Below are 55318 nucleotides of genomic sequence, written 5' to 3' on the forward strand. Positions count from 1 at the left end.
CCGATGCCCACCCAGACGGCGTACGCGGTGCCTACCGGCAGCTCCCGCAGCGCGAACGCGAGCCCGCCCATGCTCGCGACGAGCGCGAGGCCGAAGACGATGGTGGGGCCGACGTGGCTGAACCCTTCGGAGCGGCTCAGCGCGGTGGCCCAGACGGCCTCGAGGAGACCGGAGACGACGAGGACGATCCAGGACATGGTGTGCTCCTTCGATGCCGTCTTGTCGCACACCGGGTACGGCAACCCTCGTCCGGGAACCCTCTGGGGCTCTGCCGCCATGTTCGCACACCCGGCGCCGGTGCGGGTGGTGGCGCTGCTCACCACGGGGGCTGCTGGTTGACTGTCCGCATGACGGCGACACGGCAGGTGAGCCAGGTGCTGGACGGCCCGCACGGGCTGCGGATCGGTGTCGCCCTCCTGGTGGGCGTGCTGCTCGGCTGGCTGCTCGCGTGGGACTCCGCGGTCGCCGCCGTGCTCGGCGGCTGGGCCGGGGCGGGCCTCGTGTTCGTGGGCTGGACCGTGCTGGTGATCGTGCCCATGGACCCCGCCGCGACCAGCGAGCACGCCGTGCGCGAGGAGCCGACCCGGACCATCGCGAACCTGATCGTGCTGCTCGCCGCCGTCGCGAGCCTGGGCGGCGTGGCGGTGGCGCTCGTGGGCGGCGGGCTCGGCGAGGGCACCGTCACCATGGGCGCCGTGCTGGCCGCCGTCGTGGTCTCGTGGGCCTGCGTGCACACCGTCTTCGCGCTGCACTACGCCCGCGCCTACTACTCCGAGCCCGCGGGCGGCATCGACTTCCACCAGAGCGAGCCGCCACGGTACACCGACTTCACCTACCTGGCGGTCACCGTCGGGATGAGCTTCGCGGTCTCGGACACCGACCTGGCCTCCTCGGGGATGCGCCGCATCGCCCAGGTGCACGCGCTGCTGGCCTACTTGTTCGGCACGGTCGTGGTGGCGCTGCTGATCAACCTCGTCGCGGGTCTGGCGAACGCCTGAGCACGGCCGGGCAGGCGGCTCCCCGGAGCCGCGCTCATCGGCCACGGCCGGGAGCCTACGATCACCCACCCACGCTTCGGCTGCCCACCGGCGCCCCGAGCCGGCGCACCACCGCCGACACCGCGTCGCGTCCCGCCCGGTTGGCGCCGACGGTGGACTGCGACGGCCCGAAGCCGATGAGGTGGACGCGGGGCTCGGCCGCCACCTGCGTACCCTCCAGGGCGATGCCGCCCAGCTCGCCGCGCAGGCGCAGCGGATCCAGGTGCGTCAGGTCGGCCTTGAACCCGGTGGCCCACAGGATGGTGTCGACGGGCGTGAACGAACCGTCCGCCTCCCGCACGCCCATCGGCTCGATCGCCGTGAACATGGGGCGCCGCTCCAGGGCCCCGCGCGCCTTCGCGGCCACCGCGTACGGCGTCCAGATCAACCCCGTGTACGACACGACGCTGCCCGTGGGCCGGCCCGCGGCGACGTCGGCCATGACCTTGGCGATCGTCTCGCGGCCTACTGTCTCGGGGGTGAACTCACCGTCCCGGAACACCGGCTCCCGCCGCGTGTACCAGCGCGTGGTGGCCACGCGGGAGATCTCCTCCAGGAGCTGGACCGCCGAGATCCCGCCACCCACGACGGCCACCCGCTGCCCCGCGAAGTCCTCGGCCCGCACGTAGTCACGGGTGTGGAGCTGGCGCCCGACGAACGTGTCCTGCCCCGGGTACCTGGGCAGCACCGGGTTGGACCACGTGCCGGTCGCGTTGATGACGAACCGCGTGGTCCAGGACCCGCGGTCGGTCGTCACCACCAGGTCGCCGTCGGGGTCGTCGTCGGCCCGGTGCACCGCCACGACCTGGACCGGACGCAGGACCGGCAGGCCGAACGCCCGCTCGTAGCCGGCGAAGTAGCGCGGGACCGCGACGCGGCTGGCCTCGGTGCTGTCGACGGCGGGCTGGGCCAGCCCGGGCAGGTCGAAGATGCCGTTGACGGTCGCCATCCGCAGCGACTCCCAGCGGTGCTGCCACGCGCCACCCGGTGCCGGGTTGGCGTCCAGGACCACGTACGTGCGCTCGCCGTCCGGCTGGTCCAGCGCGCTCACGAAGCCCCGGCGCTGCAGGTGGTACGCCGCCGACAGCCCGGCCTGCCCACCCCCGACCACCAGCACGGTCGCCCGTCTCGTCTCACCCACACCAGCACCAACACCGCGCCCGGGCAGATGTTCCGGGCAGGCGCCTGGTGTGACCGATCAGGCGGGCGCCGGCGTGGTGATGCGCCGCACCGCCTCCGTCACCGTGTCCGGGCGGGGCGCCTCGGTGTCCAGGGCACGGTGGATCGTCAGGCCCTCGATCAGCGCGTCGAGCATGCGCGCGGTGACCGGGTCGAAGTGCCGTTCCAGGGCCGCCCGGGAGCGCGCCATCCACGCGTTGGTCAGCTCCCGGTAGGCGGGTTCGCGGGACGCGAGCGTGTAGAGCTCGTGGGTCAGCACGAGGTCACGCTGGGTGCCGAAGACGTCCCGCGTGATGATCGCGACCACGGCCGCCCGGGCGCTCGGCAGGTCGGTGGCCGCGCTCATCCGCTGCTCGAACCCGTCGCTGACGCTCCGCGCGAACCGGCCGAACGCCTCGCGCAGCAGCTCGTCCATGCCGGTGAAGTGGTAGGTCATCGAGCCGAGCGGCACGTCCGCCGCCGCCGCCACCTTGCGGTGCGAGACGCCGGCGACGCCCACCTCCGCGACCAGGTCCAGGCAGGCGTCGATGATGTGGTCCCTGCGGCCGGGGTCGTGCCGTCGTCCCGTCATCTCGCGGCCGGGCCCGGTCAGATCTCGCGGACGACGCGGGCCGGGTTCCCCACGGCGACGACGTTCGCCGGCAGGTCTCGCGTCACGACCGCCCCCGCGCCCACCACGGTGTTGTCCCCGATGGTCACGCCGGGGCACACGACGACGCCGCCGCCGAGCCAGACGTTGTCGCCGATCGTGATCGGCAGCGCGGCCTCCAGCTTGTCGCGGCGCGGCCCCGGCTCCACCGGGTGGGTGGGCGTCAGGAGCTGGACTCCCGGGCCGATCTGGCAGTCGGCGCCGATGGTGATGGGCGCGACGTCCAGCGCGGTCAGGTTGTAGTTGGCGAAGGTGCGCGGGCCGATGTGGATGTTCTCGCCGTAGTCCACGAACAGGGGCGGCTTCACGAAGGCCTCCTCCCCCAGGGTGCCGAGCAGCTCGGCGAGCAGGCCGCGGGCACCGGCGTCGTCCGCCACCACGGCCCGGTGGTAGGCGTCCGCGAGCGCCACGGCGCGCCGGGCACGGCGCTCGATCTCGGGGTCGTCGGCGATGTAGAGGTCCCCGGCGACCATGCGTTCGTGGTTGGTCCGCGGGTCGCCGGCGAAGTAGTCGTGAGCCATGGGCACAGCGTACCCACCGATGTGTACGATCGTACGCATCGCGGGGTACGCTCGTGCGCATGTCTCTTGCCCCGGGCGACCGTCCAGAGCTCGCCGTCCGCCGCGCCCGTGCCGCCGTCGGCGCCCTGTTCCTGACCAACGGCGCCCTGTACGCCAACCTGGTGCCCCGCCTGCCGGAGATCAAGGCAGCGCTCGACCTGGACAACGCCTCCTACGGCCTGGCCGTCGCGGCCTTCCCGGCCGGGGCGATCGCCTCGGGTCTCGCCGCGGGCTGGATGGTGCGCCGGTTCGGCTCGGCGCGCGTCGCCGTGGTCGGCACCATCCTGACGGGAACGGGCACGCTGGCGGCGGGGCTCTCGCCGACGTTCGCGCTCCTGGTGGCCGCGCTGTTCCTCGGCGGGGCGTCGGACTCGGTCACGGACGTCGCGCAGAACAGTCACGGGCTGCGCGTGCAGCGCCGGTACGGGCGGTCGATCATCAACGGCTTCCACGCCGTGTGGTCCATCGGCGCCGTGCTGGGCGGGTCCATGGCCGCCGCGGCGATCGCGGCCGGCCTGCCGCTGGACGTGCACCTCGGCATCTCGCTGGCGATCTTCGCGGTCGTGGCGCTCGTGGCGTTCCGGTTCCGCCTGCGGGGCGCCGACGACGACGCGGCCGACGACGCGCACGGTCCCGCGGGCGCCGGTGCGCGCGGCGTCGGCCTGAGCGCGCGCACCGTGGCGATCCTCGCGGCGCTCGTCCTCATCGGCATCGGCGGCGCCCTCGTGGAGGACGCGGGCAGCTCCTGGGCGACTCTCTACCTCTCCTCCGGGCTCGGTGCCCCGGCAGCGCTGGCCGCCACCGGGTACGTGGCACTGGTGGGTGCCCAGACGGTGGGGCGGCTCCTGGGCGACCGGCTCGTCGACCGGTTCGGGCAGCGCACGGTCGCCTGCGCCGGCGGCGTGGTCATCGCGCTGGGCATGGGGCTGGCACTGGCCTGGCCCACGGTGCCGGGCACGATCGCGGGGTTCGCCGCCGCGGGCCTCGGCTGCGCGACGCTCATCCCCGCCGCCATGCACGAGGCCGACGAGCTGCCCGGCCTGCGCCCCGGCACCGGCCTGACCATCGTGTCCTGGCTGCTGCGGCTCGGCTTCCTGCTCTCCCCGCCGCTGGTCGGGCTGGTCGCCGACGCCGTCGGGCTGCGCACCGGCCTGCTCGTGGTGCCGGTCGCGGGTGTGCTGGTCGCGGTCCTGTCCCCGGTCCTGGCCCGCCGGATGCCCCGCCGCTGACGGCGGCCGCACCGGTGTGGGTGGTGAGGGCTAGGGTCGGGTCATGCCAGCGAGACCACAGGCACCGGCGCTGAGCCCGGCGGCGACGCGCGTCTTCCAGCAGCTCGTCATGTCCGGCGACGCCTCGCGCACCGCCCTGGCCGGTGACACCGGCCTGACCCCGGGTGCCATCACCCGCGCCGTGCGGCCGCTGCTGGAGGCGGGCCTGCTGGACGAGTCGGGCGACCGGGTGTCCAGCGAGGGCGCCCTGGGCCGGCCCGCCACGATGGTGACGGTGCGGGCGGGGGCGCACCAGGTGATCGGCGTGAAGATCACGGCCGACCAGATGTTCGGCGTCGTGGCCGACCTGCGCTGCCAGGTGCTGGACGAGGTCACGGTGCCCGTCCCCGACCTGCGCCCCGAGGCGGTCGTCGACCAGGTCGCGGAGCTCGCCACGCGGCTGCGGGAGGGCCGGCCCGAGGTGGGGGGCATCGGCCTGGCGGTCTCGGGCGACGTCGACGCCGCGACGGGCCACGTGGCCTACTCACCGTTCCTGGGCTGGCGCGACGTGCCCCTCGGGGAGCAGGTGGCCCGCCGCACGGGGCTGACCACCACGGTGGAGAACGACGTGCGCGCGCTGCTCACGGGCGAGCGCTGGTACGGCGTGGGCAGGGGACTGTCCTCGCTCGCGCTCGTCACGGTCGGCACCGGCATCGGGTGCGCGCTGCTGGTCAACGGTCAGGTGGTGCACGGCAGCTTCGGCGTGGCCGGCGAGGTGGGGCACGTGCTCGTGGATCCCGAGGGTCCGCTGTGCCACTGCGGCAACCGCGGGTGCGTCGAGGCGATCGCGGGATCCGCGGCCATCCTGTCCCGCGTGGCCGACGCCGGGCTGCGTGCGGCGAGCGTCGGCGAGGTCGCGGAGCTCGCGCGCGCCGGCCAGCCCGACGCCGTCCGCGTGCTCACCGACGCCGGCCGCGCCATCGGCACCGGCATCGCCACGATCGCGAACCTGCTGGGCGCCCAGCACATCCTCATCACGGGCGAGGCCCTCGGCAGCGACTACGACGTCATGGACCCCCACGTGCGCGAGGCGTTCGAGGAGCGCGCCTTCGGGTCGGCGGCGAAGTCGGGCATCGAGCTGCGTCCGCTGCGCTTCGTGGACTGGGCGCGCGGCGCGGCGGCGTGCTCCGTCGAGCACTTCGTGACGCACTTCGGGCGGTCGTGACAGGTCCTCAGTGCCGGTGCTCCGGGGCCTCGACCGGCGTGGCGCCCGGTCGGCCCCACTGCGGCACGGGGCGCCGGGTCGGCCCCCAGGTGGCGTTGCCGTCGGCGTCGGTGGCCCAGTACCAGCACGACTCGCGGCCCTGCGGCCATCCGTCCGGCACGTCCTCCCAGGCCTCGCCCCGGCCGTACGGCGTCATGTCGAGCAGCCCGAAGATGCCCGCGGCGGGCTCGTTGCCACGGCCCGTGGTCCGGTAGGTGAGGTACACGTGGTCGCCGTCGCGCAGGAAGCACGCGATGTGCCCCATGTCGACGCCGATCGGCGCCTCCAGGTCGCGGACCGAGTACCAGGGCTCGGTGTAGCCCATGAACTCGAGGAACGGAACGACCTCCGCCCAGGGCCCCTCGGTCAGCATCGCGAACGAGACACCGCGCGCCGCCAGGTAGGGCGCCGACCGCTGGATGTGCCAGGCATTGATGGTGCAGCCCGGGCACTGACCGGCGACGGGCTCGCCGTCGTGCCACATGTGCTGGTAGACCACGAGCTCGTCGCGCCCCTGGAACAGGTCGACGAACGGCACGGCGCCGTCCGGCCCGACCACCCGGACCGTCCCGTCGAGCTCCGTCATCGGCAGCCGGCGACGAGCGGCGGCGAGCGCGTCGCCCGCGCGGGTGTGGGCCTTCTCCTGCTCCAGCAGCTCGTCGCGCGCCGCCTGCCACGCGGCCCGGTCGACGACCCGCGGGCGGGCGGGCCTGGTGACAGTGGGGTTCTCGGTCATGTCGGGCTCCTGTCTCGTTCGTGCGTCACCCTCACCGACGACGAGCCGGTGCCGGACTCATCGGCCCCCGACCCGGAGGCCCTCACCGGTACGCGCCAGGTGTCCGGCCAGCGACGCCGGGCGCGGCAGCGGCTCGTTCGCCCCGGACGCGCGGAACGCCTCGACGGCCAGGGCGGCGAAGCGGCGCGCCGCCACGACGGTGCGGGCCGACGGCGTCGCGGCCAGGCCCCGGCCCGCCAGCAGGACGAGCACGAGGTCGTCGAGCACGAAGTCGGCGCGCAGCTGCCCGGAGGCCTGGGCTCGCCGCGCCAGTCCCCCGAGCATCGTCAGCATCTCGGTGCGGTGCTCGGTGAACGCGTCGGCGCGCGGGTACTCCCCCATGAAGGCGTCGACGAACCCCTGGTTCCCGACGTTCAGCACGCTGATCCGCTCGACCACCGAGGTCAGGCCCCGCCACGGGTCGGGGTCGGCGCTGCCCTCGGCCACGATGCTGCGGCACGCCCGCAGCTCGTCCGCGAACACCGCCTCCAGGAGCACCTGCCGTGCGGGGAACCGGCGGTACAGGGTGGCGGGCCCGACGCCGGCCCGGCGGGCGACCTGCCGCATGGTCACCTCGAGCCCGTGCTCGGCGTACAGCGACCGGGCGGCCGCCAGGATCCTGTCGCGGTTGTCCTGGGCGTCGGAACGCAGCTTGTGGGGCACTGTCTCGGCCATGTCTCTCACTTTCTCCAACCGGACGCAGGCGTCCGTTAGCGTCGCCACGGTAGCGCAACGAGCAAGGAGAGAACGATGCGAGCAGTACGGATCGAACGGTTCGGCGACGCGAGCGGCATGACGGTCGGCGAGGCCCCGGAGCCCGTCCCCGGACCCGGTCAGATGGCCGTGACGATCGAGGCGATCGGCGTGGGCGGTGTCGACGCCGTCATCCGGCGGGGAACGATCGGCGGCATGGGCTTCGAGCCCGGCCTGATCCCCGGCAGCGAGGTGGCGGGCACGGTCACGGCCGTCGGCGCCGGGGTCGACGACTCCTGGGTGGGCCGCCGCGTCTGGGCCTTCACCGGCCTGGGCGGCGGCTACGCCGAGCAGGCGGTGGCGGCGGTCGACGACGTGACCCCGCTGCCCGCGGGCCTCTCGCCCGTCGACGCGGTGACGCTGGGGAGCTCGGGGCCGGTGGCGCACTTCGCGCTGGCGCACGCACACCTCGCGCCCGGGGAGTCGGTGCTCGTGCGGGGTGCGGCCGGGAGCATCGGCGTCGCGGCCGTGGAGCTCGCCGCCCAGGGCGGGGCGAGCGCGGTGGCGGTGACGACGTCGTCGGCCGAGCGGGGTGAGCGGCTGCGGGGGTTCGGCGCCACCCATGTGCTCGACCGGTCCGGCGCAGGCCCGGGCTCCCCCGCCACCTACGACGTGATCGTGGACATCGTCGGCGGCCCGGACATCCCGGAGTTCATCGACCGGCTCGCACCGAACGGACGGATGGTCGTGGTCGGTGCGATCGCCGGCATGCCGCCTGCCGACTTCGGGGAGCGGCTGATCGGCTCGTTCCGGCGCTCGCTCTCGTTCGCGACGTTCAGCCTGGACACCGTGCCGGTGCCGGCCCGGAACGCCGTCCGGGCGGAGCAGCTCGCCGCGGCGGCCCGCGGTGACCTGCACGCGGTGGTGCACGACGTGCTGCCGCTGGACCAGGCCTCGACGGCGCACCAGCTCATGGACGACGGGGTGGTGTTCGGGAGGGTGGTGCTGGTGCCGTGACGCCTCAGGCTCGGGCGACCAGGTCCCTGAGCTCGTGGATGATGTCAGGCCACAGCTCCGCCGGCAGGGTGTGCCCCACGCCGGGATAGAGGCGCAGCACCGCGCCGGGTATCTGCCGGGCGACGTAGCGCCCGGCAGATACCCGGATGAGGGGGTCGCTCCCACCCACGATCACCAGTGCCGGGACACGGACCTCGGACAGCGGCGGCAACCGGAACGTCCGCGCGGTGGCGGTCTGTCGTTGTGCGGAGCGGGGGTCGCGGGGGCTGCGTTCGTGGCTGATCGTCGCCGCCTCACGCGCCCACCGCTCCGGGAACGGGTAGCCGGGCGAGGAGAGCGCCCGGTAGACCTCGACCAAGAGCTCGACCGGCCCGTTGCGGGCCAGTGTTCGCCCTGTCAGGGCCAGCCGTGTGAGAGCACCCGGGCGCAGGTAGGTGAGCGTCCGGAGCGGACCGGCCGTCACGGGCGGCCCCATGGCGCTGACCAGGGACCGGACCCGCGACGGGCGTGACAGCGCCAGGGCTTGCGCAAGACCGGCACCCATGGAGGCACCCAGGACGTGCGCCGAGGGCCAGCCGACGGCGTCGAGCACCGCCTCGATGTCGTCCAGCATGTCGGCGCCCGTGTACGCGGGAGTGGTGCCGCCCAGCAGCACCCGCACCGGGTGCTGCCGGGTCCGCGAGTCGAAGTGCGTGGAGAGTCCGGTGTCGCGGTTGTCGAACCGGACGACGGCGAACCCCGCCTCGACCAGCTGTGCGCAGAACTCGTCCGCCCACCAGACCATCTGGAAGTCCAGCCCCATGATCAGGAGGAGAGGTTCGGCCGAGGTCAGGTCACCGAACGTCTCGTAGGCGATGGAGACGTCGCCGTGGCGGGCGTAGCGGACCGCTGAGGGGCGCCGGTACGAGGACTGGCTCACCCGGGTGAGGGTAGCGCGCGGTGCACGACCGCCCGCCGCGCCGCCTCCGCCACGATCAGGTCGGCGGTCTCCTCGGGCGTCTGGTCACCCGAGTCCAGCCACCAGCCCAGGCCGCCCAGCTCGCGACGCTGGTTGCGCGCCAAGGGCGCGACGTCGTAGTCCACGCGGGTCTCGACGGCGCGGGTCGCGTTCCGGTGACGGGCCACCTCCAGCGGCGGGCACAGCACGACCAGCATCAGCGGCCGGGCGTGCAGGCGTCCGGCGATGAAGTCGAGCTCCTCCCGGGTCTCGACCACGGAGTCGGCGACCGGAGTGAAGCCTGCCGCGGCGAAGTTGTCCGCCACAGAGCACAGGTTCACCATCCGGAGGCGGAGCTGCCGCTGCCCCTCCGGCCCGGGATTCCAGCGGCCGCGCTCGTCGAGCATGTTCGCCCGGCCACTCATGAGCATCAGGCCGAACACGTCGCCGTCCACCTGCGCGGCACGAGGCAGCCGCTCGGCCACGAGCCGGGACACGGTCGTCTTGCCCGCGCCGGGGGTGCCGGTGATCAGCAGGCAGCCCGGCAGGGTCTCGTGATGAGCCATGCCATCAGCGTGGCAGCACGGCTCAAGCTGATTGTGCGGTGAACAGGGTCCGGTCGTGTGCCCAGGAGAGATCGGTCCGAGGGGCTGTTCGCCCCTTGGGGCGCTTCGATCCTCTTCTCGTTCGGCCGGCGCTGGTTCGGCTGCCGGTGGTGGGTTGCTTGCTTGGTCGGTAGGCGATCGCGCCCTGGTGGTGGGTGGTGTGGCAGCCGATCGAGTAGCGGCTGCGGGGGATGCGGCCGGGTGCTGGGCCGGTCATGCCGACCGCGGAGGTCCAACCCGGGCGCGCGCCACCGCCACCCGCCGTGGAGGGGGCGTTGGCCGGGGTGGTACCTGCGGTCGGGACCGCCGGGACCGCCGGGACGGCTGTGCCGGCCGTGCCGGTCAGGACGGTCGGTGACGGATCGTGGACCGGCCCCTGACCACCGCGATCCCGCACACCATCCGGGGCCGGCGCGCCCGTGACTGCCCCAGTACTGGTCGAGCCCTCCCGGTCGGTGCGCAGGGGTGTCGGTGGCATGGGTGCCACCGAGAGGTGGGTGTGTCCGGTCGGGGTGGTGGTCTCCACGGCGTGCCGCCCGTCGTGCTGGGTGGGTTTCTGCACCCAGCCCGGTGCCTGCTTGGCATAGTTGCACCGGGCGCACAGGCCTTGACCGTTGTCCAGGCTGGTAGGGCCACCCTGGGCGTGCGGGGTGATGTGGTCCAGGTGCCGGATCGGCGCATCACACCACACTGTGGCGCACACACCCTGCCCCCGAGCGCGTAGCAAGCCCGCCAGGCCTTGGGGATGGAACCGGGAGGTGGACGTCGCAGCCAGCAGACGACCGGACGGGTCGACGTAGATGCTCCGCAACCACGCCGCGTTCGTGTCGATCGCGTGCGCGACCAGGTTGCGGGCCACCGGCGCAGGGACCACACCCCCACCCACCGCAACACCCTCGGTCACAACACCAGGCTGGGTGCCACCAGCCAGGAGCGTGTCGTCGGAGACCAGGAGGTTGATCGCCACCGGCACATCCGCGGCCCGACCCTGGTCACGCCCGGTGACCCGCTCGATCAGCGTGTCCGCCATGATCTGACCGGTCCCACGCTCGTCCCCACCCGCCTTCATGGCCTCGGCGTGGTGCTTGAGGTGGGCGTAGGCCTGCACACCCTGCCCCATCGGCACCAGAGCGGTCAGGTAGACCATCAGGTCCGGGGCCGGGCGGATCGAGACCCGCCGCTGCGACACCGCCCTCGCGTTGCGATTCACGCACGCGTGCACATCCAGGCTCGCGGCGAGCTCCTTGACCCGGGCCACCAACCGCCGCGTCCCCATCCCTACCAAAGCATCCAGACGCGCGGGGCCGCAGACCTGCTCGTCGATCAGGGCACGGTGCTCCACCGACAGGTGCGACGTCTCCCGCACCAACAACGTGGCCCGCCACTGCGAGAGGATCCCCGTCTGCAACGCCGCGAACGTGTGGGGCATCTGCGTCACCCACACCCGGGACGTGTTGAGGAACCCGGAACCGGCGTGCGGGGACACCCGTAGCGCGGCACCGACCTGGTTCGGCACACCACGACCACGCCGCTCCACCCGGACACCCTGCGCGGCCTCCTCAGCCCGCGTCGCCTCGTCCAGGGCGACCACCAGGCGGGCCTGCGTCGCGGTCACCGCAGCCTTCACCGCCTCCAACTCACCCAACACATCCACCCACCCCGCCTGCACCTCCCGCGAGACCAAGCCCGACCCAGACGTGTCAGCAGCACCCGGCAGAATCAACCCCGCCAGCGCCTCCCGCACAGCCCGCACACCCGCGGCCCCGATGCCTGCACCAATCTCACCGAGCAGGGGCGCACCAGACACCCCGGCATCACCAGGCAGCCCACCACCAGACACCCCGGCATCACCAGGCAGCCCACCACCAGGCAGCACCGACCCGACAGGCTGCCCGCCCGCCAGTCCCAGCACCCCACCCGATCGCGTCATGCCATCATTCTATGGCACACCTGTTCGATATGCTCGACGAGCCATCCACTTCCGCCACCAGCAGATTCCACGACCCGTCAGCCCTCCGACGACGCAGCGTCGCCGCCCGGCACATAGCGCACAAGATCCCCCGGCTGGCACTCGAGCGCCACACAGAGCGCCTCGAGGGTGCTGAACCGGACCGCCTTCGCGCGCCCGTTCTTCAGGACCGCGAGGTTCGCGGGGGTGATCCCGACCCGATCGGCCAGCTCCCCCACCGACATCTTGCGGCGGGCGAGCATGACGTCGATGTCCACGACGATCGGCATCAGATCACCTCGTCGAGCTCGGCCCGGAGCGCCGTCGCCTCACCCTTCCACCCGACAGCCTTGACGAGCAGGCCACGCAGGACGGCAACGAGGAGCGCGACCCCGCCCGCCAGCACGGCGCACCCGGTGAGCGTGAGCCCGATCCCGGGCTGCATCCCGTAGCCCAAGGTCTGCACCGTCAACCATCCCAGGAGGCCGAGCGCGAGCACGCAGGATCCGGCGGCGGCCCAGATCATCAGGTCGACCCACCGGAACGCGCCGAGCGAGAACACGGCGTCGCGACCGACCAGGCCGAGAAGCCGCCAGATGGCAACGAGCACCACCTGGGCGGGCACCAGCACGGCCACCGACCAGACGAGAGCGGGCGCGCGGAGGCGCGCAGTCTCGGGATAGGCCGATGCGACACCGGCCGAGAGCTCCGGGAGCACCACCAGCTGAACCAGCAGGGTTCCCAGCAGAAGTACGACGATCACGAGCCGCAGAAGCCGTGTCACGAGCGGATTCATGACCCTCCTATCGAAGAACGATAGAAATCTATCGCTTCGCGGGGGTTCTGCCAAGCGTCAGCCCTCCCCCAGCCCCACCACCCACCGCGCCCGCTCCACCATCGCCACGTCGAGGAACGTCCCGTCCTCCAGCGCCACGGCCCCGACCCCCTCGGCCGCGGCACCACGCACCCGGTCGAGCACCTCCCGCGCGGCCGCCACCTCGGCGGCCGACGGGAGGAACGCCGCCCGGATCGTGCCGAGCTGCCCGGGGTGGATCGCCGTCCGTCCGGAGAAACCCAGCCGCCGCCCCACCAGGCACGACGCCGCCAGCCCGTCCAGGTCGCGCACGTTCGTGTACGCCGACATCACCGGCGGTGCCAGCCCCGCCGCCCGCGCCGCGACTACCACGCGGCTGCGCGCCCAGGTCAGGCCCGCGTCGTCGGAGACCCGCAGGTCGGAGCGCAGGTCCGCCTCGCCCAGACCGATCGAGGCGACCTGCGGCGACGCCGCGGCCAGCTCGAACGCCCGCTCGACGCCGAGCGCCGACTCGACCAGCAGGTGCAGCGCCCGGCCCGGCAGCGCCTCCGCGAGCTCACGCACCTCACCGGCCGACTCCACCTTGGGCACCCGCACGCCGATCCCGGCCGGCAACGAGCCGAGCAGCGCGACGTCGTCGGCGTGCCACGGCGTGCTGCGGTGGTTGATCCGCACCTGGATCGCCCCGGCCGGCCGGCCGACGTCCGCGCCGGGTCCGGCCGGCCGCGCGAGGATCCGCCCGGCGTTCTCCCGCGCCTCGCCCTTGCGCGACGGCGCGACGGCGTCCTCCAGGTCGACCAGCACCGCGTCGGCCGCAGAGGCCAGCGCCTTGGCCACCCGGTCGGGCCGGTCGGCGGGCACGTACAGCAGGGTCAGCGGCGGAGCACCGGCCGTCCGGGTCATACCGCCCCCTCCGCGCGCAACGCCGCCACCCGCGCCGGCGAGAACCCCAGCTCCCCCAGCACCTCGTCCGTGTCCGCGCCGTGCGGGCGGCCGGTGAACCCGATGACGCCGTCGTTCTCCGAGAGCCGGAACAGCGGCCCCTGCATGAGCATCGGCCCGAGCTCCGGATCCTCGATCTCGTGGATCGTCCCGAGCGCCCGGAACTGCGGGTCGGCCACGATGTCGCGCGCGTCGTACACGGGGGCCACCGCGGCCTGGGCCTCCTCGAACGCCGCCACGACCTCCTCCCGTGTCCGGCGGGAGATCCAGCCCCCGACCGCCTCGTCGAGCTCGTCCGCGTGCCGTGCCCGGTCCACGCCGCGCGCGAACCACGGCTCGTCCACGAGCTCCGGCCGCCCCACCAGGCGCATCACGCGCTCCGCGATCGACTGGGCCGACGTCGAGACGGCCACCCAGTGCCCGTCGCTCGTGCGGTAGGTGTTGCGGGGCGCGTTGTTGCTCGACCGGTTGCCGGTCCGCGCCTGCACCGTGCCGAGCTGGTCCCAGCGCGTGATCTGCGGCCCGAGCATCGCCAGGATCGGCTCCACGATCGCGGTGTCCACGACCTGCCCGCGCCCGGTCCGCTCGCGCGCGGAGAGCGCCGTCATGATCGCGAACGCCGTGGCCAGCGACGCGACGCCGTCGGCCAGGCCGAAGGGCGGCAGGGTGGGCGGACCGTCGGGCTCGCCGGTCATCGCGGCGAACCCGCTCATCGCCTCGGCGAGCGTGCCGAACCCCGGACGGGTTCGGTACGGACCCGTCTGGCCGAACCCGGAGACCCGCGCCAGCACGAGCCCGGGGTTGCGTGCGGAGAGCTCCTCGTAGCCCAGCCCCCAGCGCTCGAGCGTGCCGGGCCGGAAGTTCTCGATCACGACGTCGGACCGCTCGGCCAGCGCCAGGAACACCTCGCGCCCGCCGTCCGACCCCAGGTTCGCCGTGATCGTGCGCTTGTTGCGGCCCAGCGTCTTCCACCAGAGATTGACGCCGTCCTTGGCCGCGCCGTGCGTACGGGACGGGTCGGGCCGCTCGGGATGCTCCACCTTCACGACCGACGCCCCCAGGTCACCCAGGTGCATCGCGGCCATCGGACCGGCGAACAGCGTGGACGCGTCCACGACGCGCAGGCCGGCCAGGGCGCCGTCGGCGGCGTCCCGCGAGACGCTCATACCCGCACCTCCCACGCGCACCGGAACCCCACCGTCGCGCTCCGCGCCAGCCCGAGCCCCGGGAGCAGCAGCTTCACCGAGTAGTCCGGCGCGTGCCGCCCACCCTCGACGTACCAGTCCGAGTCCGCTGCCCGGTAGTCGCTGCCGCCCTTGAGCATGACGAACCGGGTGCGGCCGTCGCTGTGCTCGCTCTCGGTCCAGCTCCAGACGGCGACGCCGGGCCGCTCCACCCCGAAGGACGCCGGCGCGGCCTCGCCCGCGAGCTGCCACTCGTCCTCCGTGGGCAGCCGGCCGCCGCGCCAGGCGCAGTACGCGCGGGCGTCGTCGAGGTCCACGAACGTGACCGGCTGGTCCTCCGTGCCCGTGGCGGGCCGGCCGGACCGCCAGTGCGCCAGGAACCGGTGCGGCTCGGCGGGCGTGTAGCCCGTCGCCTCCAGGAACTCCGCGAACTGCGCGTTCGTCACCTCGGACGCCGCCACCGCGACCGCCGCGGGCAGCGTGCCGTCGCGCTGCAGCGTGCGCGCGTCGTGCAGGCGGGGCGGGAGCGGCTTCCACTCGTCCACGTACGGCGCACCCTGGTACATCCCGGTCTCCCGCGCGCGGTGGCGCACGGTCAGCACGTAGTCGCCCGCGGGGACCACGACGGCGTCCTCCTCGGGCCCCGACGTGCCGGGCCCAGGGGTCACGCCGGGGACGTCCGGCGCCCCGACCCGGCGGGCGAGCCGGTGCGGGAACCGGGCGTCGGCGTCGTGCGGAGTCTCGCGCAGGGCGGCGAGCAGCTCGGGCAGCCAGCGCGGATCCTCGACCCCGTCGGCGACGTGCAGCAGGGCGGCGATACCTCGTCCGGGCACGGCGACCGTGCCGGACGGCAGGTCAGGCACGTCCGTGAGCGGGATCAGCCGGCCGCCCGACCGCTCTGCGGCGTCCGCGGCCGGCGCCGGGCCCGTCCAGTCCGTCTCGCCCCGGTTCACCAGCGTCCACAGGGTCACCCCGCCGAGCGACCACCGCGACGCGTACACGCCCGCGGCCTCCGCCTCCCCGGAGAGCGGTGCCAGCGGCGTCCACTCGCCGTCGAGCAGCAGGTCGCGGGTCGCGCGCTGGACGGTCACCAGGCGACGCACCGTCGCGGCGTCGCGCCGGGACCAGCCCACCCACACCCCGAACACGACCTCCCACACCATCACGCCCACGCCGTTCAGCCACGCGGACTGCAGCTCCTCGGAGTGGTCCCGGTGCCAGCGCCGCACGTGGTGCTGCATGTGCCGGCGCTCGTACCAGTGCGCCCGCAGCACACCCGGCACCGGTGAGTCGGCGAAGAACTGCGCCCACGACGAGGAGTGGTCCTCGATCCGCTCGACGGGCAGCTTGGACTCGCCCTCCAGCACGATCCCGGGCCGCGCCGCCTCCAGCCGCGCCACGAGCTCGGGCTCGGCCTTCTTCAGCGTGTCCAGGAAGACGCCGTCCGCCCCGAGCTCGGCCACGACCGCGGCGAGCTCGGTGAGGTCGTCGGCCCCGCGCCGCGTGCCGACGTCCCACGGGTTGTAGTCCACGAACACGTGCATCCCGGCCTCGTGGAACGTCGCCACCAGCGCGTCCAGGCCGGGCACGTCGCGGTAGAAGTCCCACTGGTTGCGGTCGTCCAGCCCGATCACCGGGTACGCGTGCCACAGCACGACGGCGTCCAGGCCGCCGAACCGCTCGGCGGCGTCGGCCAGGAACCGCTCGGGCGTGAACCGGCGCTCCTCGAACGAGTAGAGCAGCTCGTCCCACAGCCACACCTGCGCCACGGTGCTGCACCGCGCGGCCCACGCCGCCTCGGGCCGTGCGTAGGCGGCGCCCGTGTATCCGTGGCGGGCCCGGGCGTCGGACCGCCAGGCCCGCAGCATCTCGCGCCACGCCGGGCGGTCGGCGGGGTCCGCAGGACCCGAGAAGATCTTGGCCTCGTCCAGCGCCGCGCTCCGCTCGGCGGTCAGCGGCCCGACGACGACGTCCGTCGGCCGGTCGATCAGCCGCGGGACCAGCGGGTCGAAGGTGTAGCTCATGGTGCCTTCCCCAGTGTCTCGGCCAGCGCTGCCACGTCGGCGGCGTCCGGCACGGCGTCCTGCGCCCCGGGCCGGGTGACGGCGAGCGCCCCGGCCGCCCCGGCCAGCCGCGCCGCCTGCGCGAGGCCGGCGAGCCCTGTGCGGGCCAGCGCCGCGGCGAGGACGCCGCAGGAGGTGTCGCCCGCGCCGGTGGTGTCGACGGCCTCGACCCGCGCGGCCGGGACCCGCACCTGCTCCCCGCCCCGCCGGGCGACGAGGCTGCCGTGCGAGCCGAGGGTCATGACCACCGCGGGCACCCGGTCCAGGAGGGCTGTGGCGAGGGCCTCGGGCGTGCCGTCGGCGGCGGCGTCCACCAGGTCCGCCGCCTCGTGCTCGTTGACCACGAGCACGTCGACCTGCTCCCACAGCGCCTCGGGCAGCTCCCGGGAGGGCGCCGCGTTGAGCACGAACAGCGCACCCTCGCGACGCTCCCGGGCCGCGGCCACCACGGTGCCGAGCGGGATCTCGAGCTGCGCCAGGACCACGTCCGCGGCCGCGATCCGGCGGGCCTGCGCCGCGCCGACCCGCACCCGCGAGTTGGCGCCGGGGGCCACGACGATGGCGTTCTCGCCGTCAGGCGACACGGTGATCAGGGCGGTGCCCGTCGGGGCGTCGACGCGGTCCACGGTGTCGGTGCGCACGCCCGCCCCGCCGAGCGAGGCCAGCAGCAGCTCGGCGGGGTCGTCCCGGCCCAGGGCGCCCACGAACGTGGTGTCCGCGCCCCCGGCCCGCGCCGCCGCCACGGCCTGGTTGGCGCCCTTGCCGCCCGGTGTGCGGCGCAGGTCGCCGCCCAGGATCGTCTCGCCGCCGGCGGGGTGCCGGGGCACGTCCACCACCAGGTCCACGTTGGCCGAGCCGACGACCACGACCCGCCCGGTCATGCCGCGCCCCCGGCCAGGGCCACCGTGCGCGCCACGAGGTCCGCGATGCGCTGCTCGCCGCCCGGCAGCGACGTCGCGATGCGGCCGTCCAGGGGCGCCGCCCACTGCTCACCGATCCCGTCGGGATGCAGCGCCCCGACGACGCCGCCCACGGTCGCCGCCGCGGAGTCGGTGTCCCACCCGGCGGTGACGGCGATCGAGACGCTCGGCCCGAACGCACCCCGGCCCGCGGTGAGCGCGAACGCGATCACGGCCGCGTTGTTCAGGGTGTGCACCCAGTGCAGGTCCCCGTACTCGGCGTGCAGCCGGTCGAGCCCGGCGCGCACGCCCGCCTCGCTGCCGTCGCACTCGCGCCCCAGCACGCGTCCGAGCCGCACGGCGGCGGCCAGCCGGCTGCCCGGCGGCACGACGGCGTCCGCGGCGTCCAGCACGTGCTCGACGTCGTCGGCGACCACGGCCGCCGCGGCGAGGGCCGCCGCCCACGCCGCCCCGTAGACGCCGTTGCGGGTGTGGCTCAGGCGGGCGTCGGCCCAGGCCAGGCGGGCCGCGCCGCGCACGTCGCCGGGCGTGACCCAGCCGAGCAGGTCGGTGCGGATGAGCGCGCCGATCCACTCGCGGAACGGGTTGTGGTGCGTGGCCGTCTCCGGCACGGGCCGACCGTCGAGGATGTTCCGGTAGGCGGCACGCTCGGCCGTGAAGGTGCGGCCGGCGGGCAGGTTGTCGAGCCAGAGCTGCGCCACGTCGTCCGTGGTGAACCCGCGGCCGTGCCGCTCCAGGAGCGCGAGCGCGAGGATCGGGTAGTTGAGGTCGTCGTCCTCGGGCATCCCGGCGATGTTCTCCTCCAGCGACGTCGGCGCCGACCGGCGGTTCCACGGCCACCGGGCCGCGACGTCGTCGGGCAGGCCGACGGCCGTGAAGTAGCGCGTCAGCGGCCAGCGGCCGGTCGCGCGCAGGATCTCCTCGATGCCCTGCCGCGGGATCTTCTCCACGGGCTTGCCGAGCAGGCAGCCGGCCGCGCGGCCCGTCCAGGCGCCGGAGACCCGGGCCGCGTACGCGGCCTCCGGGTCCGCGCCGGCCGGACGACGCGGCAGGTCGGGCGCGGGCGGCAGCAGCGCCTCGGCCTGCTCCCAGGTGTCCGGCTCGTCCGGGGCCGCGGGGGCGGGCCGGGCGTCGAGCTCGTCGAGCAGCGTCCGGGCGAGGTTCCGCAGCGCCGGGGGCGCGGGGACCGGTCCGGCGCCGCTCACCGCGGGCGCCGGGTCGCCGCCCGCCGCGACCCAGCGGTCGCGCACGTCGGCGACGTCCTTGCCCTCGTGCGCCGACTGGACCAGCTCGTGCGCCAGGAGGTCCTCCGGCTGGGCCCAGGTCAGCCTCACGCGGGGTCACCCGCCCCGACCGCGTCGAGGGCCGTGAGCCGGGACAGCGCCCGCTCGCGATCCGCCCGCAGGATGTCGGTCGCCGCCGAGGCCATGAGGCGGCCCGTCTCGCGGACGTCCATCTTGCTGGCGGCCTCGACCTCGTCCAGCCACTCGGCAGGGACGACGCCGCTGCCGCCCAGCCCGGCGGCGACCGCACCGGCCATGACGGCGATGGAGTCGGCGTCGCGGCCGTAGTTCACGGCGGCCAGGACGGCACCGCGGTAGTCACCGCGGTGGGCGAGCAGGAGGCCGAGCGCGACCGGCAGCTCCTCGATCGACTTGGTCCGCGACGGGCGGCGTGCGTCCATCGACATCTGCCGGTACTCCGGCCCCACCGAGTCGTACGGCGCGACGACCTCCCGCACGAGGCGGGCGAGGCGGCGTTCCTCGTCGTCGGTCCCGGGCGGCTCGGGCCAGCCGTCGACGGCGTCGACGACGGCGCGGAGGGCGGCCGCCGTCCCGTCGTGCGCCACGTCCAGGGCGGCGGTCACGACGTCGTCCAGCGTGGCCCCCGGGGCGACCGAGGCCGCGACCATCGCCGCGAAGACCCCGGCCGCCTCGCGGCCGTAGCTGGACTGGTGGGCGCCCGTGAGGTCGATGGCCTCGGCGTAGGCGCCACGGGGGTCGCCCGCGTTCGCCAGCCCGACGGGCGCGGCGTACATCGCGGCCCCGCAGTTGACGACGTTGCCGACGCCCGCCTCGCGCGGGTCCACGTGCCCGTAGTGCAGCCGGGCCACCAGCCACTTCTCGGCGAGGAACACCCGCTGGAGCAGCAGCGCCGTCGACTCGAGCTCCGGGATCCAGCGGGGCTCCCCGATCATCAGCGGCACCAGGTCCTCGGCCATGGCGTACGCGTCCAGGTGCGCGCGCCGCTTGGCGTACACCTCGACGAGCGCCCTGGTCATGAGGGTGTCGTCCGTGATGTGCCCGTCGCCCTTGTGGTACGGGGCGATGGGGCGGGCATCCTGCCAGTTCGGGTACCAGGGCCCGACGATGCCGCGCACGCGGCCCCCGTGCCGCTCCTCGATCTGCTCCGGCGTCCAGCCCTCGGTGGCACCACCGAGGGCGTCACCCACGGCGGCCCCGGTGATGACGGCCACCGACCGGTCCTCCAACCAGCTCACGGATACTCTCCCTCGTCGTTCCTGCGTCGGTCAGTGTCGGTCCGTCGTCACTGCGTGATCTCGTCCCAGCCGCTCGTGAGCTGGTCGGCGAGCTCCGCCTCGTCGGTCTCCTGCGCCAGGTAGCGCTGGTAGGCCGGCGTCGCCACCGTGTCCTTCCACTGCGCGTAGGAGTCGGCGAACAGGTACGGGGCGGAGACGAAGTGCTGGCCGCCGGCCAGGATCGTGCTCCAGCCGTTCTCGTCACCGAGCTTCTCCGTGAGGGCCTCCTGGGCCGACGTCGTGGCCGGGATCAGGGCGTCCGCCTCGTTGAGCGCGGCCAGGTGCTCGGTCTGCGTGAAGAACTCGATGAACTGCGCGGACTCCTCGACGTGCTCGGAGTCGATGTTGACCGACAGGGTCTGCGGGTTGGCGGCCTGCTGCGCGCCCTCGGGGCCGGCCAGCGGCGGCAGCGCCACCCAGTCGAAGCCCTCGGGGGCGTCCTTGGCGATGTTCGCGGCCTGGTAGGAACCCTGCACGGTCATCGCGGTCTGCCCGGCGTAGAAGGAGGCGATGGCCTCCGAACCGGACTGGGTCAGCGTGACGGGCAGGATCGACTCGTCGTCGTACGCCATGGCGTGGACCAGCTCCGGCAGGGCCATCTCGCCGTCGCCGATGGTCACGGCGGCGTCCTCGCCCGTGCCCTCGAAGTACGTGCCGCCGAACCCGGGCGCGAGCGACATGAACGCCGCCGTCGGGCTCGACAGGCCCCAGCCGAGGCCGTAGACGTCGCCCTTCGTAGTGGCCTGCGCGATCTCACGCAGCTCGTCCCAGGTCATGGTGTCGCCCGTCGGGATCTCGACCCCGGCGTCCTCCAGCAGGGCCCGGTTGGCGAACACCACGTACGACTGCAGCTCGGTCGGGTAGGCGACCACCTGGTCGTCCACGGTGACCGACTCGAGGATGCCCTCGGGGACGTCCGCGCGGCGCTCGTCCGACATGAGGTCGGTGAGGTCGGCGAGGTAGCCGTCGCGGGCGAAGGACACGATGCTCGCGGCCTCGTAGTGGATGATGTCCGGCGCGGCGCCGCCGTTGAACTGGGTGATCAGCTTGTCGTAGACGCCGTCCCAGCCCGCCGGGACGATCTCGACCTGCACGTCGGGGTTCTCGGTGTTCCAGTCCTCGACGATCTGCTCCGTCGCGGCGATCGCGGCCGGCTGGTCGGACAGCGCCTGGAACTTCAGGGTCACGGGGCCGTCGTCGGCGGCGTCCCCGCTGCCGCAGGCGGCGAGCAGGAGGGTGCTGGTCGTGAGGCATGCAGCGATGAACACTCCACGAGACTTCATGGGTCTGCCTTTCGGGTCGGTGGTGCACGTGCGGCGGCGGAGGCTGGTCATCCCTTGACCGCCCCGGCCATGAGGCCGCCGATGAGCTTCTTCTGCATGATCGAGAAGAAGACGATGCTGGGGATCGCGGCGAGCACGGAGCCCGCGGCGAGCGGACCGAGCGCGACCTTGCCCTCGCCGCCGATGAACGTCGACAGCGTGATGGGCAGGGTGTAGTTCTCGGGCGACTGGAGCAGGACGAGCGCGAAGAAGAACTCGTTCCAGGAGGACACGAAGCTGAACATCGCCGTCGCCACGACACCGGGCGCCAGCAGCGGGAAGACGATGCGGCGCAGCACCACGAGGCGGCTGCCGCCGTCCATCGCGCCGGCCTCCTCGAGGTCCACGGGGATGGCGGCCACGTAGCCCTGGAGCATCCACAGCGCGAACGGCAGCGTGTACGTGGTGTGCACCAGGATCAGGCCGAGCAGGCTGTCGGTGAGGCCGATGGTCCGCAGGATCAGGAACAGCGGCAGCACCACGAGGATCACCGGGAAGACCTGGCTCACCAGGATCCAGCCGACGCCGGCCGCCCGGATCGCACCCTTGAGCCGGGCCAGCACGTAGGACGCCGGCAGGGCGATCAGGATGACCAGGGCGGTGGACGCCAGCGCGACGACGGCGCTGTTGGCGGCCGAGCTCACCAGGCCCTGCCGGGCGAGGGCGTCGGCGTAGTTCTCCCAGTGCCACTCCTGCGGCAGCAGGTTCACCACGAGGGAGTTGAGCTCGGCGGACGACTTCACCGACGCCGAGACCAGCCACAGCAGCGGGAAGCCCAGGAAGAGGATGTAGCAGGCCAGCGCCACGTACTGGGCGGGGCGGACGAGTGCGCGCATCGGCTCAGCCCTTCTTCTCGGCGCGGTCGTCGCGCAGCTGCGACCGCAGGTAGAGCGCCAGGAGCGCGACGACCACGACGACGAGCACGACACCCATCGCCGCCGCGTACCCGATGTTGCGGTTCTTGAACGCCTCCAGGTACGTGAACAGCATCGGCAGCATGGTGCGGCCGCCCGGGCCGCCCTCGGTCAGCACGTAGACCAGCGAGAACGAGTTGAAGTTCCAGATGAAGTTCAGCGACGTGATCGAGGTGACGACGGGCCGCAGGCTCGGCCAGGTCACGGCGGTGAACCGGCGCCAGGCCCCCGCACCGTCCATCGACGCCGCCTCGTGCAGCTCGGCGGGGATCTGCTGCAGCCCCGCCAGCAACGTCACGGTGGTCTGCGGCATGCCCACCCAGACGCCGACGACGATGACGGCAGGCAGCGCGGTCGAGAAGTCGGCGAGCCAGTTGATGTCGTCCGGCAGGCCCAGCGAACCGAGGAACGCGTTGAGCGGCCCGGCGTTGGGCGAGTAGATCATCTTCCACATGATCGCCACGACGACCGGCGGCATCGCCCACGGGATCAGCGCGAGCACGCGGGTCAACCCCTGCAGCCGCAGGCCGGAGTTGAGCAGCTGCGCGAGCCCCAGGGCGGCGACGAGCTGGAGCAGCGTCACGGCCACGGCCCACACCATGCCGATGCGGAACGACTCCCAGAAGAACGAGTTGCCCGCCAGCCGCGTGAAGTTGTCGATGCCCACGAACTGGTAGTCGGGGCGGCGCACCAGCTCGGCGTCGGTGAACGCCAGGAGCAGGCCCATGAGCAGGGGCGCCACCGACAGCACCAGGATCGGCAGCAGGGACGGCATCACCAGCGCGGCGGCCTCCCGGCGTCGGGCGCGTTCCATGCCGGTCGCGGCGCGACGACGCCCGGACCGGGGCGGCGACGGCGGCCGGGGTGAGGCGAGGACGGTCATCGGGCGCTCTTCTCCTTCGAAGCGGCGGGGCGGACGGCGGTGTCGGTGGTAGCGGTGGTGCCGGCGGTCGCGGTGGTGTCGGCGGTGGACTCGCGCACCACGAGGTGAGGGCCGATGGCGATCTGCCGGGCGGGCTCGACGGCGTCGCCCACCCGGTCCAGGACGAGCTGCGCGGCGGCGCGGCCGCGGTCGGCCGACCCGAGGGACACGCTGGTCAGGCTGGGCTGGAAGACCCGGCCGATCTCGGTGTCGTCCATCCCGGTGACGGCGAGGTCGCCCGGCACCGACAGCCCCAGCTCCCCCGCGGCCCGGATCACGCCGATCGCGAGCAGGTCGTTGGCGGCGACGACGGCGTCGAACCGCCCGGCGGCCGGGGTGCGGGCGAGCAGACGACGGGCGGCGTCGAGCCCGGCGGAGACGGTGAAGTCGGCCGCGCGCTCCGTCTCGGCGTGGTCGCCCTGGAAGCCGGGGGCCGTCGTCGCGGCGTCGAACCCGCGCTGGCGCGCCGCACCCGGGGTGGTGTCCAGGGGGCCGTTGACGAACCCGATGCGCCGGCGTCCGATCTCGACCAGGTGCGCGACGGCCTGGCCGAGGCCGGCCGCGGAGTCCGTGGAGACGGAGTCGATCCCGTGCTCGTCGAGCGAGCGACCGATCACGACGACGGGCACGGGCGCCTGCTTGATCGCCTCGACGAGCGCGTCGTCGGTGCGCAGCGGGCTGACGATCAGGCCGTCCACGAACCCGCTGCCGAGGCTGCGGACCAGGTCGACCGTGGATGCGACGGTCTGCCCGGTGGACATGACGACCACCCGGTAGCCGTGCGGCGCGAGCACCTCGTGGATCGCGGTGAGCATCTCGACGTACACCGGGTTGCCGATGTCCGCGACGGCGAACGCGACCTGGAAGGTGCGCTTCATCCGCAGCGAGCGTCCGGTGGCGTCGGGGCTGTAGCCGAGCTCGGCGGCCGCGGCCCGGACCCGGTCCACCATCGCCTGGCTCGCCCCGGTGCCGTGCAGCGCCCGCGACGTCGAGGCGAGCGACACCCCGGCGCGCTGGGCCACCTGGATGAGGGTGGCGCGTGATGACGACACTGTCTCTCCACTTCGGCGTGAGGTTCCGGGCGTCGGGTGCGGCGCCGGTTGGAAACGTTTCCAGGTTGCGGGTGCGGAACGCTGGAAACGTTTCCGGGTGATGGGCGTCAGTGTGGCATCGGCGGGGACGGGGCGTCAAGCGGCGGGGGTGCGGGGCGCCGGCGGGGCAGGGACGTCGGGGCGGGCAGGGGACGCGGGGCGGGCTCCAGATCCGAGCCCGGGAGGACCCCGCCCAAAGGCAGCGCGACGTCGCCGCCAGAGGCATGCCGGCACCCCGGCGGCGTCGACGGGAGGTCCGACTCGGTGGTGCGCTTCCACCCAGTCATTGGGCCCAGAATCACAGTGGATTGTGGGCGTAATGACTGGGTAGAAGCGCACTTTTCGTCGGAGGACCGGGGAGGCAGGGAGGCGGGCGGCGGCGCGTCCGGGAGCCCGCGTCAGGGGCGGGTCGACGTCGGGGTCGGCGTGCGGTGGCGGGAGCGGTAGGCCGAGACCTTGACCCGGTTGCCGCACGTCCGCATGGCGCACCACTCGCGGCGGTGCCCGCGGGAACGGTCGAGGTAGACCTGGGTGCACTCCGGACGGCCGCACTCGCGCAGCAGCTCCGCGTCCGGGCCGCCCAGGATCTCGACGGCCTCACGGGCGATCGCCGCGAGGCCCTGAGCGGCCGAGCCGGCACGGCGGGTGGCCGACACGGCCCCACCCGCTTCGAGCTGGACGACGAAGGGCGGCTCGGCGGCGTACCGGTTCAGGACGGCGAGCGCCGCCTCGATCGCCGCGGGATCGGCGGGAGCAGTCGTGCCAGCGGAAGCACCCGCCGCAGCCGCGTCGGCCAGCTCGGCCGAAGCCGCCACATCGACACCCGCGGCCAGGGCGACGGCGAACCGCTCGGCGCGCGCCGCGAGCGCCGCCCGCCCGCCGAGGCGTTCCTCGACGAGCAGGTACAGCGCCTCGCGCAGTTCGACGGCCGCCGCGAGGTCCGCCTCGTCGGCGTGCGGGGCGGCGTCGAGCATCCCGGACTCGACGAACCAGTCGTCGAGGAGCGCCGGCGTGCCGAGCTTCTCGGTGGGGACGGGATTGCGGCGGGCGCGCAACGTACCCAGGAAGTCGAGGGCGAGCGTCCCGCAGGGGAAGGCGTGGTTCACGTAACCATTCTGACCGGTGACCGGTGTGATGCACAACCCCCTGTAACCCGTTTGACGAGTTACCGAAGCTGTGCCACAGTTCCTGACATCGCCAAGTAACCGATCAGACCGGTTACACGAACCGAGGAGAACGTCATGACCGCCGTCCGCTTCCACATCACCTCCGCACTCAGCCCGGAGGACGCGCTGCGGGTGCTGACCGACTTCGGCCCGGCCCGGGCCGAGGCCTGGCCCACGATCGACGCCGACCACCTCACGGTCCACGCGCAGGGCGACACCTGGGCCGAGGTGACCGAGGGCACCGCCGCCGCCTGGGAGCACGCCCGGTACGAGTGGGACGCCGAGCGCGGACGCGTCGACATCACCACGCTGGACTCGAAGGTGTTCGGGCCCGGCGGCGGCTGGGTCTTCCAGGTCACGCCGGACGACGGCGGCAGCCGCATCGACGTCGAGCTGACGCGCCGTCCGCAGACCTTCCAGCGCAAGCTCCTCGCCGCGCTCCTCCCCCTGGTGGGACCGGCGTCGCTCAGCAAGTCCTTCGCCGGGCCGCTCCAGGCCCGCTGACCTCCATCCACCACCGAGAAACAGCACCGAGAAACAGCACCGAGAAACGGAGAGAATCATGGAACTCAAGCTCGAGGTCGTCGTCCTGCCCGTGTCCGACGTGGACCGCGCCAAGGACTTCTACGCGGGGCTCGGCTGGCGGCTCGACGCCGACTTCGCCACCGAGCGCGGCCTGCGGGTCGTGCAGCTCACGCCGCCCGGGTCGGCCGCGTCGATCATCTTCGGCGAGCACCTCACGGACGCCACGCCCGGCTCGGTCCGCGGCCTGCACCTCGTCGTGACCGACGTCGCCGCGGCTCGCGCCGAGCTCGCCGAGCGGGGCGCCGACGTCAGCGAGGTCTGGCACGACGAGGACGGCGTCTTCCACTGGGCCGGCGGCGCGCACCGTGTGCCCGGACCGCACCCGGAGCACGACAGCTACGCGTCGTTCGCGTCCTTCGCCGACCCCGACGGCAACGAGTGGGTGCTCCAGCAGGTGGTCACCCGCCTCCCCGGGCGGTGACGGCCATGACCACCGACCAGGAGATCCTGCTCGACCTGCTGAAGCAGGCGGCGACGGCGCACGGCGTGCACGAGAAGGAGGAGCTCGGCGGCGTGTACGACGAGAACTGGCCTGCGTGGTACGCCCGGCACATGGCCCGTGCGCTGGCCGACCAGGGGTACCGCATCGTGCGCGACACCGAGCCGGGAGACCCGCGATGAGCCGGCTCGACGAGGCGGAGCAGATGCTCGCCTCCGCACCGCCGCCCGCGGTCGAGCGGGTGCACGCCGACGCCTTCGCCCGGCTGACGCCGGAGCAGCGGGAGGCGGTACGCGAACGGCTCACCGCCAGCACCGGAGAACCGCCCGCCGACGCGTCCCCGGCCACGCTGGGGCGCGCGGCGGCGCGGGTCGAGGGTGGGCAGCGGGGTGCGCTCGCCCGGGCGCTCGGTGCGGATGCGCCGGGAACGGCGCTGAGCGCTGCCGTGGGCGACGCGATCCTCGCCGCGGTGGCGGCCTACGCGGCGTCGTCGGCCCTCTGGGAGGCGTGGGGCGCCGAGGGGGACGACGAGCCACCGGTGTACGGCGGCGGGATCGGGGGCTTCGACTTCTGACCCCGCCGGACACGGCCGGCCGCCCTTCTACAGTGGGGACGTGCCACGTACCTACCGTTCCCCCGTGCGCGAGCGCGCCGCCGCCTCCACCCGGACCGCGATCCTGGACGCCGCGGAGGCGCTGTTCGCGGAGCAGGGGTACTCCCGGGTGACCATCGGGCGCATCGCGCAGGAGGCCGGGGTCGCGCAGGGCACCGTCTACGCCTCGTTCGGCAGCAAGACGGCGCTGATCCGCGGGCTGACCGAGCGCGCGGCCGAGGACGGCAGCATCGGCGCCGCGCTCGCCGCCATCGACGAGGCGTCCGACGGCCGCACCATCGTCGACCTGTCCGTGCGCAGTACCGGGGACCTGGTGCGGCGGCACGGCCGGTTCATGGCCGTGCTGGTGGGCAACGCCGCGGTGGACCCGGTCATCGGGGAGACGTTCGAGGGCACCGAGCGCCTGCTGCGCGAGCGGTTCCGGCGGATCGTCGAGCGGCTGGACGCGGTGGGAGCGCTGCGCCCGGGCCTGACGACGACGCGGGCCACCGACGTCCTGACCTACTACCTCGGCCCGGAGTCCTGGCTACGGCTGCGCGGCCTCGGCTGGGGGTGGCCGGCATGCCAGGACTGGTTGCGCCGGGAGGTCCTGTTCGCGCTGTGCGACATCGGGGACGGCGACGCCTGAGCAGGGACAACGCCGCCCATTGGATGAAGCAGTACGCTAATCAATATGCGGATACTCTTCTCAAGCACCCCGGCCCACGGACACCTGCTGCCCCTGCTCCCGCTGGCCCGCGCCTTCCAGGAGCGCGGCGACCAGGTGGCGGTCCTGACGGCCGGGGTCTTCGCCCCGGTCCTGGCACCCGAGGGCATCGAGCTGCTCCCGGCGGGACCCGCCGCGGACGTCCTCTTCGCGGAGTCGGGCCGCCGGACCGGCGTCGACGCGGCCGCGAACCCGACACCCGAGGCCGTGGCGGAGTTCTTCGCGGGCACCCGGATCGACCTGACCGCGGACGAGGCGCTGGCCGCGGCCCGGCAGTGGGCGCCGGACCTCGTCGTGGCCGAGGCGATGGACTTCGTGGGCCCCCTGGTCGCGGCGGCGCTGGGTGTCCCGCTCGCCACCCACGCCTTCGGCCCGGCGGTCCCGCCCGAGTTCACCGACGGCATCGCCGAGGTGGCCGCCGCCCGCTACGCCGCACGGGGGCTGACCCCGGTCCCGGCCCGTTGGTACGTCGACCCGTGCCCCGACCTGCTCCAGGCACCGGGCTGGGCGCCGGCCGCCACTCGTCTCCCGCTCCGGCCCGAACCCCACCGCGGCCCGGGCGCCGCCGGGCCCGCCCGGGCCGCCGGGCCGCGCGGCGGCGACCGGGCACGGGTGCTGGTCACGTTCGGGACCCACTTCTCCGACCCCGCGGTGCTGACCCCGATCCTGGCCGAGCTGCGTGCCACCGGCGCCGACCTGGTGATCACCCTCGGCCTCACCGCGCGAGCCGAGGACTACGACCTCGACGACGACGGCATCACCTTCGCCCCGTTCACCCCGCTCGCGGACCTGCTGCACGACGTCGACCTCGTGGTCACCCACGGCGGCGCCGGCACCACGCTCGGCGCCCTGGCCCGCGGCCTGCCGCTCGTCGTGGTGCCGCAGGGTGCCGACCAGTTCCTCCAGGCGGCCGCGGTCGAGGCGGCCGGGGCAGGGATCGCCGTGCCGCCCGGCGCCGACGTGCCGCAGGCCGTCGCCAAGGCGGTCACCGCGCTGCGGTCGGACGGCACGCACGCCGCGGCGGCCCGCGCCGTCGCCGACCAGGTGGCGGCCATGCCGTCACCCGGCCAGGTCGCCGCGACACTGGCAGCCGCCCTGGCCTGACGGCCTAGCTTCTCCGCCGGCCCGCCACCGCGCACCCGGCGACCACCACGCACAGCGCGGCGGTGGTCAGCAGGCCGACGGAGAAGCCGGCCCCGGCCGCGACGAAGCCGACGACCAGGGATCCGAGCCCGGTCCCCGCGTCGAAGCCGATGTTCCACACCGCGCTGGCCAGGCTGCGGTCGCGGTCGGGCACCGCGGCGAACGCCGTGACCAGGGTCAGGTTCTGGAGGCTGCCGTACGAGATGCCGACGAGCGTCATGCCCGCGACCAGCCCGGCAGCGCCCGGACCGCTGCCCGTGAGCGCCCACGCGCACAGCGCGAGACCGCCGGCGCACAGCACGAGCAGCGGCGGCACGAACCGGCCGGGTCCGTACCGGTCGGTCAGGCCCCCGACGAGCCACCGCGACAGCGCGGCGGCGGTCGTCAGCCCGAGCAGGCCGGCCATCGCCGCGACGGCACCGTGGCCGAGCTGCGGGGCGAACGTCAGCAGCGCGCCGCCCGGCGTCGTCACCGCGAGCAGCACGACCGAGGGCAGGGCGAGGGCCAGCAGGGTCCGCGCCCGGGGTGCCGCCCGGCCCCCGGGTGCGGGCGCGTGGCCGGGGGTGGCGTCGAGACGCCGGCCGAGGACGGCCGCGAACGGCACCGCCAGGGCGGGCAGGGCGCCGGCGACGAAGACGACCCGGAAGTCGACGCTCCCGGCGATCCAGGCCGCGCTCGGCGTGAGCAGCACCTGCGGGGCGGCCACCGCGAGTCCGTAGACGCCGATCGCCCGGCCCCGGCGCGCGGCGTCGACGAGCTCGGCGATCGCTGTCGCACCGCACACCGTCACGATCGCGAACCCCGCGCCGCGCACGGCGGAGGCGGCCAGGATCCAGCCGAGCTGGTCGGTGAGCACGAGCGCGAGCGACGGCAGGCCGAGCAGCAGCACGCCGGCCACCAGCGTCGTGCGCCAGCCCACGCGGCGCAGCGCCCACGGCACCGTGGTCTGGAACAGCACCGTGGCCAGCATGAGCACGGCGTTCACGAGCCCCGCACCGCCCTCGTCGGCGCCGCCGTGCACGGCCCACAGGGGCGCCGTCGGCAGCAGGAGCACGTACCCCGCGAAGCCGAGGAGCGACAGGCACACCAGGGGCCGCACTCCCGGTACCCGCAGGATCGGCTGGTTCGGGCTGGCCGGGGCAGGCATGCGGTTCACGTGGACCCACCCTAGGCTCCCCGGCGAGCCGCACGTGCTCAGTCGCTCAGCCGCCGGTGGCGCTGGAGCCGGGCGAAGCCCGCGGCGTCGGGCCGCTCGGCGGGTGTCAGGGCGCGTTCCAGGCGCGCCCGCACCTGGCCCGCCTCGAGGTGCATGCCGATCGCGACGAGCTCGCCCGGGCCGCCGTCGCCTCGCCCGGCGGCACTCGCCACGTGCACCGAGCGGCCCACCACGTTGACGACGTAGCCGCGCAGGCTGCGCCCGGTGTCGACCGTGACCCGGCCCTTGATCCGGTAGGCGCCCGGTGGGGGATCCTCCAGGAGGTCGACCAGCAGGCCCGGACGGACCGGACCGGGCGCCGCGACCGTCACGGCGTCGGCGTGCTCGTGGTCGTGCGCCCGGGCGTCGCGCAGCAGCGCCGCCAGCGGGAGCTGGTCGGGCGGGTCCTGCGTGGAGGCGGCGTCGTAGACCAGGGCCGGGTCCACGCGCCCGTGCGACGTGCGGACCACCTGGGCCGCGGGGTTGCGCTCCCGCACGCGGGCCTCGATGCGCGCGAGCGTGCGCTCCCGCTCCGCGGCGGGCAGCCGGTCGGTCTTGTTGACCACGACGAGCGACGTCACCGCGTACCGCGCGGGCGGCGCACCGCCGCGGTCCACGGTGCCGAAGTGCTCCACGGCGTCCACGACGTCGACCACTCCCCCGGGCCGCACCCGCTCGACGCCGCTGAACCGGATCAGGCGCGACAGGGTCACCGGGTCCGCGATGCCGCTCGCCTCCACGAGCACCACGTCGAGCCCCAGGCGGGGGTGCGTGAGCTTCTCCAGCGCGTCGTCGAGGCCGCCGGCGTCGGGCAGGCAGCACAGGCAGCCGCCCGCGATCGACGCCGGCTCGTCGACCTGGCCGGTGACCAGGCCCGCGTCGACGTTGACGGTCCCGAAGTCGTTGACCACCACGCCGACCCGCGCGCCCGGCTGCTGCAGCAGGTGGTTGAGCAGGGTGGTCTTGCCCGCGCCCAGGTGCCCGGTCAGCGTCACGACGGGTACGCGTCCGCGCACGGTGCTCCTCCCGCTCGTCCGACGGCGCCGTCGCGGCGCCGCCAGGATGATAACCGTTCTCAGGAAGGCCGTCGTGCCACGGCCCAGCGGAACGCGTTGACCAGGCGGTAGCTGCCGTCCGGGCGCCGGAACGGCGTGGCCGCACCCAGGATCACCGGGGCGAGCTCCTCGACGGTCGCGGGCGACTCCCCGAACAGGATGCCGCGCACCAGGTCCGTACCGTCGCGGACCACCCACGGCACCGACGTCACTCCCTCGTCGAGCACCGTCCAGCCCGCGTCGCCGAGCACGGCCGCGAGCCCGCCCTCGACCCGCAGCGGGCCGTCCTCGGGCGGCTCCTCGCCGTCGGCCTCGGCGAGCGCGGCGTTCAGCGCGTCGAGGTCGTTCCGCGCACGCTCGGCCCACCCGGCCAGGCCGAGCACGCCGCCGGGCACCAGCACGCGGGCCGCCTCGGCCAGGGCGTCGTCCGGCTCGGCCGCGAACTGGAAGGCGTTCACGGCGAGCACCGCGTCGAGGCGGCCGTCGTCGAACGGCAGGTGCTCGAAGTCGCCGCGCCGGACGTCCGCGCCCACGGCGCGCGCCCGCGCGAGCTCGACCATGCGGCGCGCCGGGTCCACGCCGTGGGCCTGAGCGCCCTGGTCCTGCAGGTGCTCCAGGAGCTCGCCGCTGCCGCAGCCGACGTCGAGCACACGCGACCCGGCGCCGATCCGGGCGGCTCGCAGCAGGGGCTCCCACACGGGCCGCGCGAAGGAGCCCCAGTACCGGCCCCAGTCGTCGGCGACGGCGGACCAGGGATCGTCGGCGCGGGAGGGCATCCTCGGAGGTTATCCGACCGCGGTCAGCGCAGCCCGCGGGCGACCTCGCGGAGCACGGCCACGACCGCCTCCACCGCGGCGGACCGGTCGGCCCGGGTGACGGCCACCGCCGCCCGGCCGAGCCAGGCGGGATCGTCGACGCGGACGGTGACGACGTCGGCCGGCAGGCCGGGGGCGGCGAGCTCGGGCAGCGTCGTGATGCCCAGCCCGGCGGCGACCAGCCCGAGCCGGGCGAGCCACTCGCGCGCCGTGTGCGCGACCCGGGGCCGGAGCAGGGTGGGCCAGGCCCCGAACTGCGGGTCGCCGCGCAGCCCCGTGCCGACCACCCACTCCTCGTCGGCCAGCTCCGCGACCGGGACCTGGTCGCGCCCCGCGAACCGGTGGTCCCGCGACACCGCCACCAGGGACCGGCCGTCCACGAGATGGTCGCGGCGCAGCCCGTCCAGGTCGTAGGCGGGCAGGTCGGCGCCCATGCCGATGACCGCGACGTCGAGGCGGCCCGACCGTAGGGCGCGCAGCTGCGCCGGGGTCGACGCCTCGTGCAGCTGCACGGTCACGCCGGAGTGCCGCTGCCGCACGGCCGCGACGGCGCGCGGCGCGAGGACCCACGCCGCCGTGGGGAACGCACCCAGCACCACGCGGCCGCCGAGCGGGTCGGCCAGCCCCGCCAGGTCCGTGCCCACGGCGTCGAGCTCGGCGAGGACCACGGCGGCGCGGCGCGCCACCAGCGCACCCGCCGGGGTCGGGGCCACGCCGCGCGCACCGCGCACGAACAGCGCCGCGCCTGCCGCGGACTCGGCGGCCGCGACCTGGCGGGAGACGGCGGACTGGGTGTACCCGAGCAGATCGGCCGCCGCGGTGAAGGACCCGGTGCCGACCACGGCGTGGACCACGCGCAGCGCGGTGACGGTGAGCTCAGCCATGGGCCCATCATGAGCCATGCCGTTCGGTCATGTCTTGAGTGCGAAAGAGTCGCTGGTGGAATGTCTGGCGCCGCCGCACGATGGAGACATGCACACCACATGGTTCATCACCGGAGCATCCCGAGGGCTCGGCCGCGAGTGGGCCGAGGCCGCGCTCGACCGCGGGGACCACGTCGCCGCCACCGCCCGCGACGTGCGCGCGCTCGAACCCCTGAGCCAGGCGTACGGCGACGCCTTCGTGCCGATCGCGCTCGACGTCACCGACCGGGCCGCCGTCCTGGGCGCCGTGGAGCACGCCGTCGAGCGGCTCGGGCGCCTCGACGTGGTCGTGAACAACGCCGGGTACGGGCAGGTCGGCATGGTCGAGGAGATCACGGAGCAGGAGCTGCGCGACCAGCTCGACACCAACTTCTTCGGCACGGTCTGGGTCACCCAGGCGGTGCTGCCCGTGCTGCGCGCGCAGGGTTCCGGCCGGATCCTCCAGGTCACCAGCGAGGGGGGCGTCCGGGCCTTTCCCGGCTTCGGCGCGTACCACGCCTCCAAGTGGGCGGTGGAGGGACTGACCGAGGCGCTCGCCCAGGAGGTGGCACCGTTCGGCGTCCACGTCACGAACGTCGAGCCCGGACCGTACGCCACCGGGTTCGGGCCGGGCCTGCGCATCAGCGCCGAGCACCCGGACTACGCCGAGGTGCGCGTCGCCACGGCGCCGGAGTTCGAGCTCGGGGACCCGCGTGCGACCCGCGACGCGCTGCTGCGCATCGCCGACGCACCCGAGCCGCCGCTGCACGTCTTCCTCGGCAAGCCGCTGGCCGACGTCGAGCAGATCTACGCCGACCGGCTGCGCACCTGGCGTGCGTGGGAGCCGGTCGCGCAGGAGGCGTTCGGGGCCTAGGCCCCGGGCGCGGTCAGAGGACCCGCTGCGCCTTGGTCAGGTTCTCCCGCAGCTCCTCGGCGTTCTGCCGGGAGACGTACGCCGGGCGGTCGCGCTCGAAGCGCCACGACTCGCTGAGCGGGCCGGCGCTGACGGTGTCGAAGCCCGCCTCGTCATAGATCCGGGTGACCAGCTCGACGGCCTCCGGGTAGTCGCTCGCGGTGGCCAGGGCCCGGCGGTCCTCCGTCCCGGCGGGCGTGCCGTCGGTGGTGATGCTCGCCGCGACGATCTGGTTGAACGCCTTCACGACCTTCGACGTGGGCAGGTGCTCCTGCAGCAGGCCCGCGGTGGTCGCCTCGCCGCGGTCGAGCGCCTCGACGTGGCCGTCGCGCTCCCAGTAGTAGTTGTTGGTGTCGAGCACGATCTTGCCGGCCAGCGGCTCCACCGGGATGTCACGGTAGGCCTTGAGCGGGACGGAGACGACGGCGACGTCCGCCGCCTCGGCCGCCTCCTGGGCCGTGGCCGCGCGGGCCCGGGGCCCGAGCTCCTCGACGAGACCGGCGAGCGTCTCCGGCCCGCGGGAGTTGGCGATCACCACCTCGTGACCCTGCGCGATCACCACGCGGGCGACCTGGCTGCCGATGTTTCCTGCTCCGATGATGCCGAATGTGCTCATACGGTCGGCAACCCCGGGCGGTCGCCCGGCATTCCGCCCGCGCCTGCCGTCCCGTTCGTTCGTACGATCCGTTCGTACGATGGCCCCCATGGTGAACGGCGACACGGCAGACCGGGCGCGGTCGTACCGCAAGGCCCCCGAGCGGCGCGCGCAGATCCTCGCGAGCGCCATCGCCGTGTTCGCCGAGCGCGGGGTGGGCGCGTCCCTGCGTGCGATCGGCGAGGCGATCGGGGTCTCGCACGCGGCCCTGCGCTACTACTTCGCGAACCGCGACGAGCTGCTGGTCGAGGTCTACCGGAAGCACGAGGCCACGGTGCGCGATGCCACGGCCCACCTGCCGTCGGCGCCGCAGGAGGTCTCGGCGGTGGCGATGATGGAGCGCAGCGCCGAGCGGAACCGCTCGATCCCGGGCCTGGTCGAGCTGTACGCGACGCTCACGACCGACGCCCTGCAGGCGCAGCAGCACCCCCAGACGCGCGAGTTCGTGCGGGAGCGGTTCCGCCGGGTGCGTGCGGACCTCGCCGAACGGGTCCGGGCCGGGCAGGCGGCGGGCACGATCGCGGCCGACGTCGACCCGTCCGACGCCGCCGCGCTGGTCGCGGCGGCGTCGGACGGGCTCCAGCTGCAGTGGCTGCTCGACCCCGACGCCGTGGACGTGCGCCGGTCGCTGACGCTGCTGGAGCGGCTGCTGCCGAGCCGCGGGCCCGACGTGTGAGCCCCGCGCGCTACCCCGTCGCCTCCGCCGGGTCCCAGCCCTCCGGGAGCGGGGCGACCGGCGCGACGGTGGAGGCGATCTCCACCGCCCGCCCGGTCTCGGCTGCGTCCCGGACGGCGAGCAGGACGTCGAGGACGTGCGCCGCCAGAGCTCCCGAGGCGCGCTCGGTGCGGCCGTCGCGGACCGAGCGCACCAGGTCGACGACGCCGGCGCCGCGGCCGTACCCCGCGCCCTGCGCGGGCAGCACTGTCGGCTCGTCGGAGCCGTACCGCCACAGGGCCGAGTCGCCGTCGAACCCGTTCGGGTCGGGCAGCACGATGGTGCCCTCGGTGCCGTTGACCTCCACGAACCCCGACCGGGGCAGGGCGTGCTGGAACGAGAACGTCGACTGTGCGGACCGCCCCGGCCCGAACTCGATCAGCGCGGCGTGGTGGGTGGGCACCTCGACGTCGAACACCTCGCCCGCCCGCGGCCCGCTGCCGATGACCCGGGTCGTGCGTGAGGTGGAGGCCACCGCCTGCACCCGGGTCGCGGAGCCGAGCGCGTGCACGAGCGTGGTCACGTAGTAGGGGCCCATGTCGAACAGCGGGCCCGCACCGCGCGCGAACAGGAAACCGGGGCTCGGGTGCCACGACTCCGGGCCGGGCACGTGGAACATCGTCGTCGCCGTGAGCGGCTCCCCGATGTCGCCGCGTGCGATCGCCCGCAGCGCCGTCTGGAGGCCCGCGCCCAGCACCGTGTCCGGGGCGCACGCGACGCGCAGGCCGCGCGCCTGCGCGTCGGCCAGCAGGGCGGCGGCCGCCGGAGCGTCGAGGGCGAGCGGCTTCTCGCTCCACACGTGCTTCCCGGCGGCGAGGATCCGGTGCCCCACGTCGGCGTGCACCGCGGGGACCGTGAGGTTCACGACCACGTCGACGTCGTCGCGCGCCAGCAGCTCGTCCACCGTGCCCGACGCCGGCACGCCGTACGCCTCGGCCTGGGCCGCCGCCCGTGCGAGGTCGAGGTCCGCGACGAACCGCACCTCGACGTCGGCGTACCGGGTCAGGTTCTCCAGGTACTGCGTCGAGATGTTGCCCGCCCCGATGACGCCGACACCGGCCGGCGCGGTCATCGGTCGTGCTCCGTCAGCCAGGCCAGCGACCGTGCGATGCCGTCGAACACGTCGCCGGCGTAGGCGTCGAACTCGATGACGCGGGTCGCCGCCGGGGCTGCGGCGAGGATGGCCGGGACGTCCACGTCGCCCGAGCCCGCGGGCTCCTGCCGGTCCACGTCACCGTCGAGCGTGCCGTCCTTGACGTGGATGAGCCGCACCCGGTCGCCCAGCTCCCGCAGCAGGGCCGGCGCGTCCGCTCCCCCGACGGCCGCCCAGTAGGTGTCCACCTCCAGCACCACCTCGGGCGCGAGGTGCCCGACGAAGACCTCCAGCGCGTGGCGGCCGTCCAGACGGGTGCTCAGCTCCCAGGCGTGGTTGTGGTAGCCGAGCTCCAGGCCTCTGTCGGACGCAAGACCTGCCAGCCCGTTGACCCGCTCCGCGAGCCGCGCCACCTGGTCGGCTGTCTGCCACAGCTCGGCCGGCAGGAACGGGTCGATCACCGTTGTCATCCCGAGCTCGGCCGCGGCGTCGAAGATCGCCTCGGGCGTGTCCGACGTCAGGACGGGCGCGTGCCCGGACGGCGCCGTCAGGCCCGTCGCGGCGAGCGCACGCCCGTACTCCGCGGTGCGTTCGTGGAAGGCGTACGGCTCGACGCGCCGGAGCCCGATCCGGGCCAGGCGTGCGACGGCGCCGTCCAGGTCTTCCGCGACCTCGTCCCGGACGGAGTAGAGCTGTACGGATGGTGTCGGCATAAGAACCCCTTCGTTCGGTATGGCGGCGACGCGGCACCCACGGCGGCTGCCACGTCGCCGCCGCGCCCACAGCGCCGCAGGACGACCGTACCCAGAAATTCTTACACTGGAAGAGTTTTCGCCACCCGGTTCCTGGCGAGGGCCGCGATGAAGCCGCCGACGAAGGCGTCGCCAAGTCCGATCGTCGTCGGGGTCCGCGTCGTCAGGACGAGAGCCGGCCGGCAGGCGAGCCACGTGCCGAACCGGCGCTCGAGCTCGCCGGCGAAGGCCACGCCACGCACCGGGGGTTCCATCACGGCGGTGCGGGCGTAGTCCTCGGCCGTCTGGCCGTCGCCCACGAGATACCGCGTGCTCGCCATCAGGATGCCGCCGCGGACCGCCTCGGCGAGCTCCTGGGCGCGTTCACCCAGCGCCAGCGCCCAGTACTTCGTGTGGATGACGAGGCTGCGCGTCGGGATCAGTGCCCTGATGTCGTGCAGCGCTCCCTCGACCGCGTCCACGTCCAGGAGGTCGAAGCGGTGGCCGAGGTAGGCGAACAGCTCGTCCTCGTTGAGCGAGTACACGCTGACGGCAGGGGCCATCACCTCGCGTACGCGGCGGCTGAACGCCGGCTCGTGGTAGCCGGCGTCCTCGAAGATCGAGACGCCGCCGGCCGGGAGCGTGCCGAGCAGCCGCTCGGTGTGCCGGAGGCGGTCCTCGAGCAGCGCCTCGTCCTGGATCGTGTTGAACCCCGACACGAGGAAGACCCGGGCCTGCGGCACGAGCGTGTCGAGCTCGTCGCTCAGCACGAGCTCCCGGTTGGGCTCGTCGTTGACGTAGATCAGGCGGTTCGGGTGCTCGGTGACGATCTCGGTGTCCCCCACCCGGATCCTCGCACCCGCCGGGTACTGCACGATCAGGTGCGGGTCGGTCGAGTCCTCGTCGGCGCTGCACACGTACGAGACGCCGTCGGGCAGCAGCCGGCGCACGTGGTCGTCGATGCTGACCAGATGCACGAGCGACTCGACGCCGAGTGAGCGCATGGCGATCGCCGCACGCACGCAGGTGCCGCCCAGCGTGATCCGGGTATCGAACCGGGCGGCGAACGCGTCGAGGATCTCGGGACTCGCGACGAACCGCTCCCCGCCGACGCCGTCGCGCAGGTAGCCGAGGATCGAGACGACCAGGCTGCGCTCGTCGACCACGGGGATCGCGGGATCCAGCTCACCGGCCGCGATCCCCTGCTCGGCCGCGATCGACTCGAGCACGCGGGAGTCCCAGGTGAGCTCGTAGTCGACCGTCCCGCCGAGCCCCAGCACTATCGAGGTACGCATGAACGACTCTCTCAGTAGAGAGTGGCCTTGCCCGCGGCGTCGAAGAGGTGGATCTTCTGGGCGGCGGTGACCTTCAGGGCGGCGATCGGACCGGGCTGGATCACGTTGGGCTCACGAAGCTTGCGGTCGGTACCGAGCACCTCGCGCAGGCGCTCGTGGTAGGCGACCTTGATGTCGCTCGAGATGTTGATCTTGTTGACGCCGAGCTTGACCGACTGGCCGATCTCCTCGTCAGGGTTCGACGAGCCGCCGTGCAGCACCAGGGGGATGCCGACGAGGCCCTTGATCTCACGCAGCAGGTCGAGCTTGAGCTCGGGGCTCTTCTGTGCCGGGTAGAGCCCGTGCGACGTGCCGATCGCCACGGCGAGGCTGTCGACGCCGGTCTCCTGCACGAAGCGCAGGGCGTCTGCGGGGTCGGTGTAGGCGATCTCGGCGGCACCCGCCTCGCCGTAGCTGTCGTTGGCGCCGATCGTGCCGAGCTCACCCTCGACCGAGACGTCCACCACGTGCGCGGTGTCGACGACCTTCCTCGTGAGCGCCACGTTCTCCTCGAACGGCAGCAGCGAGGCGTCGATCATCACCGACGTGAACCCGGACCGGATCGCGACCAGCATCTGCTCGTAGGTACCGCCGTGGTCCCAGTGGATGACGACGGGCACCGACGAGCGGTGCGCACGGGCGCGGATGGCCTGGATGAGGTCCGTCGTCACATGGCTCACCTCGTCGGGGTGGATCGCGATGATGACGGGAGCCTCGAGCTCCTCGCTCACGTCCATGATGCCGGTGAACATGGCCCAGTCGCTGATGTTGAACGCCGGGACCGCGAAGCTGTTCGCGTTGGCGACGTCGAGCAGGGCTTTGCCGTTGATGAGCACTGTGTGTTCTCCGATGCTTGTGTGCGGTGGTAGGTCGGGCAGTCAGCTCTTCACCGAACCGGACGTGAGTCCGCTGATGAAGAAGCGCTGGAAGAAGAGGAAGAGGACGAGCACCGGGACGGATCCGAGGATGCTCATCGCCATGAGCTCGTTCCACTCGTACGAGTGCTGTCCCATGAGGAGCTGGATGCCGATCGGGACCGTGCGCATGTCCTGGGTGCGGGTCAGTGTGAGCGCGAAGAGGTACTCGTTCCACGCGATCATGAACGTGTAGACACCGACTGACACGATGCCGGGCACCGAGACCGGGACGAGCACGCGCCAGAGCGCGGTCAACGACCCGGCGCCGTCCATCCGGACGGCCTCGTCGAGCTCCTTGGGAAGCGTGTTGAGATAGCCGGTCATCATGACGATCGCGTACGGGAGCGTGAAGACCATGTACGTGAGGATCAGCCCGGGATACGTGTTGTAGAGGCCGAGCGCGACCATGAGCCCGAAGTACGGGATCAGCAGCGTGATCGGCGGGACCGCCTGCACGCTGACGATCACCATGTTGATCACCCGCTTGCCGGGGAAGTCGAACCGGCTGAACGCGTAGGCGGCGTGGATCGCCACCAGCAGCGTCAGCACGGTGACCGAGATCGACACCACATAGCTGTTGACGAAGAAGCGCACCTTCTCGGGGTCGCCGAAGATCGCGGCGTAGGCGTCGAAGGAGAAGCTGCCGGTGATCAGGCGGGGCGGGAGCTCGAAGATCTCGGTGTTGGACTTGAACGAGCTCGCGAGCATCCACAGTACGGGTGCCGCGGCGAAGATCGCCCCGAGCACGAGACCGATGATGACGCCGACCCGCTGGCGAGAGCGCCGGCGTGCTGTCCCGGACATGGTCATGATCAGTCCCCCGCCTTCTGGTGACGCACGTAGAAGAACGCGAGCACCATCGACATGAGCAGCACCAGCACCGCGCTCGTCGAGGCGAGCGAGAACTCGTAGCGGCTGAACGCCAGCTTGTAGGTGTAGGTGCTGAGCATCTCGGTCACGTTGACGGGACCGCCGCCGGTCGTCATCCAGATCAGTGCGAACTGCTGCGAGGTCCAGATGAGGTCCAGCAGCGTCAGGCTGATGATGATCGGCCTGAGCTGAGGGATCGTCACGTTCCAGAACCGCTGCCAGGCGTTCGCGCCGTCCACCGTCGCCGCCTCGTGGAGCTGGGCCGGAACACCCTGGAGGCCCGCGAGCAGACTCACCATGAAGAACGGGTAGCCGGCCCAGATGTTGATGAACGTGACCGTGCCGAGCGCGAGGGCCGGCGAGGCCAGCCACTCGACATCGGTGCTCAGCAGGTAGTTGATGACACCGTTAGGCGCGAGCAGCATCCGCCACAGCACCGCGATCACTGCTGCCGTGAACAGCCACGGCAGGATGTACAGGGCGCGGAAGACCGCGCGTGGGACGCTGCCGATGAGCGGGCTGTTGAGCAGCATCGCGAAGCAGAGGCCGATCAGGAGGTGCGCCGCGACGCTGACCACCGTGAAGAAGAGGGTGTTCCCGGTCGCGGTCAGGAACGCGCCGTCGGTGAGGACCGTGACGAAGTTGTCGAGGCCGACGAACTCCGGGGTCGCGTTCAGGATCACGTTGTCCATGACCGAGTAGCCCACGACAAGGACGACCGGGATGATCATCAGTACGAACATGAGGGCGAGGGTCGGTACCAGGAAGCCGTACGGCTCGACCGCCCGGCTCAACGGCCTGCGCCTGCGGGATGGTTCGATGGGCGCGGCCGGCGGGGCGGGCGCGACGATCACGTCTTGCATTTGCTCGCTGCTCCTCCTCTGAGGTGCCGTGCCGCGGTCGGTGCCGCGGCACGGCATGAGATCACCGGGACCTAGAACTCCGCTTCCCACGCCGCCTGGGTCTTGTCGAGCGTCTCGTCGACCGTCTGCCCGCCGTCCAGGAGCACCTGGAGCTGCTCGCCGAACAGGCGCATGAGCTGCTCGGCGACGGGCAGTCCCGTGAACTCGTTGGCGGGGTAGCCCGCCTGGTAGATCTCGAACGCGTCAGCGAAGAGCTCGTCGTCGGCCACGAAGTCGGGCGTCGAGTTCTTGTTGCCAGGGAAGGCCTTCGCGATCGAGGACAGCTCGGAGTTGGTCTCCTGGCTCATCAGGAACTCGACCAGCTTGAAGGCCTCTTCCGGGTGCTCCGAGCTCTCGGCGACCCCGATGCCCCAGGACGCGTACGGGATACCGCGCTCACCCTCGTAGCCGTCCTCGGCGGGGATCGCCGAGACCGAGAACTCGAGGTCAGGATTGGCGTCGCGGATCAGGTTGATGTGCGCCAGCGAGTCGATCATCATGCCGACGCGGCCGTTGGTGAACTCCTCGACCTTGTCCTGTTCCTTCATCGTGAACGAGCCGGGAGCGATCACGCCGTCGTCCCACAGGCCCTGCACGTACTCGACCGTCGACCTGACGTCGTCGTTCGTGACGTCGGGCTGCCCGTCAGCGAGCATCGTGCCGCCGGAGGCCCAGGTCCACGACATGACGTCGTTCTGGACACCGTTGGGGGTCTCGAGCGAGAGCGGGAGGATCCAGCCGCTCGTGTCGTCGCCGAGAGCAGTCACCGCCGCGGCGGCGTCAGCGAACTCCGTACGGTTCGTCGGCGGGGCGTCCACCCCGGCGTCCGCCAGGAGGGCGTCGTTCGTGAACATGGGGTAGACGAAGTTGACGACGGGGATCATGTAGGTGGACCCGTCGACCTGGACCTGGCTGGCCAGCTCGCTGTCGTCGTACCCGGCCTCGTCCATGAGTGCGGTCAGGTCCGTGATCACGCCCTGCGACGCGAAGTCGCTGACCCAGGCCCCGTCGAGGCCGACGACGTCGGGCATCGTGCCGGAGGCGGCACCGGCGAAGAGCTGCTCCTTGGTGGCTGCGTACGGACCGCTGATCAGCTCGACCGTGATGCTGGGGTTCTGCTGCTCGAACTCGTCCATCAAGGCCCGGAACTCCCCATCGGGCAGCTCGGGCTCCCACCACTGGGCGAACTCGATGGTGACGTCGCCGCCGGAGTCGCCACCGCTCCCGCCGGTACCGCACCCGGCGGCGGCGAGCAGGCCGAAGGTGGCGGCGGTGACACCCGCGACCCGGCCGACGCGTCGCCTGACTTGAGCTTCGTTGCTCATCTCACTCCTCTTTCTGGTCCGTGCAGTTCTGCGCTGTTCTTTGCGCGTTCCTGCGGCTTTTTCGACAGTAGACCTCGCAGAAGTGAAGGTCAAGCCCCGGCGCGGATCAGCCTGTTCTCGGTAGAGAGCGGCCCAGGTACAGCATTTCACCCACCTCCGACGGTGCTGTTTCCTGCGTCCTAGGTCGCTTCGGGATGCCGTCATATGCTAGAAATTCCTGCATGAGCACCAGCGACGACGGAGGAGAGCGGGCACGTCAGCTGCCCGCCGGGCGGCGCGCCGCACTCGCCGAGTACGTCGGCCGGCACGGCCAGGTCACCGTCGCGCAGCTCGCCGAGCGCTTCGACGTGTCGATCGACACCGTGCGCCGCGACCTCGACCAGCTGGACACCGAAGGTCTGCTGATCCGCACCCACGGCGGAGCGGTGAGTGTGTCGTCCACGGCGCCGAAGGACAGCGGTCTCGATGTCCGGCTGCGCATGCAGGTCGAGGAGAAGGAGGCGATCGCGCGTCGTGCGGTGGAGATCGTCTCGGACGGGTCGGTGGTGATGCTCAACGGCGGCACCACGAACCTGGCGGTCGCCCGCAACCTGCGCAACCACCGTGACCTGACGATCGCTACCAACAACCTCCGGATACCCGCGGAGACCCCGCCGGAGGCGTACCGCGACCTGTACGTGTTCGGCGGGTCGGTGCGGTCGATCACGCAGACGACCACGGGCCCCGTGAGCTTCCAGGTCGACGGCAAGGGCGAGCAGATCGCCGTGCAGGCCGACCTCGCCCTGATCGCGGTGGGCGCCGTGTCGGCCACGGGGTACTCGACGAGCAACCTCGGAGACGCCGCGATGATGGCGTCCATGATGGACCATGCGAGCCAGGTCGCCGTCCTCGCCGACTCGACCAAGCTCGGGCGACGGCTGTTCGCCACGGTCGCGGAGCTCGGCCGCGCCGACTACTTCGTCTGCGACACCCGGCCGCCGGACGACATCGCCGACGCACTCACGGCGAGCGGGGTGGAGATCCTCACGCCGTGACGGGGCGCGACGCCGTGGCCTCCAGCCACCACGCCAGCCGGCCGCGCCCGTCCAGACGAGCCGACCTGTCGCGCCCTGCGCGGTCCAGGTTCGTCTCCGCGCCCAGCAGCGGCTCGACGCCGATCGAGCGGTAGGGGCTCCCCTCGGGCCAGCCGCCGAGGTTGCGCCAGACGACGAGCGAGAGCGGGGCCGGGCCGGGCGTGCCCCAGCGCAGGCTCAGGCGGTCGGCGCCGTCCACGACGTCGACCCGGTCGGTCGCCACGACGGCGCACCGGGCGGTGCCGTCGTCGGGCCCCAGGGCGTCGAGCGGCACTCCCCCGCCGTCGGGCCAGGTCGTGGCGGTCGTGGCACCCGGCTCGGGCCACTCGACCACGAGCACGTCCGGGCGTCCGGGGACCTCCAGGCGCGCGTCCGGGCCGACGTCGAGGAGCATGTGCACCGCGTGCAGCACGCCGGCGCCGGGCGGGCCGTCGACCGTGTAGTCGGCACGGACCACGCCGTCGTGCGTGGTGAGCCGGCGGGTCAGGGCCAGGGCACCGGCCCGGGCCCGTGCCACGCCCGGCGCGCCGGTGGTCCAGGGCCGCGACCAGACCTCGCCGTGGTCGCTCGGACCGTTGATCGTGGGGAAGCACTCCTCGGCGCCGCCCGCGTCCACGAACGGGTCGCCGGGCGCCACCGCGACCCGGTCCGCCGCGGGGACGCGGGGGTTGCGCCAGAGCCACTCGCGCTCCGGGGTCGCCAACGAGGTCCAGCGGCCGCCGAGCGCGGGGTCCGTCCGGACGGTGAGCGGGCGGGCGGCGGCCATGCTCACGGCCGGTCCAGGACGACGACGTCGCAGTCCCGCCAGGTCCACGGCACGACCAGGCCGTCGGTCGCCAGCTCCTTGCCCGTGCGGATCTCGTCGGTGCCCCGCACGCGGTAGCGGGCATCCGGGTCGAGGTCGCCGAGGTGGACCGTGAGCGCGGCGTCCCCGGCGCGGCGCCAGGCCAGCACGACCACGGCGTCCTCCCCGGTGTACTGGACCGCGCACGCGGCGTCGGCCGGTGCGCCGTGCCGCCGGGTCAGCCCCGTGTGCACCATCGGCCGGATCTCGCGGTACAGCCCGACGAACGACGCCGCTCGCCCGCGGGTGGCGTCGTCCCAGCCCAGCAGGTCCGCGCCGATGCCGAGCACCCCGGCCATCGCCACCACGAACCGGAACTCCAGGCTCGCCGGCGCGCTCTCCCGGTCGGGGTCGAGCAGGTCGGGCAGGTCGGTGACCCAGGAGCTCATGGTCCAGGGCGGCAGCACGCCCAGGAACCCGTGCTGGATCGCGAGCCGGTCGCGCGGCCCGGTCTCGTCGCTGGGCCAGACCACGTCCGTTCGGGCGAGCACGGCGTGGTCGATGCGCCCGCCGCCGCCCGCGCACGCCTCGACCGTCACGTGCGGGAACTCGGTGCGCAGGGCGTCGAGGATCCGGTAGTACGCGTGGGTGTGGCGCCAGGACCAGTCGTCGCCCGCCGGGGACGTGCGGCCGCCGTCGGCGATGGAGCGGTTCATGTCCCACTTGAGGTAGGTGATGTCCGTGCTGGTCAGCAGGCGGCGCAGCGTGCCCAGCACCCACTCCTCGACCTCGGGCAGGCCCAGGTTGAGCACGTACTGGTGGCGCAGCGTCTCCAGCGGGCGGCCCGCGACGTGGTGCGCCCAGTCGGGGTGCGCGCGGTACAGGTCGCTGTCCGGGCTCACCGCCTCCGGCTCGACCCAGAGGCCGAACCGCATGCCGAGCCGCGTCACGCCGTCGGCCAGCGGGCCGAGGCCACCGGGGATGCGGTCGGTGTCGGCCTCCCAGTCGCCCAGTGCGGCGCGGTCGCTCGTGCGTCCGCGGAACCAGCCGTCGTCCACCACGAAGACCTCCGCGCCCACCTCGGCGGCGGCCTCGGCGAGGCGGAGCTGGTGCTCCACGCGGACGTCGAACGTGGTGGCGAACCACGAGTTGTAGACCACCGGCCGGTGCTCGGGGCCCCGGGTGCGGGCCAGCGTCGCCTGGTAGGCGTGCCAGGCCTGGGCCAGGTCGGCGGCGTCGCCCTCGACCCGGACGCCCGCGAGGACCGGGGTGGTCAGGGCGTCGCCGGGCGCCAGGGTGAGGATGCCGGACTCGTCGTCGGGGCCCGCGGAGACCCGGACGTGACCGGCGAAGGGGACGGCGTCGAGCGCCATGCGCCACGAGCCGCTCCAGGCGAGCGCGACGCCGTACCGGACGCCGTCGGCCCCGGCGGGGACCACGGTCACCACCGGCGCGTACGTGTGGCTCGTGATGCCCTGGCGGCTGCCGATGCTCAGCGTGCCCGCCCCCAGCGACGCCGCGAACGGCGTGAGCTCGCGTGACCACGCGCCGCCCAGCAGGGCGACGTCCGCCCCGCCCGACGTCGGCACGCTGAACGCCCCGCCCCAGCCCCGGAGCAGCTCGATCGGCTGCCCGGCGTGGTTGCGCAGCTCGGCCCACTTCTCCACGACGTCGTGCGCGGGGTGGGTGCGCAGGTGCAGGGTCACGGCCAGCCCGAGCACCTCGTCGGCGAGCGGGCAGGCCAGGTGGGTGCCGCCGTCGTCGTCCTGGGTGAGGACGACCTCGCCGGTCAGGGCGAGGCGCGCGCCACGGACGCCGTCCGCACGGCGGACCACCAGCTCGGCGCCGTGCACGTTGCGGGTGCCGAGCGCGGTGGCCTCCAGCGGGAGCAGGTCGAGGTCGGCCTCGAAGGAGGACGTCGCCGCCACGGGCGGCACCGCCTCGCCCGCGGCCGGCCCCCAGCCGACGGTGACCAGGCCGGCCCCGCGCGGGGCCTCGGCCACGACGTACCGACCCGTGCGGGTCGGCAGGGTCCAGGTCACTTGTTGGCCCCCACGAGTAGTCCGGACACGAACTGCTTCTGGAACAGGAAGAACACGATGGCCGTCGGCACGGCCGCGATCAACGATCCTGCCGCGACCACGTTCCACGCGCTCGAGAAGCCGCCCTGGAGGTTGAGCAGGGCGGCCGTGATCGGGAACTTCGCCTCCGTGCGCAGCACCGTCATCGCCCAGATCAGGTCGTTGAAGATCCAGGTGGTGGCCAGCGCCGCGAGCGCCGCCAGCGACGGCCGCGACAGGGGCAGCACGATGCGCCAGAAGATGCCGCCGGGGCCGGCGCCGTCGAGCCGGGCGGCCTCGAAGACCTCGTTCGGCAGGCCGCGCATGAAGCCGTGCAGCACGAAGGTGTAGAAGCCGATGCCGAACCCGACCTGCACCACGACCAGTGCGGTCAGCGTGTCGCCGATGCCCAGGGCAGCGGTGATGGACGCGACCGGGACCAGCAGGATCTGCGGGGGCAGGAGGTTCCCGGCGAGCATGGTGAGCAGGATGGTGCGGCGCCCGGGGATGTCGAACCGGCTCAGGGCGTAGGCGGCGAAGGACGACAGGGCGAGCGAGGCGAGCACCGCGCACACGGTCACCAGCACGCTGTTGCCGAGCGAGCGCAGCACGCCGCCCTGCGTCAGCGCCGTGGCGAAGCCGTCGAGACTGAACGTGGCCGGGAACGCGCCCAGGCCGCGGCCCGCGATGTCGTCGTAGGAGCGGACCGCGACGAACAGCACGAACACGATCGGGCTGAGCCACAGCAGCGTGACCGGGAGCATCGCGACGTGCAGCCACGGCGAGCGCGCGGGCCGGGGCTTGCGCAGCCGGGGGGCGGGCCGGTCGCGGACCGCCGCGGGCGTGCCGGAGGCGGGTGGGGCGAGTGCTGACATGTCAGTCCTCCGTCCGGGCCTGGCGGGCGAGGTAGGTGATGATGAAGCCGATCGCCAGCGCGAAGATGACCACGGCGATCGCGGAGGCGTAGCCGAGGTTCCCCGTGGTGAACGCCTGCTGGAACATGTAGGTGCTCAGGAGCTGGGTCTCGTTGTAGGGCCCGCCGCGGGTCATCGCCCAGACGATGTCGAAGGTGCGCAGCGAGTCGATGACCGTGACGGCGAAGACCACCATGTTCACGCCGCGCAGCTGCGGCATGACGATGCGCCAGAACCGCTGCCACGCGTTCGCGCCGTCGACGGCGGCGGCCTCCTCCAGGGTGCCGTCGGTGCCCTTGAGGCCGGCCAGGTACAGCACCATGATGTAGCCGACCTGGCGCCAGACGGCGGCGATGAGCACAGCCCAGAGGGCCACGGCGGGGTCGGCGAGCCACTGGCGTTCCAGGTGCTCCAGCCCCAGCAGCCCCAGCGTGCCGTTGATGGGCCCGTCGGGCGCGTACATGACGCGCCAGAACAGGCCGCTGACGGCGAGCGAGACGACCATCGGCAGGTAGATGGCGCTGCGGTAGAGGCTCACCATCGGGCCGGGCTTGTTCAGGGTGACCGCGAGGGCCAGGCCGCCCACCACGGACAGGCCGCCGAACCCGAGCACCCAGATCACGTTGTTGCGCAGGGCGGTCAGGAAGATCGGGTCGGCGGCCAGGTCGCGGAAGTTCTGCAGGCCCACGGGCTCGGCCAGGCCGATGCCGTCCCAGCGGGTCAGGGCGAGCGAGAACGAGTTGGCCGCGGGCCAGAACACCCAGAACAGCTCGATCGCGAGCGGGACCAGCAGGAACGCCCAGACGAGCAGCGGGATGCGGGCGAGTCTCGCGCTCACGACGCGAAGACCCCCTCGGCCGCCCGCTGCCACTCGTCGAGCACGCTCTTCATGGAGTCGGGCTCGGCGAGGAACTTGGTCAGGGCGGTGTCGGCGGTGGCCTGCAGTGCGTCGGAGGAGTCCCGGTTGAAGAACTGGGTGATCTCCTCGGTGTTGTTCAGCAGCTCGATGCCCTTCTGCACCAGCGGGCTGAACGACGACGTGTCGACGTCGGGCGAGGTGGGCAGGTTGGACGACTTGGACTGCTCGATGTACTGCTGCTGCGACTCGGCGGAGGCGAGGTAGCTCAGCAGGTCCAGGGCGCCCTGGTGGTTGTCGCTCCGCGCGGCGGCGAAGAACCCGTCGGTCGGGGCCTCCTCCGCCGTGGGCACCGAGTCGTTGATGACCGGCACGGAGAAGAAGTCGAGGTCGTCGCGCTGGTCCTCGGGGAAGTAGCCGGAGACGAACGCCCCCACGAGGTACATGGCCGACTTGTCCTGGGCGACGGGCGTCGCGGCGTCCTGCGCGGTGTAGGACGCCGCGTTCTTGTCGAAGTACGGGATGAGCCGCTTGTACTCCTCCATGACGGCCACCACCTCGGGGTCGTTGAAGGCATGCTCCCCGGCCAGGAGCTCCCGGTGGTACTGCGCGCCGTTGATCCGCAGGTCCAGGTAGTCGAACCAGCCGGACGCCATCCACGGCGTGGACGACAGGCCGTTGGTCAGCGGCACGATGCCCTGGCCGCTCAGGTTCTCGCACAGCGCGTGGAACTCGTCCCAGGAGGTGGGCGGCTCGACGCCCCACTTCTCGAACGCCGACTTCTTGTAGAACACGCTCCACCAGTAGTAGCTGGTCGGCACGAAGATCTGCTTGCCCGCCGTGTCGGACGACAGGCTGCGCAGCGCGTCGGAGAAGCCCGCGCACGCGCCGTCGCCCTCCCAGAGGGACGAGACGTCCAGCAGCAGCCCCTCCTCGGCGTAGGACCTGGCAACGGACCCGGCGTACCAGCTCAGCACCTCGGGCGAGTCGCCGGAGCGCAGGTAGTTCGTCAGCTGCGCCCGGAACTGCTCGGTGGCCACCGAGTTCATCGTCACGTCGCCGCCGGGGTAGGCCTTGACCAGGGCTTCCAGGGCGGCCTTGGGGTCGGCGTCCTGGATGGAGTTCTGCAGGGTGACCAGACCGGAGCTCGCGCCGCCCCCGCCCCCGCCGCTGCCGCCCGACGTGGTTCCCACGCACGCGGCCAGCAGGCTCGCCGCACCCAGCGTCATGCCGCCCGCGAGGAGCTCGCGGCGGGTGATCGTTCGCTTGGACATCGTTGTTCCTCCTTCGTGCACCCTCGTTGGTGCACCTGGTACCTCTGGCGATCACGGGCGCGGGTCGGTCCGCGCCCGTCAGATTCCCGGGGCCTGCTGCACAGCCTCCCCGACGACGGCGGCGGGCCCGTGCAGCAACGCCTCTCCCCGGCGCGCGACGGCGTGCCGCAGATCGGCCGCGTGGCGGGACGCCGCGAGCTCCGGCCGGCGCAGCAGCGCGCCGGCCGTGATGGCGTCGTCGGCCAGCAGGGCGAGCTGGGCGTCGAGGAAGAGCACGCGCCGGTCGCGCACGCGCAGCGGGTCCTCCTCGAAGAGCAGCAGGTCGGGCAGCGACGTGGCGAAGTAGTCCACGCGCGGCACCTCGCCGGCGAACCGGTCGCGGTAGGCGCGCAGCGCGGCCGTCAGCGTGTCCGCGGCGGCGGCGTCCCCGGTGCGGCGCAGCGCGAGGACGGTCCAGAACGTCTGCTCGCCGTGCTCCTGCGTGCTCATCTCGACGAAGTCTCCCCGCTGGGCGGCGGCGGTGCGCCAGGCGCCGGTGGCTTCGTCCGCCGCGCCGGCCGCCGCCAGGGCGTCGCCCAGCAGCAGGTGCAGGGTGGCCGTGCTGGCCAGCGGATGGCGAGCCTCGCCCAGGTTCGACGGCGGGGTCAGGGCCGAGCGCAGGTGGGCGACGGCGTCGTCGGCGCGGCCGGCCGCGAGCGCGTCGAGCGCGCGGTGGGTCTGCGCGCGGTCCCAGGCCAGGAGCGCCTGCCCCTCGCCGCCCTCCCACGGGTGCAGCCGACGGCGGCCGAGGATCGTCAGGGCCTCCTCCGCGCGGCCCGCAGTGACCATGAGGTGCAGGGCCTCGACGGCGAGGTCGTCGCGGTCGAGGGCCCCGCCCCCAGCAGGCGCATGGTCGTTCCCCAGGAGGTTGGCCAGCCGGGCCGCCGGAGCCGCCCCGGTCAGCGCCGCGAGCTGGTCGCTCTCGTACCGCAGCCGTGCGTCCTCCGGCGCGACGGCGCACGCCTGGTCGTAGGCGGCCGCCGCCGCGGCCAGGTCGCGCTCGTGGTTGACGGCGGCCAGGCCGATGTTGCGCCAGGCCACGACGTCGGACGGGTCCAGGGCGACGGCGGACCGCCACAGGGCCAGGGCGTCGGCGCGGCGCCCGGCGGCATAGGTCCAGTGCCCCAGGAGGGACCGGGCGCGGGCGTCGGCGGGGTCGGCGTCGGCCGCCTCGCGTAGCACCGCGACGTCCGCGAGGCGGCCGGGGAAGCACCAGGTCGCGTCCAGGGCCCGGGCACGAGCCCGCTCCGCGGCGGCCTCGGCTGCGCGGCCGGCGAGCCGCAGCACGTGCGCGCGGTGGTAGGCGAGCAGGGGGCGGACGGCGGTCTGCCCAGGGGGCCGGTGGTCCTCGCGGGCCTCGGCCTCCTCCAGGCAGGCCAGGGCGGCGTCGTGCTCCCCCACCGCCGTGAGCTCGATCGCGACGTCGAGCAGGGTCTGGGCGTCGTTGCTGGCCGGCAGGCCGGCCAGGTGGCGCAGCCAGGCGTCGAGCGGGTCGAGCGCGCGGGCCGCCGTGAGCGCCGATGCCGCCGCGGCGTGCTGCCCCAGCCGCTCGTGGCAGACCACGCTCAGGGCGAGCGCCTGGAGGTGGTCGGGCTCGGTGCGGCGCACGTCGTCGAGCCGTGCCAGCGCATCGGCGTGGCGGCCGGCGCGCGCGTCCACGCGCGCCATGCGGTAGCCCGCCGGGGCGCGCCAGGTGCGCGACCAGGCCGCCTGCGCGTAGGCGTCGTAGGCGCCCGCGTCGTCGCCCAGCTGCTCGCGCACCAGGCCGAGCAGGTAGAGCGCCGTCGTGTCGCGGGGGCTGCGGTGCAGCCGGGTCAGCCGCGCGACGGCGCGCTCCAGAAGCTCGCGGGCCCGCTCGGCCTCGCCCGCCGCGTAGGCGCGGCGGGCGAGGCCCACCAGGCTGTCGACGTGCCCGGGGTCGCGGCGCAGGGCCTCGTGCCAGTACGGCTCGGGGGCACGCGTGGCGTGCCGGTACAGGTCGAGGTGCGTGGCGACGAGGGCGAGCTCCTCGACCGTGCCGACCTCGTCGGGGGCCGGCGGCTCCTCCGCCGGGGCGGGCTCGGGAGCCGCAGCCGCGGGGGCGGGCTCGGTCCAGGTGACCAGGGTCCGGTCGCCGTGCGTCACGGTGACGGTGAGCGGCCCCGTCCCGTCGGGGACGTCGTGCTCCAGGAGTGCGGGGCGCGTCGGGTCGACGTCGACCACGTCGGTGGCGAGCACCGCGCCGGCCGCCGTGAGTGTCACCGTCAGATCGTCCAGGGCTCGCGGCACGACGACGCCGAGGCGCGCCGCCGTCCCGCCGTCCGGCCGGTCGAGCCGGACCGCGGCGTCCAGCGTGGCCCGGTCCACCGGGCCGACGTCGCGCACGGGGTACCAGAACTGGGAGAACACCTTGGTCTCGCCCGGGGCGAGGTAGGCGAAGTCGGGCTGGTTGTCCGTGAACACCCCGGCCATGAGCTCCACGTAGTGGGATCCGTCGTCGGCCAGGTTCGCGTCCCAGGCGTGCCCGAACGGAGCGTTGCCCCAGGTCCACTGCTTCTTGCCCGGCGAGATCGCGCGGTCGGCCACGTGCACGAACCCGAGGCCCGACGCGTGGCCGTACCCGCCGAAGAACTCCTCGTCGCTGCCCAGGCACATGTACGACGTCGGCACCGGGATGTTGCGGTACCAGTCGAGCCGGTCGCCGCCCTCGCTCGCGAGCGCCGGGTAGTCGACGCCGTAGTAGGGGCGGTCGGCGTGCGGGAACGCCGTGATCGCGCGGCGCGCGTGGTCGGCCACGTAGGTCACGTCGTGCGGGAAGAACGACTGGTAGTGGTCGTCGACCTTGGCGGCCACGTTGGCCCACCAGAGGAACGACTGCGGCAGCTCGCTGCGGTTGTAGAGCCGCACCGTCAGCTCCAGGACGGCGCTGCCGGGGCGCAGCCGCACGCCGTGCATGCCCTTCATCCGGGTGAACGGGTCGTGGTCGGAGCACCAGACGACGACGGCGCCGTCGGGCTCCTCCTCGATCTCGACGTCCACCGGGAGGTAGGTGGCCGGGCGGTGGTGCTGCGGCCAGTTGAGCTCCACCCCGCCGGCCACCCACGGACCCGCCAGGCCGACCAGCGCCGGCTTGATGACGGGGTTGGTCCAGAAGAGGTCCCGGCCGCTGCCACGCTCGCGGGCCACGTGGATGCGCCCGCCCAGCTCCGGCAGCACCACGACGCGGAGCCACTCGTTCTCCAGGTGCACGGCGCGCCACTCGCGCGGGTGGGGCTCGTCGGCGATCTGGTGGTGGAACGGGAGCGGGTACACGCGGCCGGACGACCCCTGGTAGACGCGCCGGTCCAGGTACGCCGGGAACCGGTCGGGCGGCAGGGGTTCGTAGGTGGTCAGGGTGAGCGGCGCCTCCCAGGCGGCCGCGGTCCGGCCGGCCAGGTCGGCGGGCCGGTCGGGCAGGTCGAGCACGGACTCCACATCGAGCATGGTTCCGACGCTACGAACCCGTCCGGTGCGCCGGGAAGCGACGGATCGACGCACTTGCCTGGACGATCCGACGATTCCCGCGGGTGCTGACACCGGCCCCGGCCCGGCGCTACCCTCCGGGGATGCGCATCCGTGACGGGTTCCCCGGACAGCGCCTGCGGGTGCTGCCGTCCGCAGTGGTGCGGGCGGCGTCCCAGGCCGGTCCCGCGTCGCGTCTGCTGGTCACCGACGCGGGCTACTTCCCGCATGCCGCGAACCACGGCCGGGTGCGTGCGCGGGGCGCCGTCGGGACCATCGTGATCGTGTCCGCCGCAGGGCGCGGGTGGTGCCGCACCCCCGGCGGCCTGCACCGCATCGACGCTGCTCAGGCACTCGTCATCCCCGCCGGCGTGCCCCACGAGTACTGGGCGGACGACGACGATCCATGGACGATCTGGTGGATGCACGCGCGCGGCCCGGACGTGGGCGAGTTCGAGCGCGACCTGGCCCGGCACGCGGGTCCCGACGACGTCGCCGTGGTCGAGGTGCACGACCAGGTCCGCGTCCTCGCCGACCTCGAACGCGTCGTCGACGCCCTGGAGGCCGACGAGACCTACCCCAGCCTGCTGCGCTGCGCCGGCGCGGGCTGGTCGGTGCTCGCCCAGATCGGGGCCGACGCCGCCGCGGGCAGCCCGGTGCGCGGCGAGCCGGTGCGCGCCGCCCAGGAGTACCTGCGCACGCACCTGGACGCCGTGGTCGAGGTGGCGGCGCTCGCGCGGCGGTTCGGCCTGAGCACGTCGCACTTCTCGGCGCGGTTCCGGGCGGCGACCGGCGGTGGCGTGGTCGAGTACGTCAAGCGGCTGCGGATGGCGCGGGCGTGCGAGCTGCTCATCACGACGGAGCTGCCGGTGGCCGACATCGCACGCTCGGTGGGCTACCCGGACCCGTTCTACTTCTCCCGGCAGTTCCGCACCGTGCACGCGTGCAGCCCGACAGCCTTCCGGCAAGGCGCCCACGACCGCTGAGGCCGGTGCCGGGCAGGCGGGCGCCGGTCGGTCGGCGACGTCCGCCCGGCGCGTCGGATCGTCCAGGCGGGTACGTCGTCCTCTGCATTCCCCCGGACCGGGGCCGGCGGAATGCTGGGCGGGTTCCTCCCCTCGGCCCCCCCGGCCGAGCCGACGACGACGTCAGGAGACCGATGTTCACCGTACGGACCTGGGTGGCGCGAGCGAGCGCCGCCCTGCTCACCACGGCGCTGGCCGCGGCCGGGCCGGCGGGCGCCGCCTTCGCCGCCCCGGCCGTGCCCGCCGGACCTGCGGCGCCCGGTCCCAGCCCCACGCCCTACCAGGGCTGGAACACCTACTACGGCCTGGGCGGCGACTTCACGGCCGACGAGGTCCTGGACGTGGCCGACTTCCTGGTGTCGTCCGGCCTCGCGGAGGCGGGCTACGACATCGTGTGGCTCGACGGCGGCTGGCAGGCCGACGTGCCGCGCGGCACCGACGGCCGCCTCCAGGGCGACCCGGACCGGTTCCCCGACGGCATGGCGGCGCTGGCCGACGAGATCCACGACCGCGGCCTGCGCGCCGGCATCTACACCGACGCCGGCCCGTACATCCCGGGCACGTGCGGGCTGGGCAGCGGCGGCCACTACCAGACCGACGCCGACACCTTCGCCGAGTGGGGGTACGACGCCGTCAAGGTCGACTTCCTGTGCGGCATCACCGCCGACCTGGACCCGCAGGAGGCGTTCACCGAGTTCGCGCAGGCGCTGCGGAACAACAGCTCCGGCCGGTCGATGATCTTCAACCTCTGCAACCCCGTGACGTCGCCCGACTGGGGCGACTACCCGGAGGAGCAGCAGTCGACCTGGTCGTGGACCTACGCACCCGAGATCGCGGAGTCGTGGCGCACCTACACCGACGTCGGGTTCGTGGGGCAGATCCAGTTCAAGGACGTGCTGCGCAACTTCGACGCGAACGCCCGGCACCCCGAGGTCGCGGGGCCGGGACACTTCAGCGACCCGGACTACCTGGGCCCGGAGCTCGGCATGACCACCGAGGAGTTCCGCACCCAGATGTCGCTCTGGACCGTCGCGGCCGCGCCGCTGGTCATCTCCAGCGACCCGCGCACGCTGAGCCGGGAGTCCCTGGACATCCTGCTCGACGACGACGTGCTGGCGATCGACCAGGACCCGCTCGGCGTCCAGGGCACCCGGGT

At 73.5% G+C, this 55318-nt stretch carries 55 protein-coding genes and 1 riboswitch (2 of these 56 only partly in view); of the genes, 15 read left to right on the forward strand and 40 right to left on the reverse strand.

All coding sequences use genetic code 11. From position 1 onward, the window contains the following. Nucleotides 1-197: the 5' portion of a DMT family transporter gene (locus ACIBBF_RS04375; protein WP_397410887.1), read on the reverse strand. Its footprint begins 118 nt before the window's first position; the window shows 197 of its 315 coding nt (coding positions 1-197); the start codon lies at nt 195-197; the stop codon falls past the left edge of the window. Between the two features lie 11 nt (nt 198-208). Then, a riboswitch (guanidine-III (ykkC-III) riboswitch) is annotated at nt 209-272 on the reverse strand. 75 nt (nt 273-347) lie between these two features. Here ACIBBF_RS04375 and ACIBBF_RS04380 point away from each other — a divergent pair. Then, nucleotides 348-998: a DUF1345 domain-containing protein gene (locus tag ACIBBF_RS04380; protein WP_397410889.1), complete on the forward strand. Its 651-nt coding sequence runs from the start codon at nt 348-350 to the stop codon at nt 996-998. A 61-nt stretch (nt 999-1059) separates the two neighbouring features. On the opposite strand, the gene ACIBBF_RS04385 is transcribed toward ACIBBF_RS04380, so the two are convergent. From ACIBBF_RS04385 to ACIBBF_RS04395, 3 genes are read right to left on the reverse strand one after another with little or no spacing between them, the layout of a single operon-like run. Further along, nucleotides 1060-2178, reverse strand: a complete 1119-nt coding sequence (locus tag ACIBBF_RS04385; protein ID WP_397410891.1) for an NAD(P)-binding domain-containing protein — start codon at nt 2176-2178, stop codon at nt 1060-1062. Between the two features lie 57 nt (nt 2179-2235). Then, nucleotides 2236-2787, reverse strand: coding sequence for a TetR/AcrR family transcriptional regulator (locus ACIBBF_RS04390; protein ID WP_397410893.1), 552 nt, complete (start codon nt 2785-2787; stop codon nt 2236-2238). A 17-nt stretch (nt 2788-2804) separates the two neighbouring features. Further along, nucleotides 2805-3386, reverse strand: a complete 582-nt coding sequence (locus ACIBBF_RS04395) for a sugar O-acetyltransferase (protein ID WP_397410894.1) — start codon at nt 3384-3386, stop codon at nt 2805-2807. Between the two features lie 59 nt (nt 3387-3445). On the opposite strand from ACIBBF_RS04395, the gene ACIBBF_RS04400 reads away from it, so the two are divergent. Both ACIBBF_RS04400 and ACIBBF_RS04405 read left to right on the forward strand, forming a co-directional pair. After that, nucleotides 3446-4654 carry an MFS transporter gene (locus ACIBBF_RS04400; RefSeq protein ID WP_397410896.1) on the forward strand — a complete coding sequence of 403 codons (1209 nt, stop codon included), beginning with the start codon at nt 3446-3448 and terminating at the stop codon, nt 4652-4654. Between the two features lie 43 nt (nt 4655-4697). Next, nucleotides 4698-5858, forward strand: a complete 1161-nt coding sequence (locus ACIBBF_RS04405) for an ROK family protein (RefSeq protein WP_397410898.1) — start codon at nt 4698-4700, stop codon at nt 5856-5858. Nucleotides 5859-5865: 7 nt separating this feature from the next. Here ACIBBF_RS04405 and ACIBBF_RS04410 read toward each other — a convergent pair whose 3' ends face one another. Then, nucleotides 5866-6633 (reverse strand): DUF899 family protein, encoded by a 768-nt coding sequence (locus tag ACIBBF_RS04410; protein ID WP_397410900.1) that lies wholly within the window; start codon nt 6631-6633, stop codon nt 5866-5868. A gap of 57 nt (nt 6634-6690) precedes the next feature. Beyond that, on the reverse strand, nt 6691-7347 hold the full coding sequence (locus tag ACIBBF_RS04415; RefSeq protein WP_397410902.1) for a TetR/AcrR family transcriptional regulator: 657 nt from the start codon (nt 7345-7347) through the stop codon (nt 6691-6693). A gap of 75 nt (nt 7348-7422) precedes the next feature. Between ACIBBF_RS04415 and ACIBBF_RS04420 the strand changes: the two genes are divergently transcribed. Then, entirely contained in the window at nt 7423-8382 is a 960-nt protein-coding gene (locus tag ACIBBF_RS04420) for a zinc-binding dehydrogenase (RefSeq protein WP_397410904.1), read from the forward strand. A gap of 4 nt (nt 8383-8386) precedes the next feature. Here ACIBBF_RS04420 and ACIBBF_RS04425 read toward each other — a convergent pair whose 3' ends face one another. From ACIBBF_RS04425 to ACIBBF_RS04500, 16 genes are all read right to left on the reverse strand, one after another. Next, nucleotides 8387-9301, reverse strand: coding sequence for an alpha/beta fold hydrolase (locus ACIBBF_RS04425; RefSeq protein ID WP_397410906.1), 915 nt, complete (start codon nt 9299-9301; stop codon nt 8387-8389). Continuing rightward, nucleotides 9298-9885 carry an AAA family ATPase gene (locus ACIBBF_RS04430; protein ID WP_397410908.1) on the reverse strand — a complete coding sequence of 196 codons (588 nt, stop codon included), beginning with the start codon at nt 9883-9885 and terminating at the stop codon, nt 9298-9300. Before ACIBBF_RS04430 ends, ACIBBF_RS04425 begins: the two co-directional genes overlap by 4 nt. 22 nt (nt 9886-9907) lie before the next feature. After that, nucleotides 9908-11854 (reverse strand): DUF222 domain-containing protein, encoded by a 1947-nt coding sequence (locus ACIBBF_RS04435; RefSeq protein ID WP_397410910.1) that lies wholly within the window; start codon nt 11852-11854, stop codon nt 9908-9910. 77 nt (nt 11855-11931) lie between these two features. Further along, nucleotides 11932-12162: a helix-turn-helix domain-containing protein gene (locus tag ACIBBF_RS04440; RefSeq protein ID WP_397410912.1), complete on the reverse strand. Its 231-nt coding sequence runs from the start codon at nt 12160-12162 to the stop codon at nt 11932-11934. Continuing rightward, nucleotides 12162-12656, reverse strand: a complete 495-nt coding sequence (locus ACIBBF_RS04445) for a DUF2975 domain-containing protein (RefSeq protein WP_397410914.1) — start codon at nt 12654-12656, stop codon at nt 12162-12164. Before ACIBBF_RS04445 ends, ACIBBF_RS04440 begins: the two co-directional genes overlap by 1 nt. 69 nt (nt 12657-12725) lie before the next feature. After that, nucleotides 12726-13589: an HpcH/HpaI aldolase/citrate lyase family protein gene (locus ACIBBF_RS04450; protein ID WP_397410916.1), complete on the reverse strand. Its 864-nt coding sequence runs from the start codon at nt 13587-13589 to the stop codon at nt 12726-12728. Next, on the reverse strand, nt 13586-14794 hold the full coding sequence (locus ACIBBF_RS04455; RefSeq protein WP_397410918.1) for a CaiB/BaiF CoA transferase family protein: 1209 nt from the start codon (nt 14792-14794) through the stop codon (nt 13586-13588). Before ACIBBF_RS04455 ends, ACIBBF_RS04450 begins: the two co-directional genes overlap by 4 nt. Then, nucleotides 14791-16836, reverse strand: coding sequence for an SUMF1/EgtB/PvdO family nonheme iron enzyme (locus ACIBBF_RS04460; protein WP_397410920.1), 2046 nt, complete (start codon nt 16834-16836; stop codon nt 14791-14793). The genes ACIBBF_RS04455 and ACIBBF_RS04460 overlap by 4 nt, the downstream gene beginning before the upstream one ends. After that, nucleotides 16833-17756: a ribokinase gene (locus ACIBBF_RS04465; RefSeq protein WP_397410922.1), complete on the reverse strand. Its 924-nt coding sequence runs from the start codon at nt 17754-17756 to the stop codon at nt 16833-16835. Before ACIBBF_RS04465 ends, ACIBBF_RS04460 begins: the two co-directional genes overlap by 4 nt. Next, the gene (locus ACIBBF_RS04470; RefSeq protein ID WP_397410923.1) at nt 17753-19129 is read right to left on the reverse strand and encodes an ADP-ribosylglycohydrolase family protein; all 1377 of its coding nucleotides are present in this window, start codon (nt 19127-19129) and stop codon (nt 17753-17755) included. Before ACIBBF_RS04470 ends, ACIBBF_RS04465 begins: the two co-directional genes overlap by 4 nt. Further along, nucleotides 19126-20295 (reverse strand): ADP-ribosylglycohydrolase family protein, encoded by a 1170-nt coding sequence (locus ACIBBF_RS04475; protein ID WP_397410924.1) that lies wholly within the window; start codon nt 20293-20295, stop codon nt 19126-19128. Before ACIBBF_RS04475 ends, ACIBBF_RS04470 begins: the two co-directional genes overlap by 4 nt. Nucleotides 20296-20342: 47 nt before the next feature. After that, nucleotides 20343-21617: an ABC transporter substrate-binding protein gene (locus ACIBBF_RS04480; RefSeq protein WP_397410925.1), complete on the reverse strand. Its 1275-nt coding sequence runs from the start codon at nt 21615-21617 to the stop codon at nt 20343-20345. 47 nt (nt 21618-21664) lie between these two features. Continuing rightward, entirely contained in the window at nt 21665-22492 is an 828-nt protein-coding gene (locus ACIBBF_RS04485; RefSeq protein WP_397410926.1) for a carbohydrate ABC transporter permease, read from the reverse strand. Between the two features lie 4 nt (nt 22493-22496). Further along, nucleotides 22497-23453, reverse strand: a complete 957-nt coding sequence (locus tag ACIBBF_RS04490) for a carbohydrate ABC transporter permease (protein ID WP_397410928.1) — start codon at nt 23451-23453, stop codon at nt 22497-22499. Then, nucleotides 23450-24544, reverse strand: a complete 1095-nt coding sequence (locus ACIBBF_RS04495) for a LacI family DNA-binding transcriptional regulator (protein ID WP_397410929.1) — start codon at nt 24542-24544, stop codon at nt 23450-23452. Before ACIBBF_RS04495 ends, ACIBBF_RS04490 begins: the two co-directional genes overlap by 4 nt. Before the next feature lie 437 nt (nt 24545-24981). Further along, nucleotides 24982-25689: a CGNR zinc finger domain-containing protein gene (locus ACIBBF_RS04500; protein WP_397410931.1), complete on the reverse strand. Its 708-nt coding sequence runs from the start codon at nt 25687-25689 to the stop codon at nt 24982-24984. Nucleotides 25690-25824: 135 nt separating this feature from the next. Between ACIBBF_RS04500 and ACIBBF_RS04505 the strand changes: the two genes are divergently transcribed. Genes ACIBBF_RS04505 through ACIBBF_RS04530 form a run of 6 tightly spaced genes read left to right on the forward strand, consistent with a single transcriptional unit; the run spans nt 25825 to nt 29196 of the window. Continuing rightward, nucleotides 25825-26253 carry an SRPBCC family protein gene (locus ACIBBF_RS04505; RefSeq protein WP_397410932.1) on the forward strand — a complete coding sequence of 143 codons (429 nt, stop codon included), beginning with the start codon at nt 25825-25827 and terminating at the stop codon, nt 26251-26253. Nucleotides 26254-26311: 58 nt separating this feature from the next. Further along, entirely contained in the window at nt 26312-26755 is a 444-nt protein-coding gene (locus ACIBBF_RS04510) for a VOC family protein (RefSeq protein ID WP_397410933.1), read from the forward strand. Between the two features lie 5 nt (nt 26756-26760). After that, nucleotides 26761-26955, forward strand: coding sequence for a hypothetical protein (locus ACIBBF_RS04515; protein WP_397410935.1), 195 nt, complete (start codon nt 26761-26763; stop codon nt 26953-26955). Beyond that, nucleotides 26952-27347 (forward strand): hypothetical protein, encoded by a 396-nt coding sequence (locus tag ACIBBF_RS04520; protein WP_397410936.1) that lies wholly within the window; start codon nt 26952-26954, stop codon nt 27345-27347. Before ACIBBF_RS04515 ends, ACIBBF_RS04520 begins: the two co-directional genes overlap by 4 nt. A 40-nt stretch (nt 27348-27387) precedes the next feature. Next, nucleotides 27388-28014 carry a TetR/AcrR family transcriptional regulator gene (locus ACIBBF_RS04525; protein ID WP_397410938.1) on the forward strand — a complete coding sequence of 209 codons (627 nt, stop codon included), beginning with the start codon at nt 27388-27390 and terminating at the stop codon, nt 28012-28014. A gap of 45 nt (nt 28015-28059) precedes the next feature. After that, complete coding sequence (locus ACIBBF_RS04530) at nt 28060-29196, forward strand: glycosyltransferase (protein ID WP_397410940.1); 1137 nt, start codon at nt 28060-28062, stop codon at nt 29194-29196. Between the two features lie 4 nt (nt 29197-29200). Here the strand turns inward: ACIBBF_RS04530 and ACIBBF_RS04535 are convergent, their stop codons facing one another. The 4 genes from ACIBBF_RS04535 to ACIBBF_RS04550 are packed head-to-tail and all read right to left on the reverse strand — an operon-like array spanning nt 29201 to nt 33184. Next, nucleotides 29201-30382, reverse strand: coding sequence for an MFS transporter (locus tag ACIBBF_RS04535; RefSeq protein WP_397411752.1), 1182 nt, complete (start codon nt 30380-30382; stop codon nt 29201-29203). A 47-nt stretch (nt 30383-30429) separates the two neighbouring features. Further along, nucleotides 30430-31446 (reverse strand): CobW family GTP-binding protein, encoded by a 1017-nt coding sequence (locus ACIBBF_RS04540; RefSeq protein ID WP_397410942.1) that lies wholly within the window; start codon nt 31444-31446, stop codon nt 30430-30432. 59 nt (nt 31447-31505) lie between these two features. Continuing rightward, entirely contained in the window at nt 31506-32261 is a 756-nt protein-coding gene (locus tag ACIBBF_RS04545) for a class I SAM-dependent methyltransferase (RefSeq protein ID WP_397410944.1), read from the reverse strand. A gap of 23 nt (nt 32262-32284) precedes the next feature. Then, nucleotides 32285-33184, reverse strand: a complete 900-nt coding sequence (locus ACIBBF_RS04550) for a LysR family transcriptional regulator (RefSeq protein ID WP_397410946.1) — start codon at nt 33182-33184, stop codon at nt 32285-32287. An 88-nt stretch (nt 33185-33272) separates the two neighbouring features. Between ACIBBF_RS04550 and ACIBBF_RS04555 the strand changes: the two genes are divergently transcribed. Further along, nucleotides 33273-34076, forward strand: coding sequence for an SDR family NAD(P)-dependent oxidoreductase (locus ACIBBF_RS04555; protein ID WP_397410948.1), 804 nt, complete (start codon nt 33273-33275; stop codon nt 34074-34076). 13 nt (nt 34077-34089) lie between these two features. Here ACIBBF_RS04555 and ACIBBF_RS04560 read toward each other — a convergent pair whose 3' ends face one another. Then, nucleotides 34090-34902: an NADPH-dependent F420 reductase gene (locus ACIBBF_RS04560; protein WP_397410950.1), complete on the reverse strand. Its 813-nt coding sequence runs from the start codon at nt 34900-34902 to the stop codon at nt 34090-34092. On the opposite strand from ACIBBF_RS04560, the gene ACIBBF_RS04565 reads away from it, so the two are divergent. Continuing rightward, nucleotides 34820-35446 (forward strand): TetR/AcrR family transcriptional regulator, encoded by a 627-nt coding sequence (locus tag ACIBBF_RS04565; RefSeq protein ID WP_397410952.1) that lies wholly within the window; start codon nt 34820-34822, stop codon nt 35444-35446. The two genes, ACIBBF_RS04560 and ACIBBF_RS04565, sit on opposite strands and share 83 nt — an antisense overlap. A gap of 10 nt (nt 35447-35456) precedes the next feature. Here ACIBBF_RS04565 and ACIBBF_RS04570 read toward each other — a convergent pair whose 3' ends face one another. From ACIBBF_RS04570 to ACIBBF_RS04600, 7 genes are all read right to left on the reverse strand, one after another. Continuing rightward, nucleotides 35457-36557: a Gfo/Idh/MocA family protein gene (locus tag ACIBBF_RS04570; protein ID WP_397410955.1), complete on the reverse strand. Its 1101-nt coding sequence runs from the start codon at nt 36555-36557 to the stop codon at nt 35457-35459. Continuing rightward, nucleotides 36554-37291 carry a sugar phosphate isomerase/epimerase family protein gene (locus tag ACIBBF_RS04575; RefSeq protein WP_397410957.1) on the reverse strand — a complete coding sequence of 246 codons (738 nt, stop codon included), beginning with the start codon at nt 37289-37291 and terminating at the stop codon, nt 36554-36556. Before ACIBBF_RS04575 ends, ACIBBF_RS04570 begins: the two co-directional genes overlap by 4 nt. A gap of 101 nt (nt 37292-37392) precedes the next feature. Continuing rightward, the gene (locus ACIBBF_RS04580) at nt 37393-38604 is read right to left on the reverse strand and encodes an ADP-dependent glucokinase/phosphofructokinase (protein ID WP_397410959.1); all 1212 of its coding nucleotides are present in this window, start codon (nt 38602-38604) and stop codon (nt 37393-37395) included. An 11-nt stretch (nt 38605-38615) separates the two neighbouring features. After that, a complete protein-coding gene (locus tag ACIBBF_RS04585) occupies nt 38616-39479 on the reverse strand; it encodes a ketose-bisphosphate aldolase (protein WP_397410961.1) in 864 nt (287 codons plus the stop codon). Between the two features lie 42 nt (nt 39480-39521). Beyond that, nucleotides 39522-40364, reverse strand: a complete 843-nt coding sequence (locus tag ACIBBF_RS04590; protein ID WP_397410963.1) for a carbohydrate ABC transporter permease — start codon at nt 40362-40364, stop codon at nt 39522-39524. 8 nt (nt 40365-40372) lie between these two features. Next, on the reverse strand, nt 40373-41293 hold the full coding sequence (locus ACIBBF_RS04595) for a carbohydrate ABC transporter permease (protein WP_397410965.1): 921 nt from the start codon (nt 41291-41293) through the stop codon (nt 40373-40375). A 71-nt stretch (nt 41294-41364) separates the two neighbouring features. Next, complete coding sequence (locus tag ACIBBF_RS04600; RefSeq protein WP_397410967.1) at nt 41365-42657, reverse strand: ABC transporter substrate-binding protein; 1293 nt, start codon at nt 42655-42657, stop codon at nt 41365-41367. A 221-nt stretch (nt 42658-42878) separates the two neighbouring features. On the opposite strand from ACIBBF_RS04600, the gene ACIBBF_RS04605 reads away from it, so the two are divergent. Next, nucleotides 42879-43691, forward strand: coding sequence for a DeoR/GlpR family DNA-binding transcription regulator (locus ACIBBF_RS04605; protein WP_397410969.1), 813 nt, complete (start codon nt 42879-42881; stop codon nt 43689-43691). Here the strand turns inward: ACIBBF_RS04605 and ACIBBF_RS04610 are convergent. The 6 genes from ACIBBF_RS04610 to ACIBBF_RS04635 all read right to left on the reverse strand — a co-directional run bounded on the left by ACIBBF_RS04610 (nt 43681) and on the right by ACIBBF_RS04635 (nt 53119). After that, on the reverse strand, nt 43681-44502 hold the full coding sequence (locus tag ACIBBF_RS04610; RefSeq protein ID WP_397410971.1) for a hypothetical protein: 822 nt from the start codon (nt 44500-44502) through the stop codon (nt 43681-43683). The two genes, ACIBBF_RS04605 and ACIBBF_RS04610, sit on opposite strands and share 11 nt — an antisense overlap. Further along, nucleotides 44499-46556 carry an alpha-galactosidase gene (locus ACIBBF_RS04615; RefSeq protein WP_397410973.1) on the reverse strand — a complete coding sequence of 686 codons (2058 nt, stop codon included), beginning with the start codon at nt 46554-46556 and terminating at the stop codon, nt 44499-44501. Before ACIBBF_RS04615 ends, ACIBBF_RS04610 begins: the two co-directional genes overlap by 4 nt. Next, nucleotides 46553-47449: a carbohydrate ABC transporter permease gene (locus ACIBBF_RS04620; RefSeq protein WP_397410975.1), complete on the reverse strand. Its 897-nt coding sequence runs from the start codon at nt 47447-47449 to the stop codon at nt 46553-46555. The genes ACIBBF_RS04615 and ACIBBF_RS04620 overlap by 4 nt, the downstream gene beginning before the upstream one ends. Nucleotide 47450: 1 nt before the next feature. Beyond that, on the reverse strand, nt 47451-48326 hold the full coding sequence (locus tag ACIBBF_RS04625; protein ID WP_397410977.1) for a carbohydrate ABC transporter permease: 876 nt from the start codon (nt 48324-48326) through the stop codon (nt 47451-47453). Continuing rightward, complete coding sequence (locus tag ACIBBF_RS04630) at nt 48323-49618, reverse strand: ABC transporter substrate-binding protein (protein ID WP_397410979.1); 1296 nt, start codon at nt 49616-49618, stop codon at nt 48323-48325. The genes ACIBBF_RS04625 and ACIBBF_RS04630 overlap by 4 nt, the downstream gene beginning before the upstream one ends. 78 nt (nt 49619-49696) lie before the next feature. After that, nucleotides 49697-53119 (reverse strand): DUF5107 domain-containing protein, encoded by a 3423-nt coding sequence (locus ACIBBF_RS04635; RefSeq protein ID WP_397410981.1) that lies wholly within the window; start codon nt 53117-53119, stop codon nt 49697-49699. Between the two features lie 122 nt (nt 53120-53241). Between ACIBBF_RS04635 and ACIBBF_RS04640 the strand changes: the two genes are divergently transcribed. Both ACIBBF_RS04640 and ACIBBF_RS04645 read left to right on the forward strand, forming a co-directional pair. Then, entirely contained in the window at nt 53242-54123 is an 882-nt protein-coding gene (locus ACIBBF_RS04640) for a helix-turn-helix domain-containing protein (protein WP_397410983.1), read from the forward strand. Nucleotides 54124-54296: 173 nt separating this feature from the next. Continuing rightward, on the forward strand, nt 54297-55318 hold the start of the coding sequence (locus ACIBBF_RS04645) for an NPCBM/NEW2 domain-containing protein (protein ID WP_397410985.1). It continues 1057 nt past the right edge of the window; the window shows 1022 of its 2079 coding nt (coding positions 1-1022); it begins with the start codon at nt 54297-54299; its stop codon lies beyond the right edge, outside the window.

This window comes from Promicromonospora sp. NPDC050880 (assembly GCF_044456525.1).
Lineage (GTDB): Bacteria > Actinomycetota > Actinomycetes > Actinomycetales > Cellulomonadaceae > Promicromonospora.

Coding starts and splice junctions, on each gene's coding strand:
- ACIBBF_RS04465 (WP_397410922.1), bottom strand. CDS start 17,756: ATGACCGGGCGGGTCGTGGTCGTCGGCTCGGCCAACGTGGACCTGGTG.
- ACIBBF_RS04415 (WP_397410902.1), bottom strand. CDS start 7,347: ATGGCCGAGACAGTGCCCCACAAGCTGCGTTCCGACGCCCAGGACAAC.
- ACIBBF_RS04490 (WP_397410928.1), bottom strand. CDS start 23,453: ATGACCGTCCTCGCCTCACCCCGGCCGCCGTCGCCGCCCCGGTCCGGG.
- ACIBBF_RS04575 (WP_397410957.1), bottom strand. CDS start 37,291: ATGCCGACACCATCCGTACAGCTCTACTCCGTCCGGGACGAGGTCGCG.
- ACIBBF_RS04380 (WP_397410889.1), top strand. CDS start 348: ATGACGGCGACACGGCAGGTGAGCCAGGTGCTGGACGGCCCGCACGGG.
- ACIBBF_RS04405 (WP_397410898.1), top strand. CDS start 4,698: ATGCCAGCGAGACCACAGGCACCGGCGCTGAGCCCGGCGGCGACGCGC.
- ACIBBF_RS04515 (WP_397410935.1), top strand. CDS start 26,761: ATGACCACCGACCAGGAGATCCTGCTCGACCTGCTGAAGCAGGCGGCG.
- ACIBBF_RS04510 (WP_397410933.1), top strand. CDS start 26,312: ATGGAACTCAAGCTCGAGGTCGTCGTCCTGCCCGTGTCCGACGTGGAC.
- ACIBBF_RS04520 (WP_397410936.1), top strand. CDS start 26,952: ATGAGCCGGCTCGACGAGGCGGAGCAGATGCTCGCCTCCGCACCGCCG.
- ACIBBF_RS04530 (WP_397410940.1), top strand. CDS start 28,060: ATGCGGATACTCTTCTCAAGCACCCCGGCCCACGGACACCTGCTGCCC.
- ACIBBF_RS04390 (WP_397410893.1), bottom strand. CDS start 2,787: ATGACGGGACGACGGCACGACCCCGGCCGCAGGGACCACATCATCGAC.
- ACIBBF_RS04435 (WP_397410910.1), bottom strand. CDS start 11,854: ATGACGCGATCGGGTGGGGTGCTGGGACTGGCGGGCGGGCAGCCTGTC.
- ACIBBF_RS04460 (WP_397410920.1), bottom strand. CDS start 16,836: ATGAGCTACACCTTCGACCCGCTGGTCCCGCGGCTGATCGACCGGCCG.
- ACIBBF_RS04600 (WP_397410967.1), bottom strand. CDS start 42,657: ATGAGCAACGAAGCTCAAGTCAGGCGACGCGTCGGCCGGGTCGCGGGT.
- ACIBBF_RS04450 (WP_397410916.1), bottom strand. CDS start 13,589: ATGACCCGGACGGCCGGTGCTCCGCCGCTGACCCTGCTGTACGTGCCC.
- ACIBBF_RS04560 (WP_397410950.1), bottom strand. CDS start 34,902: ATGGCGCTCGCGAGGATCTGCGCGCGCCGCTCGGGGGCCTTGCGGTAC.
- ACIBBF_RS04635 (WP_397410981.1), bottom strand. CDS start 53,119: ATGCTCGATGTGGAGTCCGTGCTCGACCTGCCCGACCGGCCCGCCGAC.
- ACIBBF_RS04410 (WP_397410900.1), bottom strand. CDS start 6,633: ATGACCGAGAACCCCACTGTCACCAGGCCCGCCCGCCCGCGGGTCGTC.
- ACIBBF_RS04570 (WP_397410955.1), bottom strand. CDS start 36,557: ATGACCGCGCCGGCCGGTGTCGGCGTCATCGGGGCGGGCAACATCTCG.
- ACIBBF_RS04595 (WP_397410965.1), bottom strand. CDS start 41,293: ATGCAAGACGTGATCGTCGCGCCCGCCCCGCCGGCCGCGCCCATCGAA.
- ACIBBF_RS04565 (WP_397410952.1), top strand. CDS start 34,820: ATGGTGAACGGCGACACGGCAGACCGGGCGCGGTCGTACCGCAAGGCC.
- ACIBBF_RS04480 (WP_397410925.1), bottom strand. CDS start 21,617: ATGAAGTCTCGTGGAGTGTTCATCGCTGCATGCCTCACGACCAGCACC.
- ACIBBF_RS04395 (WP_397410894.1), bottom strand. CDS start 3,386: ATGGCTCACGACTACTTCGCCGGCGACCCGCGGACCAACCACGAACGC.
- ACIBBF_RS04430 (WP_397410908.1), bottom strand. CDS start 9,885: ATGGCTCATCACGAGACCCTGCCGGGCTGCCTGCTGATCACCGGCACC.
- ACIBBF_RS04630 (WP_397410979.1), bottom strand. CDS start 49,618: ATGTCCAAGCGAACGATCACCCGCCGCGAGCTCCTCGCGGGCGGCATG.
- ACIBBF_RS04620 (WP_397410975.1), bottom strand. CDS start 47,449: ATGTCAGCACTCGCCCCACCCGCCTCCGGCACGCCCGCGGCGGTCCGC.
- ACIBBF_RS04605 (WP_397410969.1), top strand. CDS start 42,879: ATGAGCACCAGCGACGACGGAGGAGAGCGGGCACGTCAGCTGCCCGCC.
- ACIBBF_RS04420 (WP_397410904.1), top strand. CDS start 7,423: ATGCGAGCAGTACGGATCGAACGGTTCGGCGACGCGAGCGGCATGACG.
- ACIBBF_RS04535 (WP_397411752.1), bottom strand. CDS start 30,382: ATGCCTGCCCCGGCCAGCCCGAACCAGCCGATCCTGCGGGTACCGGGA.
- ACIBBF_RS04400 (WP_397410896.1), top strand. CDS start 3,446: ATGTCTCTTGCCCCGGGCGACCGTCCAGAGCTCGCCGTCCGCCGCGCC.
- ACIBBF_RS04555 (WP_397410948.1), top strand. CDS start 33,273: ATGCACACCACATGGTTCATCACCGGAGCATCCCGAGGGCTCGGCCGC.
- ACIBBF_RS04485 (WP_397410926.1), bottom strand. CDS start 22,492: ATGCGCGCACTCGTCCGCCCCGCCCAGTACGTGGCGCTGGCCTGCTAC.
- ACIBBF_RS04550 (WP_397410946.1), bottom strand. CDS start 33,184: ATGGCTGAGCTCACCGTCACCGCGCTGCGCGTGGTCCACGCCGTGGTC.
- ACIBBF_RS04455 (WP_397410918.1), bottom strand. CDS start 14,794: ATGAGCGTCTCGCGGGACGCCGCCGACGGCGCCCTGGCCGGCCTGCGC.
- ACIBBF_RS04580 (WP_397410959.1), bottom strand. CDS start 38,604: ATGCGTACCTCGATAGTGCTGGGGCTCGGCGGGACGGTCGACTACGAG.
- ACIBBF_RS04440 (WP_397410912.1), bottom strand. CDS start 12,162: ATGCCGATCGTCGTGGACATCGACGTCATGCTCGCCCGCCGCAAGATG.
- ACIBBF_RS04505 (WP_397410932.1), top strand. CDS start 25,825: ATGACCGCCGTCCGCTTCCACATCACCTCCGCACTCAGCCCGGAGGAC.
- ACIBBF_RS04590 (WP_397410963.1), bottom strand. CDS start 40,364: ATGTCCGGGACAGCACGCCGGCGCTCTCGCCAGCGGGTCGGCGTCATC.
- ACIBBF_RS04545 (WP_397410944.1), bottom strand. CDS start 32,261: ATGCCCTCCCGCGCCGACGATCCCTGGTCCGCCGTCGCCGACGACTGG.
- ACIBBF_RS04640 (WP_397410983.1), top strand. CDS start 53,242: ATGCGCATCCGTGACGGGTTCCCCGGACAGCGCCTGCGGGTGCTGCCG.